Below are 57,671 nucleotides of genomic sequence, written 5' to 3' on the forward strand. Positions count from 1 at the left end.
ATAACTTCAGTAAGTGTAGGCGTTTTATTGTTAGTTTTGACGCTGATTCAAAGTCAAAATGCTTCACGCCAGTTGGAAAGTCTCGCCATGGATGACATGGTCAATCAGGTGCAGGGCATTACTGAAATGGCGTCCATGTTTAACGCGACGCTGACGCAGGAAGTGGGCAATTATACTCAACTGTTTGTCAGCTTTTTGCCTAAGCGTTTCAGCCGCGATGAAACTTCACGTATTCAGGTGGGCGAGTTTTCAACACCGACTCTGCGGGCCGGGCTCAAAACGCTGAACCTCGATCAAATTGCCGTAGATGATTTTACGGATCGTACGTCGGCCGTCGCCACCATCTTTGTGCGTGATGGTGATAATTTCATTCGTGTTTCCACCTCGCTGAAAAAAGAAGATGGCAGCCGGGCCATTGGCACCCAGCTTGATCGGACCAGTGGGGCCTGGAAAAAAGTGACGCAAGGCGAGATCTACCGTGGACTGGCCACCCTGTTTGGTCACCGTTATATCACGCAGTATCAGCCCGTTAAAGACGACAGCGGTACCGTGATTGCCATTATTTTTGTTGGCGTACAGATCGATAAACAGTACGGCCTGATGCGCGAAAAAGTGCTGGCACGTCGTCTGGGCGACAGTGGGCATTTCTACGTGTTAAACGGCACGCCAGGTGCTATGCAGGGGCAGTACCTGTTTGATAAACAGGCTGAAGGTAAACGTCCCGACTGGCAGGAGGGCGTGCTGAACGCGATGCTGACGCAGCCTGAGGGCGTACAGCAAGCCGATATTGATGGGGAAACCAAAATGCTGGCCTGGCAACAGTTGCCTGGCTGGAACTGGATTGTGGTCGGTGAGGTCAACCGCGACAGCCTGCTGGCACCGGTGATTCACAGCCGCAATATGTTCCTCATAACCGGCCTGATTCTGGTCTTGCTGTTTGCGCCGTGTTTTGTCTGGTACAGCCGTCGTGCCATTACGCGTCCGTTACAGCAGGTCATCCATTTGGCTGAGCAATACGCGGCCGGCAACTTACTGGTTCATCTGGCTACGACGCGCCACGATGAAGTGGGTCAGCTGATTAATGCCATTAACGGGATTGGCGAAGGGCTGGAGAAAATAGTCGCGCAGGTTCGCCGTGCCGCGCAGGAAATCAGCGATGGCACGGATACCATTGCCGCCAGCAGTCACAACATCAGTGAGCAAATTGGGCGCCAGGCAAGCAGCGTTGAAGAGACATCGGCCAGCATGGAGCAGTTTGGTGCGACCGTTGAGCATACCGCCGACAGCCTGCGTCAGGCCATGTCGCTGGTGGCCGAGGCCAGCAGTATCGTGGATAACGGCAACCAGACGGTCACCCGTTCGGTCAACACCATGTCCGCCATTAACGTTTCGTCGCAGAGCATCGCTGACATTACGCACGTTATTGAGTCCATTGCCTTCCAGACCAATATTCTGGCGCTGAACGCCGCGGTTGAAGCCGCCCGGGCGGGTGAGCACGGGCGCGGCTTCGCCGTCGTTGCCGCCGAAGTACGGGCGCTGGCACAGCGTTCCGCCCAGGCAGCAAAAGAAATTGATACGTTGATTGCGACCTCAATACGTCATGTTGCTGAAGGCCATGCATTGTCGGAACAAACCCGCGATGCGATGAGCGAAATTGTGATGCATATTGAGCAGGTTCAGGCGTTAATGGGTGAAATTAACGTCGCCGCACAACAGCAAACGGCCGGCATTGGCCAGGTTAACCTGGCGATGAATCAGATTAGCCAGGCCACGCATCAGAACAGTGAACTGGTTACGCAGGCAGAACAGACAGCCCAGAGCCTGAGTGATAAAGGCCACCACCTGACGCAGCTTGTCAGCGTTTTCTCGATTAAGTCGTGATGATCGTGGGGCGGTGGCTTACACTTATCCTGTTAAGGTGACTCTCAAGGATTAGCTATGCGTTATGTTGTGTTACTGACGTTGAGTCTGTTGTTGAGTAGCTGCACGGCGTTTCAGGAGACGCCGAAAGCCCCGCCCGCGCCAACGGCTCAGGCGCAGTCGATTACCCGCGCGCAAAGCTATGGTTTACCGAAGCTCGGTACGATTAGCGCCAGCGTGAGAGGCTCACCGGATGACGCGGAGCGGGCGATTGCTGCGCGCGCGAATCAGGCAGGCGCCGTTTATTATCAGATTCTGATGGTCGACGAAACGATAACGCCTGGCATCTGGTATACCACCGCGATCCTCTACGGTGCCTCACCGGCCGCTGGCGCGCGCCAGTAGGCGATCGGCCAGTGCCGCATCGATAGTGGGTTCGCCCCGCGTATCCAGCCACTGGCCGCACCAGGCATCCGCCAGTCGCGGTTCAGCGTGGCGTAACAGCTGAACCGCTGTGGCCAACTGCAGGATGTCCTGTGTTAACGTCCGCGCCTGGGCTTCATCGTGTTTGCCCAGGCGCAGCTTCAGTTGACGCCAGCGTCTGTCGAAGTGGCGGTTAACGCCCTTTACCTCATCACATTCCCGAATTAACGCCTCCACGATGCCGCTCTTTTTGCTTATCACACGCAGAACATCCAGACACATCACATTGCCTGAGCCTTCCCAGATGCTGTTAACGGGCATATCACGGTAAAGCCGGGGCAGTTCGCTTTCCTCGCAGTAGCCATTCCCTCCCAGCATTTCCATGGATTCCGCTACAAACGGCATGCCCGCTTTGCAAATCACAAACTTCACCGCGGGGGTTAACAGCCGGGCAAACGCCGCCTGATTCGCGTCATCCGCCTGCGACCAGGCACGCGCCAGCCGCATCAGTAAGGCCGTTTGCCCCTCCAGTTGTAGCGCCTGACGCGCTAACACCTGACGCATCAGGGGCTGATCCACCAGATTTTTCCCCATCACCTGGCGCTGGTGGGCATGGTAAAGGGCGACGGAGAAGGCCCGGCGCATTTGTCCGTGGCTGCCCAGCGCACAGTCAAAGCGCGTCATGCCGGCCATTTTCAGGATCAGGCGCACGCCTTCGCCCTCTTCACCCAGCAGCCAGCCGGTTGCGTCTTTGAACTCCACTTCACTACTGGCATTGGCGCGGTTACCGAGTTTGTCTTTTAAGCGCTCAATGAAAATGGCGTTATGTGACCCGTCCGGCAGCAGGCGAGGCAGAAAGAAACAGCTGAGTCCCTGCTGCGTTTGCGCCAGGATGACGTGGGCATCGCTTTGCGGTACAGAGAAAAACCATTTATGGCCGATGAGGCGATACGCTTCGCCACTTCCCCGTCCCTGCAGCGGCTCTGCGCGCGTGGTATTCGTCAGCACATCGCTGCCGCCCTGCTTTTCAGTCATCCCCATGCCGATCAACAGTCCACGCTTCTGATCGCCCGGCATCGCATGTGTGTCGTAACGATCGCTGAGTAATGGCTCAAGCCAGCCCCGAAACGCGGTGGGCAGATAGCGTTGCAGCAAGGGAATCGCGGCGTGCGTCATCGTCACCGGGCAAAGCGTGCCGGCCTCAACCTGGGCATGCAAAATAAACCGGGCCGCGCGCGCCACGCTGGCGTTTGGCTGTACATCAGGCTGCCAACTGAGGTTATGCAGACGGCTGCTGCACACGCCCTGCATCAGCAGATGCCAGGCAGGATGAAAGCGCACGTCATCCACTCTTACGCCGCGCGCATCATAGCGGTGAAGTTCAGGAGGACAGGTATTCGCAAGCCGCCCCAGCTCCAGCGACTCTGCACTGCCCAGTTGACTGCCTACCGATGCCAGCCAGTCTCTGTCCCCTCCGCCGCCTTCACGCAACAGCGCGTCACATAACGGCACGTCAGACAGAAACAGGTTGCTGTTACTGAGAGGAAAAGGTTGATTAAACACGGTGTGAGTTGTCCAGGTCATAACGGCTCCTCGCGGATATCACTCACTCAGTATGTAAGGTGAGTGGCCATTATGACCGGACATAAAACCTAATTTGCGGCGGCGATCACGCGTTGCGCTGACGCACCGCCTCAAACAAACAGACGCCCGTTGCGACTGAAACATTGAGCGAGGAAACGCTTCCTGCCATTGGAATGCTGATCAGTTCGTCACAGTGCTCACGTGTCAGGCGGCGCATGCCTTCGCCTTCCGCGCCCATGACCAGCGCCATCGGGCCTGTCATCTTACTTTGATAAACGGTGTGGTCGGCTTCACCCGCGGTACCCACAACCCAGATGTGATATTCCTGTAGCAGACGTAAGGTACGCGCCAGATTCGTGACCCTGATTAACGGGATGTTTTCCGCTGCACCGCTGGCCACTTTTTTAGCGGTTGCGTTCAGGGGCGCAGAGCGATCTTTCGGCACGATAACGGCATGTACGCCCGCCGCGTCGGCACTGCGCAGGCAGGCACCCAGGTTATGCGGATCGGTGACGCCGTCCAGCACCAGCAGGAAGGGTTTCTCCAGGCTCTGTAGCAGATCCGGCAGATCGCCCTCCTGATACTGCCGACCCGGCTTAACACGTGCCACGATGCCCTGATGTACGCCGCCTTCGACCTGGCTGTCCAGCCATTTGCGGTCGGCCAGCTGAATGACGATCCCTTGAGCTTCCAGCGCGGTCACCAGCGGTTGCAGGCGACGATCGTCGCGGCCTTTGAGAATAAAGACTTCCTGGAAACGTTGTGGGTCACGTTCCAGCAACGCCTGCACGGCATGGATACCAAAAATAATTTCGCTCATCAATCTGCTCAGTGGTTGGAAATAAATGGATAACAGCCCCTGCGCGAACGCAGAGGCCTGGGCGCATCAGGCAGGCTTCGCCTTCTTCGCGGCGCGCTTCGCCTTAGTGGCGGCGGCGATTTTACGGGTTTTCTCCGAAACTTTTTTACTTTTTTTCTCAGTCTTTGCCGCAGCAGGCTTGCTGCCACTCTTGCGGAAAGCGGAATCCGGTTCAAAGTTGGTTTTACGGCTGGCCTGGCGACGGCGTTTGATTGGTGCTTTACCGTCCCGCTTCGCCTTGTCACGTTCGGTTTTCCCTTCGCCGCGCACCTGACGCTTGCTGGAGATCAACGCAAAGTCAATCTTGCGCTCGTCCATATGGACCGCTTCAACACGCACTTCAACCGCATCACCTAAGCGATACGTGCGTCCACCGGATTCACCGATCAACCGCTGCCCCACCGGATCAAAGCGGTAGTAATCATTGTCCAGTGTCGATACATGCACCAGGCCGTCGATAAACAGATCGCTGAGACGGACAAAGAAGCCAAAGCCGGTAACGCTGGAGATGACACCATTGAAGACATTACCGACCTGATCCTGCATAAAGTCACATTTCAGCCAGTCGGCGACGTCGCGGGTGGCTTCGTCGGCACGACGCTCGGTCATGGAACAGTGCTGGCCCAGTTGCAGCATCTGCTGCATATCGTAGTGATAACCGCCCGTTGGTGTCGTCAGGCCTTTCACGTCGCCCTGCTCTTTAGCCAGCAAATACTTGATGGCGCGGTGCAGGAGTAAATCCGGATAACGGCGGATGGGTGAAGTGAAGTGAGCATATGACGCCAGCGCCAGGCCAAAGTGCCCACGGTTTTCCGGGTCGTACACCGCCTGTTTCATGGAGCGCAGCAGCATGGTTTGCAGCATTTCCGCATCCGGACGATCGGCAACCTGCTCCAGCAACGCGGCGTAGTCGACAGGCTGCGGTTTATTGCCTCCAGGCAGACTCAGGCCAAGTTCATTTAATACGGTGCGGAAACTTTTGATGCTGTCGTCGCTGGGGCGATCGTGATCGCGGAACAGCGCAGGCTCCTGATTCTTCTCCACGAAGCGGGCAGAAGCAATGTTTGCCAGAATCATGCACTCTTCAATCAGCTTGTGGGCGTCATTGCGCGAGGTGCGTTCAACGCGTTCGATGCGGCGTTCAGCGTTGAAAATAAACTTCGCTTCTTCTGTCTCAAAGGAGATACCACCCCGTTCTTCGCGGGCGGTTTCCAGCACCTGGTACATGTTGTGCAGTTCCTGCAGGTCTTTGACCAGCGGCGCGTACTGCTCACACAGTTCCGGGTTGCCTTGCAGAATATTCCACACTTTGGTGTAGGTCAGACGCGCATGGGAGTTCATCACCGCTTCATAGTGTTTGAAGCCGGTGAGTTTACCTTTTGCCGATACGGTCATTTCGCACACCATACACAGGCGATCGACCTGAGGATTCAGCGAGCACAAGCCGTTCGACAGCACTTCCGGCAGCATCGGCACTACCTGCGAAGGGAAATATACCGATGTCCCGCGCTGCTGTGCTTCGTTATCCAGCGGTGTGCCGGGGCGAACATAGTAACTGACGTCCGCAATGGCCACCCACAGACGCCAGCCACCTCCGCGCTTTTTCTCGCAGTAAACCGCGTCATCAAAATCGCGGGCATCCTCACCGTCGATAGTGACTAACGGCAACTGGCGCAGATCGACCCGGCCTTTTTTCGCCGACTCGGGCACCTCTTCACTCAGCTTGCTCACCTGAGTTTCAACCTCTGGCGGCCAGCTGTGCGGAATTTCATGGGTGCGCAGCGCCATATCCACGGCCAGGCTGGTGCCCATATCATCGCCAAGAATCTCGGCGATTTTACCGATTGCCTTCGAACGCCGGGTTGGACGTTGTAAAAGCTCAACGACCACGACGGACCCCATGCGGGCATTCATGGTTTCTTCAGGCCCGATCAGAATATCGAAGCTCAGACGACTGTCGTCGGGCACAACAAAGCCGACGCCGGCATCGGTGAAATAACGGCCGACGATTTGATTATTGCGCGGTTCCTGAACCCGAACGACACGCGCTTCGCGGCGACCTTTCCGATCGGCCCCCAGCGGTTGCGCCAGGATGACATCGCCATGCATACAAAATTTCATCTGTTCGGCAGAAAGATACAGATCGTCTTTTTGCCCTTCAACGCGTAAAAAGCCATAGCCATCACGATGACCAATGACCTTTCCACGCAGCAGATCAAGACGTTCAGGCAGGGCATAACACTGGCGGCGGGTGAAAACTAACTGGCCATCACGTTCCATTGCACGTAAACGACGGCGTAAGGCTTCAAGGTGCTCTTCTTCCTGCAAATTCATTTCTTGTGCCAGCTCTTCGCGGCTGGCGGGTTTTTCGCGTTTTTCTAATAAAGCCAGAATAAATTCACGGCTTGGAATAGGGTTTTCGTACTTTTCAGCTTCTCTGTCCAGAAAAGGATCTTTTGACATTACGGTTCCTCCGATGTCATTGAGTATTCATTGCCACCGGCGGTTCAGACAATACAATTTCATATAAAGGCGTATTACCTTCCACTAAATCTGCCAGCGTATAGCCGTCCAGTTCTTTTAAAAATAACTGCACGGCATCATGTAAGGCCTGCTTAAGGCGACAGGCAGGCGTGATAGAGCACCGGGCGCAGTCAACCAACTGCAAAGGTTCCATTTTGCGAACCACATCACCAATGATGATATTTCCCGGAGGCATTCCCAGACGAATGCCCCCATTTTTGCCACGTATGGCCGCAACAAACCCAGCACGACTAAGTTGATTGATAATTTTGACCATATGATTACGCGACACGCCATACGTATCGGTGACCTCTGTAATACTGGTTAGTCTGCCTTCCGGCAGTGTGGCCATATAAATCAACGCCCTCAGGCCGTAGTCGGTAAAACTTGTTAGCTGCACAGTGACCTCAGTCAATCATTCGGTGGCACCTGTATGCTCGCCCGTCCTGCTGTTTATTTCAATATTGAACTGGTTCTGACGTATTTCGCTACGATGATAAACCAGAGTGTTGGCGGCTGTGTATTTTTTTCAGCCAGTGTAGAGTTGGACAAGCGAAGGGAACTTTAGTGGCATTAAATCACATAAAAAACAAAGGCCGGACATTGTCCGGCCAGCTGATGATTACGCGCTGAATGGGTCACGCAGAATCATTGTCTCGCTACGATCAGGGCCGGTTGAAATAATATCAATCGGAACACCGGTCACTTCTTCTACACGTTTGATGTAGTTGCGCGCCGCCTGAGGCAGGCCTTCCAGCGTTTTAACGCCAAAAGTGGTTTCGCTCCAGCCCGGCAGGGTTTCATAGATCGGCTCAATGCCTTCCCAGTTCTCAGCAGCCAGCGGCGTAGTGGTGACTTCATTGCCGTCAGGCATGCGATAAGCCACGCAAATTTTTACTTCTTTCAGACCATCCAGTACATCCAGCTTGGTCATGCAGAAACCAGACAGTGAGTTGATCTGCACCGCACGGCGGACCGCAACGGCATCCAGCCAGCCCGTACGACGGCGGCGGCCTGTAGTGGCACCAAATTCGTTACCTTGCTTGCAAAGGAACTCACCGGTTTCATCGAACAGCTCGGTAGGGAACGGACCCGCACCCACACGCGTTGAGTAGGCTTTAACAATACCCAGTACGTAATCGACAAAACGCGGGCCGATACCTGAGCCTGTCGCCACGCCACCGGCGGTGGTGTTGGACGAGGTCACATAGGGATAGGTACCGTGATCGATATCCAGTAGTGTTCCCTGCGCGCCTTCAAACATAATCAGATCGCCACGCTTACGCGCCGTATCCAGCAGTTCAGACACATCGACCACCATGCCGGTCAGGATGTCGGCAACCGCCATGACATCGTTCAGCACTTTATCGTAGTCGACGGCTTCTTCTTTGTAATAATTCACCAGCTGGAAGTTATAGAGATCCATCACTTCTTTCAGCTTGGCAGCAAAGGTTTCTTTGTTGAACAGGTCGCTGACGCGCAGTGCACGACGGGCAACTTTGTCTTCGTAAGCCGGTCCGATGCCACGGCCCGTCGTCCCGATCGCTTTTGCACCGCGCGCTTTTTCGCGCGCCATGTCCATGGCGACATGGTATTGCAGGATCAGCGGACAGGCTTCAGAAATCAGCAGACGTTCGCGTACGGGAATCCCACGCTCTTCCAGGCCTTTCATCTCTTTCATCAATGCTTCAGGAGAGAGAACCACGCCATTACCAATGATGCTGGTAACGTTATCACGCAGGATGCCAGAAGGGATTAAGTGGAGAACGGTTTTTTCACCGTTGATGACAAGTGTATGGCCCGCATTGTGGCCGCCTTGATAACGCACCACGTAGTTAGCGCGCTCAGTCAGAAGGTCTACAATCTTACCTTTACCTTCGTCACCCCATTGGGTGCCCAGTACGACGACGTTCTTACCCATTTCTCAAAATCACCGATTGCTTAAAAAAGGATTCTACCATCTGATTTTATGGTTTTCAGCACTTTTAGCACACGATTGCGCGCTTTTTTGCCTGCGTTTTGATCACTACTACATCCAGGGGGTAAACACGACTTCAGATACCACACAGATGGCGAGCGCCACCTTATCAGGCTTCGCCATGCAGCCGCAGCATGCAGTAAATCACCACGCCGGCGACCACTAATCCCCCACCAAAACGGTGTAAAAGCCGATCGGGCAACTGGGTCATGCTCAACACTACGCGCCGCCACAGCCGTGGCATAAACATCGGCCCCAGTCCCTCAAGCACTAAAACCAATGCCAGTGCCATCCAGATATTTACGTTCATTCCGCATCCAAAAAAAAGGCCGACAACATTGTCGGCCTGTCAGTTATATCAGTTCTTAGCGCGTGGCGTTAGACGGCGCCTTCATATAGCGGAAGAAGTCACTGTCCGGGCTCAACACCATCACGTCCTGATTTTCGTTGAAGCTGTTTTCATAAGCACGCAGGCTGCGGATAAAGGCGTAGAAATCCGGATCCTGACTGAAAGCATTCGCAAACAGTTTTGCCGCTTCTGCATCGCCATCACCGCGGGTAATCAGGGCTTCACGCTGGGCTTCTGCCAGCGTACGGGTAACCTGATAGTCAGCCTGAGCACGCAATTTTTCCGCCTCTTCCTGACCTTGTGAACGCTGGCTACGCGCAACCGCTTCACGCTCGGCGCGCATACGGTTAAAGATCGCATCTGAGACTTCCGTCGGCAGATTGATCTGCTTGATCCGCACGTCAACAACCTGAATCCCTAACGCCGCCATACTGTTTGGATTTGGCGCAGGTTCACTGCTGTTGGTTTCCCGTTCAACCCGTGCCGCTGCGCTGGCGATAGCATCATCTGCGGCTGGTGTAGACACGTCATCGTCACCGCCTGCCGTACCGGTATTCAGCGCATCGCGGACATCCGTGGTCAAACGACCACGAGAATCGGTCACGATGTCTTTCACGTCGAGACGGCCCATTTCTGAACGTAAACGGTCACTGAATTTACGCTTCAGCAGCACTTCGGCCTGAGACACATCCCCACCACCGGTTGCCAGGTAGTAGCGACTGAAATCGCTGATGCGCCACTTAATGTAAGAGTCGACAATCAGATCTTTCTTCTCTTTGGTGACGAAGCGATCGGCCTGGTTATCCATGGTCTGGATACGCGCATCCAGCATTTTAACCGTTTCGATAAACGGAATCTTGAAATGCAGACCCGGTGCAAAAACCTGAGGCTTGTTTTCGCTGTCGCGCAGGACTTTACCAAAGCGCAGGACAATACCGCGCTCACCTTCCTGTACCACGAAGAGCGACGCATAAATGGCGACCAACGCGATAATAATGACAACTATGACTGGCTTACGCATTGATTACTCTCTCCCTTCGCGCTGGGTATCGTTGCGCAGAGCGTTGGCTCGACGCTGATCCATGATGCTGTCTGGACTGTATGACGACGTGTCCGTGCGGCTTGCACTCCGATCGGAAAGTGACGGCAATGCTGTGCTGCTCTTTTGCCCGTTCTTCGCAGAGGAAGACTGAACACCACGCATCAGTTGATCGAGAGGCAGAACCATCAGGTTGTTACCACGATCGTTCACCAGCACTTTACGTGTATGACTCAGAACACGCTCCATGGTCTCAATGTACAGACGCTCTTTGGTAATTTCCGGCGCGGCTTTGTATTCCGGTAAAAGCTTGGCAAAACGCGCCACTTCACCCTGTGCTTCCAGCACCGTGCGCTCTTTGTAAGCACGTGCTTCTTCCAGCACACGCTGCGCACGACCGTTAGCCCGCGGCTGAACTTCGTTCGCATAGGCTTCCGCTTCACGCACATACTGCTCACGGTTTTCACGCGCGGCAATCGCATCATCAAACGCTGACTTCACTTCTTCAGGAGGACGCGCCGCCTGGAAGTTAACGTCAAGCACCGTGATGCCCATATGGTACGGGCGAATGGTTTCGTCGATTTCGCGCTGCGTTTCGCTACGCACGACCGTACGACCTTCTGTCAGAATACGATCCATGGTAGAGCGACCTATTACGCCGCGCAGCGCACTGTCCGTTGCCTGACGCAGGCTGTCGTCCGGGCTGGTAACAGAGAACAAATAGCGTTCCGGATCGGTTACGCGGTACTGCACGTTCATCTCCACGCGCACGACGTTTTCATCAGAGGTCAGCATGACGCCCGATGCCGCCAGTTCACGCACGGCTTCGACATTCACGGCGCGGACCTGATCGATAAAGGTGGGCTTCCAGTTCAGGCCTGGCTCAACGATGTGGCTGAACTTACCAAAGCGCGTGACAACACCGCGTTCCGCTTCTTTGATCGTATAAAATCCGCTTGCTGCCCAGATCACCACTGCCGCAACAGCGACAATGCCAAAAAGTTTGCCGCTACCGCCGGAACTGCGCTGACCATTGTCACCTTTATTGCCGCCGCCGAATCCGCCAAGCTTTTTACTCAGCTTGCGGAAGATATCATCCAGATCAGGAGGCCCAGATTCCTTACCTCCCTTATTCCCCCCAGAGTTGCCGCCTTGATTATTGCTGCTTCCCCACGGGTCGCGGTCCTGTCCGTTATTTCCGGGCTGATTCCACGCCATGTCATTACTCCATTTATAGTTTTAGCGGCTTACCCTTGTGATTTTCCGTTGTGGCGGCACTGGCTGCGTCTGTGTTCCCGACTCGCCGACCAGGTGAAGAGAGTGGCCGTCGGGAAATATGTCAACTAACGCCGCGCAACAACATAAAATCGTCAGGGTAAGTTCGGTTTGGCAATCTCAAACAATATAACTGGTCAGCGACGGCTCCTGCTTGCATAAGCGGTGCCAGTCAACAATCGGCATTCGCACATGCAACCCCACACTGCCGTCCTCTTCGTTCCACTCTTTTTCAATCGCCTGCAACTGATAGAAACGGCTGCGTAAGCGCCCCGCATCCGGTGGCAAACGTAAATCGTACTGGGCAATCTCGCCCGACAGACGCTCGGACAGCGCCTGCCATAACAGCGGAATCCCCGCCCCCGTCTGCGCAGAGAGCCATACTCGCACCGGCAGGTTATTTTCGTCACGGTCAATGCGCGGTTCAAAACCGTCCAGCATATCGATCTTATTCATGATCAGTAACGCGGGAATTTCATCGGCTTCGATTTCTTCAAGCACCTCATTGACAGCATCTATGTTTTCATTGACCCGTACGTCGGCTGCATCGATCACATGCATCAGCAACGTGGCCTGGCGGGTTTCCTGCAAGGTAGCTTTAAATGCGGCCACTAAATCATGCGGCAGATGGCGGATGAAGCCGACGGTATCGGCCAGCACAACTTCACCGACATCGGCAACATTCAGGCGACGCAGCGTGGGATCCAGCGTGGCAAACAGCTGATCCGCGGCATAAACGTTGGCAGAGGTGATGGCGTTAAAAAGGGTAGACTTGCCGGCGTTGGTGTAACCCACCAGCGAGACAGTCGGCACATCGGCTTTAGCGCGCGCCTGTCGTCCCTGCTCGCGCTGTTTTTCAACGCGTTCCAGACGTGACAAAATCTGGCTGATACGGCCACGCAATAAACGGCGGTCGGTTTCTAACTGCGTTTCACCCGGGCCACGCAGGCCAATACCGCCTTTCTGGCGTTCAAGGTGCGTCCAGCCTCGTACCAGGCGTGTTGCCAGGTGACGCAACTGCGCCAGCTCAACCTGCAATTTCCCCTCATGGGTACGTGCACGTTGGGCAAAAATATCAAGAATCAGGCCAGTGCGGTCGATAACACGGCACTCGCACAGGCGCTCAAGATTACGTTCCTGAGCGGGCGTTAAGGCATGATCGAAAAGGACGACCGATGCTCCACTTGTTTTTACCGCATCGGCAATTTCAACGGCTTTTCCTTCACCGACAAAATACTTGGGATGTGGCGCTTTACGACTGCCGGTGACAACCTGCAGTGCTTCAACGCCAGCAGAAGAAACCAGGGTTTCGAATTCCTGTAAATCTTCGAGCTCTTTGTCTTGGGAGAACCAGATGTGTACCAGTACGGCCTGCTCACCGGCATCATAACGGTCAAACAAGCTATAACCTCGCTTATATAAAAAGACCAGGACGGAAAACCTGAGGCTTTCCAGTCCTGGTTAAACGGTGCCGCCTTACTCTGCGTTATCACCGTCTTGTTGTGGCTGCGACTGAGCAGACGTATTGCTGCCGCCGTGATGGTAATTGTTGTTGCTGCCACCGCCGGTATTGTTGCTATGGTGAGAAACCGGACGTGAAGGCACAACAGTAGAGATGGCATGCTTATACACCATCTGACTTACCGTGTTTTTCAACAAAATAACGAACTGATCAAAGGATTCAATCTGACCTTGCAGCTTGATACCGTTGACCAAATAGATCGAAACCGGAACACGTTCACGACGCAGTGCGTTCAGAAACGGGTCTTGTAATGATTGCCCCTTAGCCATTCTATCTTTTCCTTATATGCTTGTTGTTTGTTGCTTGTAGAACACAGTGGTTCTGAAAAAAACTGCGTAAAAATTTGCGCACGTAACTTGCCAATTGTACACAATCACCCATGCTTCGCACTAACAACCTGAAGTACTGTATCACGCGCTAAGTGAGGTTCATCACTGTCTAACCAGTGAATATTCTCCCAGCCACGTAACCAGGTCATCTGCCGTTTAGCGAGTTGCCGGGTTGCGCAACCCCCCCGATAAACCATTTCGTCGTAGTCGATCTCGCCCGCTAAATAAGACCACATCTGGCGATAGCCGACACAACGAATGGAAGGCATATCCGTATGCAAATCACCTCGTGCAAACAGGGCCCGAGACTCCGCTTCAAATCCTGACGCCAACATCTGGTCGAAACGCAACGCGATGCGTTGATGCAACAGCTCGCGGCTCGCGGGGGCGATAGCAAACTGGTGAACATCGTAAGGGAGCGCTTCGCCGGAAATTTTAGTCAGTTCCGTTAAAGTTTTACCCGAAATAAAAAAAACTTCCAGTGCTCGCGAAAGTCTCTGCGGATCATTCGGATGAATACGACTGCCTGCGACCGGATCAATTTCGCAAAGTTGACGATGTAAAGCTTCCCAGCCTTTTTCACTCGCCATTTGCTCTATTTTTTGGCGGACATCCGGATCGGCCGGGGGCAGCGGCGACAATCCTTCAAGTAACGCCTTGAAGTAGAGCATAGTTCCACCAACAAGCAACGGAATTCGTCCATGCTGAACGATATCCGCCATTTCTGCTAACGCGTCTCGCCGAAACTCCGCTGCCGAATAGGCCTCAGCAGGATCGCGAATGTCCAGCAAACGATGGGGTGCCAGCGCCAGCTCCTCCGCAGAAGGCTTTGCCGTACCGATGTTCATCTCTCGATAAATCAGGGCAGAATCTACGCTGATCAGTTCCACCGGCAACTGTTTACGCAGCTCAATCGCTAATGCGGTTTTGCCTGACGCTGTCGGCCCCATCAAAAAAATCGCCTTTGGCCGGCCAGCCTGGTTTAATTCACTCATGCTTCAACGCGTTTATCGCGCTCTCAATCTCGATGGCTTGCAACAAGCCTGAAGGTGGCGATTTCAGCAGCTGTGGACAAAGCCTTTCCAGCTCCGTCAACAGCGTAATCGCCTGGGAGTGATTCCAGTTCTGAGGCTCTGCATCCTCTCGTCGCGCCAGCCACTGGGCCAACTGCGTAGCAGAGTTCTCTTGCTGTCGGGCGAGATAGCCTAACAGTTCAGGAATCAAGATTTGTAAATTTTGTGTTCGTAACGGTAAAGGCACGGCGCGCAAGATAATGTGGTCGCCCTCCGGATGCAAATCAATGCCCATCTGGTTAAGCAGACTGAGATTGTCCTGTGCCGCCTTGCGCTCTGCCGAGGCGATTTTTAACCGCACAGGAATCAAAAGCGGTTGTGCTTTTAATCCACCTTCCTGCGGCTCTAACTGGGCCTGTTTTAACCACCGCGCCGCCACGGGCAGGGCTAATAACAGTAAAGTCTGGTCCTGCTCCAGCACGGCATACTGATCTGCCAGCACCGTCAGTACGCGACCAAAACTGTGCAGATGCGCTTTCACAGGCGCTGGCGTGATCGTCGCCTCACGTGGCGGCGAGACCGGCGCTTTTGCCGCAGTGGCAGGACGGGCTGCGGTATCCAGCAACTGCTGATAAACCTTGCCTTCACGCGGGCGATAACCCGGCTCTTTACTTTGCCAACCCGCCCCACCGGTTGTGCCACCACTGTTACGCGGCGTTGCCGCAGGCTGGCTGAAATGATTGCCGCCTGCGGCCTGGCGGTTTTCCTGTTGCCAGCGTGGTGCAGGCTCCTCCGCCTGTACGGCTGGCAGAACGGGCGCCGCACTTTCCTGCAAGACGCTCATGACGCCCTGGTAGATAAAATCATGCACCAGACGTGACTGATGAAAACGCACCTCATGTTTTGCCGGGTGGACGTTGACGTCGACCTGGTGAGGATCGATCGTCAGATAGAGCACATAGGCGGGCTGTTGATCGTCCTGCAACTGGCTCTGAAACGCCTGCCGGATGGCATGGTTGATGAGCTTGTCACGCATCATGCGGCCATTAACATAACAGTACTGGATGTCGCTGATCTGACGAGAGCCGGCGGGATCGGCAACCCAGCCGCGCAGAGCTAAATCGTCATGCTGCCAGTCAATCCGCAGTGCGTGCTGCATGAAGGTCGTGCCACAAATCGCGCCAAGGCGACGTTCACGCTGGCGCTCATCGTTAACCGCCCGGTACTGACGCATCAGCTTGCCGTTATGGTTCAGAGAAATCGCCACGTCAAACCGCGCCAGCGCAATGCGACGGATGACTTCATCAATATGACCAAACTCGGTTTTCTCAGTACGCATAAACTTGCGGCGCGCTGGCGTATTGTAAAAAAGGTCAAGGACTTCCAGCGTCGATCCACAGGGATGCGCGGCAGGCTTGAGGGTCACCTGCATATCACGACCTTCCGCGTACGCCTGCCAGGCTTCGCTTTGTTCGGCCGTGCGCGACGTCAGCGTCAGGCGGGAAACCGAGCTGATACTGGCCAGCGCTTCCCCACGGAACCCCAGGCTCATAATGGCTTCCAGATCGTCCAGTGATGCAATTTTGCTGGTTGCATGGCGAGCCAGCGCCATCGCGAGTTCATCTTTTGCGATACCACAGCCGTTATCGCGGATGCGGATGAGTTTTGCACCGCCCTTTTCGATATCCACATCTATTCGCGTTGCCCCCGCATCAAGGCTGTTTTCCACCAGTTCCTTCACAACCGATGCGGGGCGCTCAACCACTTCTCCGGCGGCAATCTGGTTAGCGAGTTGCGGCGGTAAAATTTGTATTGGCATGCGGGATATCCTTGTAGCTGGTTGCCCGGCCTGCTGGCCGGGCCCACAATCAGGATGCAGGGATTTTCAGGTTTTGACCCAACATCACGTTGGTTGATTTCAGGTTATTCGCCTGAAGGATCGATTTCGGGCTGACACCGTAATGGGCGGCGATGCTGCTCAGTGAATCACCACGAACCACCTTATGTCGGATCGGGCGACGGGGAGTCGTTGCAGCTGGCGTTGTCCTGCTGGCTACCGCGCTGGCAGGCACTTTCAGTCGCTGTCCCACCCAGACGACATCGCGCTTCAGGGTATTCATCTGCCGTAACGTTGCCATACTTACGCCATATTTTGCTGCAATACCGGACAGCGTCTCTCCACGTGTCACGGTATGCCGCTGCACAGCGCCCGTATACTGCGTCTCACCGGTAGCCGGATTACTGGCTACGCTGACCGCTGGCGACGAGCCCAGCGGCCGGTTTTCCTCCTTTGGGACCGATTGTAGCGGGTGCGCCAGGAAATAAGCGCGCAGTCCTTTATATATTGACTGTGCAATCTTATCCTGGTGTGCGCTACTGCCGAGCAGTCGCTCCTCCGAGGCATTACTGATAAATCCGGTTTCCACCAGAAGCGACGGAATATCCGGCGAACGCAACACGCCAAGGCTGGCATGCTCCGGTAAACGTTTGTGTAACGACGTCACACCGCGCAACTGTTGGATGACTTTCACCGCAATGTCATATCCGACGCGCTGCGAGTGACCAAACTGGAGATCAAGCACCGCCTGGCTCAGATAAGGATCGGCCTGGCTGTTGGCCAGTAAATCGCCAGCCCCGCCCAGGAGTTCAGACTGTTTCTCTTTTTGCTCCAGCCAGTTCGCCATCTCACTGTTTGCACGACGGTTAGACAAGACCCAGACCGAGGCACCTGTGGCCGCATGGCTGGGGGCAGCATCCGCATGGATAGAGACCAGCACGTTGGCATTCGCTTTACGCGCCACGTCTGACCGGCCCATCACTGAAATAAAGTAGTCGCCATCACGCGTCAATACACCTTTAAACATCGGATCATTGTTTAAAAGCACTTTCAATTTACGCGCAATCGCAATAGTGACGTTTTTCTCTTTCAGGCCGTGCTGCCCAATTGCGCCGGGATCCTGACCGCCATGTCCCGCATCAATGGCGACAATCACCGTATCGTTGCGGCTGGACGTGCCACCCGGTACGGCCGTGCTATTGGTATTGGTTACCGTAGTGACCGGATTCGCATTGAACGGATTGCTGGCATTGCGTTGTCGCGTTCGGGTGGGCTGGGATTCTGCCACGGCAGCAGGTGCGCTGCGCGTAACGGCGGGATGCTTACCCTGAATAGTAAAGACAACGCTGTAATTGCTGCCATTGCGCTGTGTCACTGCGCGGGTTTTTCCCGACTGCGTTAGCTCAAAAACCAGCCGAATACTTTGTTTATCTTTTGGCGTGCTGGTACGAATACGCTTTACGATGTTATCGCCGCTAAACGTTAAGGGTAGCCCTTTAATCACGCCACTTTGACGGATATCCAGAACAACGCGGTCGGGATTATGTAGGGGAAAATAGGCATAAACCGGCTGGCCAGAAAAGCTGAGCGTTACTGTCGCCTGGTTCCCGCCATTTGATACCTGAATGTCCGATAAATTAGCGGCAAACAGCGGACCCGCAACCAGTAGCAATCCTGCCACGATAACTGTTTTCATCCATGACATCATGCCGGTGCCCTGCCTTGTTCGATCTGCGTCACCCAGCGCTGTCCCTGTTCGGAATGTGCCACCAGTTCGGCCTCGCGTGCCTCATTGACATAACGCAGCGTTAAGGCGATATCCGGGGGAGGCAAAATACCGGCACCCTGTTGCGGCCACTCCACCAGACAAATCGCGTCATTGGTGAAGTAATCACGAATCCCCATGAACTCGAGTTCTTCCGGATCGGCAAGGCGATAAAGATCAAAATGATAGACAGCACGCCCGTCCAGAACATACGGCTCAACCAGCGTATAGGTCGGACTTTTCACATTGCCCACGTGGCCGGATGCCTGTAAGAAACCGCGGCTGAATGTGGTTTTTCCCGCACCGAGGTCGCCGTAAAGATAGATAACCGCCGCCTTGCCACAGGCATGCGCCAGTTGAGCACCCAGGTCGAGTGTTGCCGCCTCAGTGGGCAAAGGTATAACACAGCTCTTCATGCTTCTTGATTCATCTCTGGATTAACAAACTGCCACAGCAGATCAAATAAGTCTGATGCCAGCATACCGCGCGTGCCCCATAGTGCCGCTCGCTTATCAGCGGCAGCACCGTGAGCGACACAACCTGCGCAGGCAGCATCAAACAGCGCCAATTTTTGTCCCATCAACGAGGCAATAATACCGGTGAGCACATCACCCATACCACCCGATGCCATTCCTGCATTACCCACATCGGCAAAAGCCATCTGACCACTTTCACTGGCAATAATGGTGCCGGCGCCTTTTAAGACCACGACACCACCATAGCGTTTCACCAGTTCCTGTGCAGCATGTAAGCGGTCACTTTCAATTTCGCTGGTTTTAACACCCAGCAAGCGAGCCGCTTCGCCTGGATGCGGCGTTATAATGCGATTCTGACGTTTCTCTGCCTTTATTGCCAGCAAGTTAAGCGCATCAGCATCCCAAAGCATCGGCTTTTCAGCGCTTTTAACCTTCTCCAGTGCATTCTGGCCCCATTCACGCTGTCCCAGCCCCGGTCCAATCGCAACGACATCCGCCCAGGCGATGCCGTCATCCAGGCGCGTATCCGTCAGCTCGTCCACCATCACTTCCGGGCGCGCGGTAAGAATGGGCGCAATATTATCCTTGTGAGTAAGTACTCGCACCAAGCCGCTACCGGTGCGTAGCGCTGCTTCCGCAGACATCCGAATAGCGCCCGCGGTTCCACTGTCCCCACCAATAATCAGCAGGCGGCCCTGATCACCTTTATGGGAGGTCGCCTTACGCGGCTTAAGCCACTGGCGTAAACTGTGTGCATCGTATCGGGCCATGGGGGGCTGCTGTGCTGCCAGAAAGTCGTGTAAACCCAGACCGGCGAAATAAAGTTGTCCGACACAATCCCGTGCTTTACCGGTGAGCTGTCCGGGTTTTAACGCGATCACGCTCACCGTATGCGTGGCTTCTGTCGCCTCACCCGGCGTCGTGCCGTTTTCTGCCGACAGGCCGGATGGCATATCGATGGCCACGACCGGCGCGCTATGCTGATTTATCTGTGCAATCAGGGTGGATAAAGGCTCAACCGGCGCCCGTGAAACGCCAGTGCCTAACAACGCGTCTACGATCACGTCGACGTTTTCAGGCCAGGCGGCGTCGGGCGCGTGAATTTCGCCGCCCGATTCAAGCCATCCGTCTCGCGCAGTACGCGCTTCGTCGGGTAAAGGTTTACTGCCATCGCACGCCAGCAACGTCACCTGTTTACCTGCAGCCTGAGCCAACCGGGCAACAACATAGCCATCGCCTCCGTTGTTGCCGTGACCGCACAACACCAGCCAGTGCTGAGCTTCTGGCCAGTGCGCCATAATATGTTCATATACCGCCTGACCTGCACGTAACATCAGCTCGTAGAGCGTAATGCCCAGCGCATCTGCCCCCTCGCGCTCAAGTTGTTTCAGCGCCTGCGCAGGCCAGACAGAGTGTGGTAAACTGCCGCGGTTTCTCTTCGGATTCTGGTTAGTCATGTCATACCCTCTGGATCTTGATCAACTCGCTCAACACATTAAGCAGTGGGGACGCGATCTGGGCTTTCAGCAGGTCGGTATTACCGATACCGATCTCAGCGCAGAAGAACCGCGCCTGCAAGCCTGGCTGGATAAGCAGTACCATGGCGAAATGGAATGGATGGCCCGCCATGGAATGATGCGCGCACGTCCGCATGAACTGCTACCCGGCACGCTGAGGGTGATCAGCGTTCGCATGAACTACTTGCCCGCGAAAGCCGCGTTTGCCAGCACGCTGAAAAACCCACAGTTGGGTTATGTCAGCCGTTACGCGCTGGGCCGCGATTACCACAAAGTATTGCGCAATCGCCTGAAAAAGCTTGGAGAAATGATCCAGACGCACTGTGGCGAAAGCCAGTTTCGCCCGTTTGTGGATTCTGCGCCGCTGCTTGAACGCCCGCTGGCGGCGAAAGCCGGACTGGGCTGGACCGGTAAACATTCGCTGATCCTGAATCGTGAAGCCGGTTCGTGGTTTTTTCTGGGTGAACTGCTGATCGATCTGCCCCTTCCCATCGATACGCCGCAGGAAGAACAGTGTGGGCGCTGCGTTGCCTGCATGACCATTTGCCCGACGGGCGCGATTGTTGAGCCCTATACCGTCGATGCGCGACGTTGCATTTCCTACCTGACGATCGAACTCGAAGGAGCTATACCGGAGGAGTTTCGGCCGCTCATGGGAAACCGGATTTATGGCTGTGACGACTGTCAGTTGATTTGCCCCTGGAATCGCTATGGGCAGTTGACTGACGAAGCCGATTTTTCGCCCCGCGCCGCGCTGCATGCCCCAGAGTTAACCGCGCTGTTTCAGTGGGATGAAGCTAAATTCCTGCGCATTACTGAAGGGTCCCCTATTCGGCGCATTGGTTATCAGCGCTGGTCCCGTAATATTGCCGTCGCGCTGGGCAATGCACCCTGGCATACAGAGATCCTTAGCGTCCTTGAGCAACGACGTGGCGAAAGCGATCTGCTGGACGAACATATTGAGTGGGCTATCACGCAACAGTTACATAAGCGAAAAGCGCTGGCGATCGATGTTCAACCCGCGCAGCAAAAACGGCTGGTGAGAGTCATTGAAAAGGGATTACCACGTGATGCCTGATTGCGCAACTGTCCAGAAGGCGCGGATTTCCACATCCTGTGAATAAAAATAAAAACGCGTTGTCATTCAATCGTAATAACACAACTGACAGAAAAGAATAACATAATGAAATATTATTATTTCATTAAAAATCAGCAATTTAAATAAAATTTGTGTTATTTTGCAAATGCGTCTACCGTCTGGCTTAATTCACAAACCTGTGGATAACTCTGTTTAAAACAAAATTTCAGAAGGGCGAAAACGGCACAGACAACGCGATAACGGCTGTGGATAACTGGACTGAATTGTCGTTGATACTGCTGCCAGCCTGACAGGCTGTTAACAAAAACGTGACGATAAATCTGGAGCGGGAAACGAGACTCGAACTCGCGACCCCGACCTTGGCAAGGTCGTGCTCTACCAACTGAGCTATTCCCGCATAGAAGGGCACTGCAAAACACATTTTGGAGCGGGAAACGAGACTCGAACTCGCGACCCCGACCTTGGCAAGGTCGTGCTCTACCAACTGAGCTATTCCCGCATAGTAGGATACTGCTAAACATCATTTGGAGCGGGAAACGAGACTCGAACTCGCGACCCCGACCTTGGCAAGGTCGTGCTCTACCAACTGAGCTATTCCCGCGCCTTGTACCGTCATAAATTCTTCACCGGTACGGGGTGCGCATTATACGAGAAATCGCTGCTGCTGCAAGATGCTGACAACAAAATTTTGCGCTTTTAACGCGTTTGCTGATTATTGCAGCAACATGGCGATTTCCTGTGCACCCTTTGCTGGTTAAAGCTGCAAAAAGTGTTGACGGTAATAAGCAAGCTCGGCAACAGACTCACGAATATCGTCCAGTGCCTGGTGCGAACCCGTCTTTTTGAAGCCTGGCAGGATGTCTGGCTTCCAGCGGCGAGCCAGTTCTTTCAGTGTGCTGACATCCAGATAGCGATAATGGAAGTAGGCTTCCAGCTCCGGCATGTACTTAAACAAAAAACGGCGATCCTGGCCGATACTGTTGCCGCAGATCGGCGAGGTATTGGCTGGCACCCACTGTTTCAGAAATTCGATCGTTGCCTTTTCAGCAGCACGGTCATCTGTCTGGCTGGCCTTAACGCGCGCAACCAGTCCACTGTTAGTATGAGTACGGACGTTCCAGTCATCCATCAGGCTCAGTTGTTCATCAGACTGATGAACCGCCATCACCGGCCCCTCCGCCAGAATATTCAGATCGGCATCAGTCACCAGAGTGGCAATCTCAATGATACGATCGCGTTCCGGATCGAGCCCGGTCATTTCCAAATCAATCCAGATTAAATTATTTTCGTTTCCAGTGGCCATGCTATTACCTGTGGTTGCTGAGTCGTCATTCGTCATCAATAAGGTGTATCATAGACGTTTTGCCCCTGTGGCGAAATCCAGCTAAACCGGTGAGGGTGAGTGAGTAAAAATAAACTGTCGAAAGGTCAACAACGCCGCGTAAGCGCTAACCACGATCGTCGTTTAAATCAGCGCAAAACGCGCCCGGAAGCGGACGATAATTTATTTGGTGAAGATGCTGAGGGCATTGTGGTCAGCCGATTTGGCATGCATGCCGATGTCGAAGACAGTGCGGGCATTACGCATCGCTGCAATATTCGCAGGACGATTCGTTCACTGGTGACGGGCGATCGTGTGGTCTGGCGCCCTGCCCTCAACGGCGGCAAAGGCATTGTTGAAGCGGTGCATGAGCGCACCAGCGTACTGACACGTCCTGATTTTTACGACGGCGTTAAACCTATTGCCGCGAACATCGATCAGATTATTATCGTGTCGGCCATTTTGCCCGAGCTCTCCCTGAACATAATTGACCGCTATCTGGTCGCCAGTGAAACGCTGGATATCGAGCCGCTGCTGGTGCTCAATAAAATCGACCTGCTGGATGATAAAGCCCGCGCGTTTGTCGATGAGCAAATGGCGATCTATCGCAAGATTGGTTATCGGGTCTTAATGGTCTCCAGCCATGAGAAAGCAGGTCTGAGTGAATTGCAGGCGGCATTGATTGACCGGATAAGTATCTTTGCGGGACAGTCCGGCGTCGGCAAGTCGAGCCTGTTGAATGCCCTGCTCGGTTTTGATCAACAGGAAGATACGGCCATTCTGACCAATGACGTGTCCGACGTGTCGGGTCTGGGTCAGCATACGACGACAGCATCCCGGCTTTATCATTTCCCCGACGGCGGCGATGTGATCGATTCGCCCGGCGTTCGTGAGTTCGGTTTATGGCATCTGGAGCCGGAACAAATCACCCGGGGATTTGTCGAATTCCGTGAGTTTTTAGGCGAATGCAAGTTCCGTGACTGCAAACATGGCTCGGACCCTGGCTGTGCCATCCGTGAAGCCGTTGAGCAAGGAAAAATCGACGCATCCCGCTTTGACAACTATCACCGCATTCTGGACAGTATGGCGCAGGTGAAAGTCCGGAAAAACTTTGCTGAGAGTGAAGATTAAGGCCAGTAACAGCGTAGTCGCCATCTGACCGGGGCGCTGCTACAATCCGCCCCCATTTTGTCAATGTTATAAAAGATAGCCAGGAGGCTAGGGTGTTTGATCGTTTTAAACTTGGCTTGAACCACATTCTCCCCAAAAAATGGCTGACTGAACTTGCTGGCTGGGGCGCAAGCCGTCGCGGCGGCTGGCTGACAAAGCTGGTGATTGACGGCTTCGTCTGGTTTTATAAAGTCGATATGACTGAAGCACGTAAACCGGATACCGCCAGTTACCGCACCTTCAACGATTTCTTCGTCCGCCCGTTAAAGGACGAGGCGCGCCCTGTGGATCCGGATGCGAGCCTGATCGCGCTGCCTGCGGACGGTGCCATCAGTCAACTTGGTCATATCGAAGGCGACCAGATTTTCCAGGCAAAAGGCCACTACTATACGATCGACGCGCTGCTGGCAGGGAACGAGCAACTGGCCGCGTTGTTTCGTGAGGGTGAATTTATCACGACGTATCTGGCACCGCGTGATTATCACCGCGTCCATATGCCGTGCAACGGCATCCTGCGTGAAATGATTTACGTGCCAGGCGATCTTTACTCAGTGAATCCTCTGACCGCACGCAACATCCCTAACCTGTTTGCCCGTAACGAACGGGTCATTTGTTACTTCGAGACCGATATGGGACCGATGGTACAGATCCTGGTGGGCGCGACTATCGTCGGGAGCATTGAAACCGTTTGGGCTGGCACGGTCACGCCACCACGCGAAGGCATTATCAAACGCTGGCACTATCCGGCCGCCGACCACGACGGTGCCGTTGTTCTGCTTAAAGGCCAGGAAATGGGCCGCTTCAAGCTGGGCTCGACCGTGATTAACCTGTTTGCGCCTGGCCGTGTCAGGCTGGCAGAAAGCCTTGAGGCCGAAAGCAAAGTCCGGATGGGACAACCTATGGCGGTCGCCCTGCCTCTGGCCACCGCACCGTCTGACGCTGTCGAATAAGAGTAAGCCCTGTGTTCGTACGCGCGTTCCTCTGTTTGCTGCTGAGCCTGGGGCTCAGCAGTACTACGTTTGCCGCCAGCCTGCCAGATGCCAGCCAGCTCAGACAACAGCTGGAAGAAGTCAAGTCCGCTAAAAACGCCACTTCGCAAACCGATCAGATTCAGTCGCTTGAAGCTGCACTGGCGGCCCTTTCTGAACGTGATGATGCCGTTGAGCGCGCGCAGCAGTATCAACAGGTCATTGATGATTTTCCGCGTCTGGCACGCGAGCTGAGACAGCAAATCGCCTCACTCAACGACAGTGTGAAGACGGTACGCAGCACAATGAGCAGTGCCGAGCTGGAACAAGAGATTCTGCAAATCAGCAGTCAGCTGATTGAGGAAGGACGCCAGGCTCAACAGGAGCAGGATCGGGCCCGCGAGATCAGCGATTCCCTGTCACAACTGCCGCAGCAGCAAACGGAAGCACGTCGGGCGCTGACGGAGAGCGAGAGACGTCTGCAGAGCGCGGGCAGCCCTGCCACGCCAGCCGGCCAGGCACAGCTGATGGCCCGTCAGGCAGAAAATGCCGCGAATAAGGCCCGGGTGGATGAGTTTGAGCTGGCGCAGCTGTCGGCAAATAACCGTCAGGAACTGGCGCGCATGCGCGCCGAAGTCCACCAGCGTAAGGTCACCCAGCTCGATAATTATCTCCAGGCGCTGCGTAATCAACTTAATGAGCAACGTCAGCGCGAGGCAGAAACTGCACTGGCCCGGACAGAACAGCTGGCGGAAAACAGCGGTGATCTGCCGCCAGCGATCAGTAAACAATTTCACGTTAACCGCGAGTTATCTGGCGCACTGAATCAGCAGGCGCAGCGAATGGACCTGGTGGCCTCACAACAACGCCTCGCTACCAATCAAATCATTCAGGTCCGCCAGGCATTGTCCACGTTACGGGAACAATCTCAATGGCTGGGTGCATCCAGTCTTCTCGGTGATGCCCTTCGCGCGCAGGTCGCACGATTACCTGACATGCCGAAGTCTCAGCAGATCGACAATGAGATGGCTCAGCTCCGTGTTCAGCGACTGCATTATGAAGATTTGCTCGAACAGCAAAACGTATTGCGTAAGGCCCATCAGCCCGACGGACAGCCTTTTACCAGCGAACAAAAGCGGATTCTGGATGCGCAGCTTAAAACGCAACGCGAACTGCTTAACTCGTTGATTTCGGGCTGCGATACGCTGATTCTGGAAATCACCAAGTTGAAAGTGGCGAACACGCAGCTACAGGATGCGCTAACCGAAGTTAAAGATGCGACGCACCGCTACCTGTTCTGGACGGCCGATGTCAGCCCGATTTCGTTGAGTTATCCCCTTGATGTGGCTAACGGCCTGTCTCACCTGCTGACGCTGGACACACTGGGGCAGCTCGGTAAAGCGCTGGCCATGATGTTTACCAGCCGCAGCACGGTATTACCCATTCTCGGTGCGGTGCTGCTGGTCGGCTTCAGTCTCAGTACCCGCCGTCACTTCAATGCTTTTCTTGAACGCTCAGCCAGCAAAGTCGGTAAGGTGACGCAGGATCGTTTTCGCCTGACAATCCGTACCGTGTTCTGGTCGATTCTGGTGGCGCTGCCGCTGCCGGTACTCTGGGCTACGCTGGGATACGGCCTGCAAAATGCCTGGCCCTATCCTGTCGCCGTGGCGATAGGCGACGGCATCACCGCCACCTTACCTTTGCTGTGGATCTTTATGGTCAGCGCACAGTTTGCGCGCCCGAACGGCCTTTTCATCGTGCATTTTCGCTGGCCTCAGGTGCGTGTTGCACGCGCGATGCGCTATTACTCGTTGAGTATTGGCCTGATCGTGCCGCTGATCATGTTGCTGATTACCTTCGATAACCTTGACGATCGCCTGTTCTCCGCCACCCTGGGGCGGCTGTGCTTTATTTTGATCTGTGGCGCGCTCAGTATTGTGACGGTAAGCCTGAAGCGTGCAGGCATACCGCTTTATCTCGATAAAGAGGGCAGCGGCGAGAATATGATTAACCGCCTGCTGTGGAATCTAATGATCGCTATTCCACTGGTAGCCGCCCTTGCGTCAATGACGGGCTATCTTGAAACCGCGCAGGCGCTGCTCGCCCGTCTGGAAACCTCTGTGGCGATCTGGTTTTTCCTGCTGGTGATTTACCACATCATTCGCCGCTGGATGCTGATTCAGCGACGCAGGCTGGGCTTTGATCGCGCACGCCAACGCCGTGCCGATATGCTCGCCAACCGTGCGCGCAACGAAGAGGAGAAAGATCAGGCCGCACAAAATACTGACGTAATTGAAATTGAAGAGCCTGTTATCGACCTGGACGCCATCAGTGCCCAGTCGCTGCGTCTGGTACGCTCCATTTTGACACTTATCGCGCTGGTATCGGTCATCGTCCTGTGGTCAGAAATCCACTCTGCATTTGGTTTCCTTGAAAATATTCGTCTGTGGGACGTGAATACCTCCGTTCAGGGCGTCGAAAGCATTCAACCTATTACGCTGGGTGCCGTCCTGATTGCCATTCTGGTATTCGTGATTACCACACAACTGGTGCGCAATATGCCGGCTCTGCTTGAGCTTGCGTTACTGCAGCATCTTGATTTGTCACCGGGCACCGGTTATGCCATCACCACGCTGACAAAATATGTGCTGTTGCTGATCGGTGGCTTGCTGGGCTTCTCACTCATTGGCATTGAGTGGTCAAAACTACAATGGCTGGTTACCGGTCTGGGCGTCGGGCTGGGATTTGGTCTGCAGGAGATTTTCGCGAACTTTATTTCCGGCCTGATTATCCTGTTTGAAAAACCGATTCGTATCGGTGATACCGTGACCATCCGCGACCTTACCGGCAGCATTACGCGCATCAATACCCGCGCAACCACGATCACTGACTGGGATCGCAAAGAGATTATCGTGCCCAATAAGGCGTTCATTACTGAGCAGTTTGTTAACTGGTCGCTTTCCGATTCCGTCACGCGTGTGGTGCTGACAATCCCTGCCCCCGCAACCGTTAGCAGTGAAGAAGTCACTACCCTGCTTAAACAGGCGGCAGAGCGCTGCAGCTATGTGCTGGATACACCGCCACCTGAAGTGTTCCTGGTGGATTTACAGCAGGGAATTCAGTTGTTTGAACTGCGCGTGCATGCGGCGGAAATGGGCCATCGAATGCCGCTTCGCCATGAACTGCATCAGCTTATTTTACATGGCTTTGCAGAGCATGGCATTGAAATGCCGTTCCCGCCGTTCCAGATGCGTGTAGAAGCGCTGAGCCGAAAAACGCCGACAGGTAATAGCGCATCGACCACCCGAACGTTCCGCTCAGGTGGGCTCTGAGAATAAAAATTGCCGTAACGGGCCGGTTAAGAGCGGATTGGTGCGCAGCGAGACAGCGCGTAATCTTGTTCAGGTTAGGTATCAGAACGCAATAAAAAACGCCCGGTCGAACCGGGCGTTATGTTGTCTGAAACGCTTTATTGCTTCACAAAGGCTTCGCCCTGCGCGATATCTTTTTTCAGCGTTTCAAGCATGCCTTCCAGTGCCTGCTGTTCAAACGGACTTAATGCGCCGATGGGCTTGCGCTCAGCAACCCCATTCTTGCCCAGCAGCAGCGGTTGAGAGAAGAAGCGGGCATACTTTCCTTCACCTTCAACATAAGCACATTCCACTACGTTCGCTTCGCCATTCAATGCACGCACCAGCGATAATCCAAAACGGGCAGCTGCCTGGCCCATAGACAATGTAGCAGAGCCGCCACCGGCCTTGGCCTCAACGACCTCAGTACCCGCATTCTGGATACGTTTGGTCAGGTCAGCCACTTCCTGCTCACTGAAGCTGACGCCCGGCACCTGAGACAACAGTGGCAGGATGGTCACACCGGAATGCCCACCGACGACAGGCACTTCAACTTCGCCAGGTTGTTTACCTTTAAGCTCCGCAACGAAGGTGTTTGCACGGATGATGTCCAGCGTAGTGACACCGAACAGACGATTCTTATCGTAGACGCCGTGTTTTTTGAGCACTTCCGCCGCAATCGCCACGGTCGTATTAACAGGGTTGGTAATGACACCAATCAGCGCCTTAGGGGCGGTAGTCGCCACCTGCTCGATCAGGTTGCTGACGATGCCGGCGTTAACATTAAAGAGATCCGCACGATCCATGCCCGGTTTGCGTGCCACACCCGCGGAAATAAGCACAACGTCGGCCCCTTTCAGGGCTGGTTTCGCATCCTCACCGCTGAACCCCTGCACCTTTACTGCGGTGGGAATATGGCTGAGATCTACTGCCACGCCCGGCGTGACAGGCGCGATATCGTAAAGAGACAGTTCTGAACCTGCTGGAAGCTGGGTTTTGAGTAGAAGTGCGAGCGCCTGGCCTATGCCACCCGCGGCACCGAGAACGGCAACTTTCATTCATAACTCCTTATTAAGGTGGGGCAGAGAAGATCCGATATTCCATCTGTATCAGAGCGTAACCAACGGCTCAGTGGATGACGTTTGTCCGGTGCCTGCTCTACCTGCTTCAATACAGAAGCGCCGGATAAAAAATGACACATCATCTTCCTGTCCCTTACTCGCCAGGTTACTCACGCGAGTCAGGCAATTCCCGGTTCAGGCTTACTTTAGTAACAAATGATGAAGGCATCATTCTCACTAACAGGCTGTAAACATTATACCCGTGAACTGGCAACCGTATTATCCGCAGAAAGAGATCGGCAATGTACATTTTTATTTTCTTACCTCATCAATAATATAACACCTTTGCAACCTTTGCCTTTTCAGGCTGTGAGCTGGGTTTTGGTCTGAGGAGATTCTTTGCTATTATCGCCGCCCGCGATGATGACCTCGCAGTACAATTAACAACCGATTGCATAAAAATTCATTTATATGCATAATAATGTCTTTGCTGCGGCCTGGTTCGCGGTTTGTCTTACGTATACTGGTAAATTATGCGAAACCCATCGAAACAAGACGATCTGATTAAAGCCTTCAAGGCATTATTAAAAGAAGAAAAATTCAGCTCTCAGGGCGAGATTGTTCAGGCGCTTCAGGAAGACGGCTTCGAGAACATTAATCAGTCAAAAGTTTCTCGTATGCTGACGAAATTTGGCGCGGTGCGCACCCGCAATGCCAAAATGGAAATGGTTTACTGTTTACCTGCGGAACTGGGGGTGCCGACTACCACCAGTCCTCTGAAGAATCTGGTGCTTGATATTGACTATAACGATGCTCTGGTCGTGATTCATACCAGCCCGGGTGCCGCACAGTTAATTGCGCGTTTACTTGACTCATTAGGTAAGTCCGAAGGCATCCTGGGCACGATTGCAGGAGACGACACCATTTTTATCACGCCAGCACGCGCCTTTACTGTCAGGCAACTGCACGATGCTATTCTGGTATTGTTTGAACAAGAACTTTAGCCTTTATCTCTGACCGGCAGCGCATCTGCCGGTTGATCTGCAGCGCGTCCCTCCTTGTGTTCTCTTCTGTTTAAACGCTCTATTATCAACGAGTTGAGCCTATCTCATTGCCGCTATTTACCTTGTACTATTGGTCATACCCTTTATCCTGGCTACTTTTCCACGCTATTTTACACTGCTCTGCACCGCATCGATGGTGCTATCCTTTGAGGTTGTGTTCAAAAGCAGCCTGATCGACCATAAATTTCCGCACCAAAAGTTAAAGTTGCGCATCTTACTGTTTTTATAAGTAATTACCTGCCAAAGGCCGTTTTTTAACCGCTTTTAATAACGTTTAGTTATAAAAAAATCCCATAAGGTTAAAGTATGACTACAAAACATTATTAGGCAGATATTAATTTCTGCCGTTATTAGTCCTATACTTACTTTCGTGATGTGAATCACACTAATAAAAAAGAAGAACAGCCACGACGAGGACATCTTTCATGAAAATTAAAACTACCATCGCTGCTTTAAGCATTCTCTCTGCCCTGTCATTTGGTGCATCTGCAGCTGAATATGTTTCTGCTGCGGATGCTCAGAATCTGCACTCTGTCGGCACTGTGAGCGTTAGTGGTGTCGCCGGTGCGCCATCAGATATCAGACAGCAACTGAGTGAGAAAGCGGATCAACACGGCGCTAAAGCTTTTCGTGTTATCGAGGCTTACAACGATGGCAACTATCACGCCACCGCTGAGTTGTACAAATAAAAGCGTTTGAACTGACAGGTAACCAGATGAGACCACATGCTCACTGGTTAATTAACATTGCTGGAGAAGAGTAATGAAAACCACATTAACCTTTGCCGCCCTGAGTTTGGCTTCGCTCCTGTCCTTTGGTGCCCATGCCGCCAGCCCGGTAACAAATCAACAGGCGCAGGAGATGAACCTGCAGCCCCTGAATCAAACCATCACCGTCAGCGGCATCGACGGCGATCAGACGAATGTTCGCCAGGTTCTGTCTCAAAAGGCAGATGCCCAGGGTGCGGGTCACTATCGCGTCATTGAAAATAATCGCGACGATACGTTCCACGTTACCGCTGAACTTTATAAGTAATACATCGACGGCAATCGTGCCGCATCTGAAATTAATCGACAACCCGCTCTGTGTTTTGACTCCGTAGGTTGTTGACAGTTATGAGGAAATAAACATGAACATCAAAGCAACCATCGCAACAGTAAGTCTTCTTTCTGCTATGACATTCGGCGCTTCCGCTGCACAGCTGGTGACCGCCGAACAAGCACAGAACTTACAACCTGCCGGAACCGTAAGCATCAGCGGTGTAGCAGGCTCTCCGATTGATTATCGTGCTCAGCTGTCTCAAAAAGCTGATGAGCAAGGCGCAAGCGCGTACAAAATTATTGAAGCAAATACCGGTGACAGCTATCACCTCACCGCACAGCTTTATAAATAGTTCCTCGTCTGTTTATGACGAACCCTTTAGCCCCGGTCGCCGGGGCTTTTTTCTGTCTGAAACGGCGAGGCAGAACCTGACAGCCGTAAGGCGCAGGAAAACGGACATCGGCTAATGATCGCGCCAGCGGCACAACACTCAGGCACGTTAAAAGACAGGAACTGGCTTTCGCATGAGGTGCTCTGACGCGAAATGGGGTGGCGTATTTAATGACAGAGTTGCACTAAGTCGTCATCAGAGAGTGCTGTCATCTCGGCGACAACACGGGGATGCAAACCATTTTGCAGCATCGTGCGTGCGATCTTCAGCGCGGCCGCACGCTCTCCCTCGCTGCGTCCTTTCTCCAGACCACGTTGCTCACCGAGCTGAATTCCTTCTTTTAAACCTTGCTGAATGCCCTTTTCAATGCCTTTCTGCTCAAGCTGCTGTGCAATAGTCATCAATGCATCCTCATGTTGCGGTACTCGCTGTGCCAGCGTCCTGACGAAAATGTCGGCGTCGGCTGTTTCGCCTGCCTGCAAGAGATAGTGTACCAACGATATCACTTGCGATGAAGAGAGATATCCAGCCAGTAAGACGGGGGCCAGCTTATCGATGAGTTCTGTCAACTCTCTTTGATGTATATGCTTTTGCAGCAATGTTAAAGCCGCCATGCTGCGGTGACCGATAATGTCCTCATCCGGAATAACCGTCACGTCCACCAGCGGAAAAGCGTTGCCATACAGTTCACTGGCGAGCACGGGCATTGCAAACTCATCAAGCCAGCGGGTACTGTAAGGATACGGGCTACGTTTGCCGCTATAGAACAGAACCGGGATGACTAACGGTAGCCGTTTGTTCCCTGCGTCAAGATGCCGCTGCATTGCCGCAATGGCATAGCGCATCAGTCTGAACGCCATATGCTTATCCGGTGATGACTGGTGTTCGATTAAGACATGGATGTAGCCATCCTCTCTGCTTGTAGTTTTCATGCTATACAGCACATCGCTGAAATATTGCCGCAGATCCTCCTCCACAAAAGCACCCGATTCCAGTTTTAATGTATTCAGATCGCACAGGGCGAGCAGCGCTGCGGGAAGGTGCAGTTCCATAAAATCACGGGCAATCGTAGGCTGGGACAAAAATTGCCGGAAAGTCGCATCATGTGGCGTGGGCGTGCCTCTTTTACTTTTCATGTGACCTGTCCTGATGATTGGCGGGCAGAGTATCACGACCAGAAAAAGCGAGGCGTCAGCAAGCGTTAACGTTGCGAGGATGCTCGAGAAATAATGTTTACTTACGCGGACAAGGCATTAAGCCTGATGATCACAGCCGACCTTAGCGTGTTGAAGATGAGAGCACGTTAAACTGCAGTTGCCCTTCCAGTTCCTCCTCCGCCTCGTCGAACAGCAGAATCAAGGCACCGTAGCGCCGCTTCTGTCCCTGCCCCAGGTTCACAAACTCTATTTTGATGGGCAAAGGTAGCCCTCTGCAGACAATCACGTCCCACAATCCATCCAAATCGCAGATATAGCGCGCTTTCAGGGAAAAGCGTTCACAGAATTGCCGGAAGAAATGGGCCTGATCGACAATCTCATTAAAATCAAAACGCTCGACTCTCATACAGGTGACTCCTGTTATTCGTCGCTGGGCGGCCCGGTGCCGCCCAGATAGCCGTTTAACTTAAACCGCCAAGGTGCAGCGCTTTGACCTCAAGGTACTCTTCCATTCCCAGCACCGATCCTTCCCGGCCCAGTCCCGACGCTTTCACACCGCCGAAGGGAGCCAGCTCTGTCGAGACAGCACACTCATTGATGCCTATCATCCCACTTTCCAGCGCCGAGGAAACGCGGAAGACGCGTTGCAAATTCTGCGTATAGAAATACGCCGCCAGCCCGTATTCGGTTTGGTTCGCCCGCCGAATGACCTCGTCTTCATCATCAAACCGGAAGCACGCCGCAACCGGTCCAAATGTTTCTTCCTGAGCCAGCTTCATGCCTTCATGCGCATCGACGATGACCGTAGGCTGCCAGAAATTGCCGCCCAGCGCATGTCGCTTACCGCCCGCGAGCACCTTGCCACCCTGGGCAACCGCATCGTTAACATGTTCTTCCACTTTTTCTAACGCCGAACGCTCAATTAACGGTCCGACAATGACGCCGCTTTCCATACCGTTACCCACTTTGAGTTTATTGACCTCATCTGCCAGTTGCGTTGTGAAACGCTCATAGATCGCATTATGAACAAAAAAACGGTTTACGCTGACGCACACCTGGCCCGCGTTACGGAATTTATTGGCAATAGCGCCCTGAACGGCAGCATCGATATCCGCATCCTCAAACACGATATAGGGCGCGTTGCCCCCCAACTCCATCGACACTTTTTTCATGGTCTCGGCCGCATTGCGCATCAACGTTTTGCCCACCGCCGTCGAACCGGTGAACGAGATTTTACGTACGGCGTTGCTCGCCATAATCGCATCACTGATAGCATGCGTATCCCCTGCCACGCCGTTAAGGACGCCGTCCGGGATACCGGCTTTCTTTGCCAAAGCCAGCAAGGCAAACGCAGAAAGCGGCGTATTGTTGGCAGGCTTGATGATCCCTGTACATCCAGCTGCCAACGCCGGACCTAACTTACGGGTCAACATGGCCATCGGGAAGTTCCACGGGGTGATCGCCGCTACAACACCAACGGGTTCCCGCGTGGCCAGGATACGTGATCCCGCTTTAGCAGGCGGAATGATTTCACCATTGGCTCGTTTGGCCTGCTCGGCAAACCACTGGATGAAACTGGCGGCGTACTCAACCTCGCCTTCCGCTTCTTTAAGCGGTTTGCCCTGCTCCGTTGTCATGAGCTCAGCAAGCCAGCGTTTGTTTTCAATGATTAACGTATACCAGCGGTAAAGCAGCGCTGAACGCGCTTTAGCCGTCTGCGCCCGCCAGGCGGGAAAGGCGTCTTGTGCAGCCTTAATCGCGTCTTCGGTTTCCTTTTTACCGGCTTTCGCCACCTGAGCAACAACGTCCCCCGTTGCAGGATTGGTTACGTCAAAAGTCGACGTCGTCCTCAGCCACTGCCCGTTGACTAAATAGCCGGTCTGGAACAGTTCGCTGTCTTGCAGTGAAGAAGGCATCTGCGTTACTCCTGTCAGTTTGTTTTTACTTCAGGAAAGTATAGATGGCAAAAATGACAGGTCGGGGAAGGAAGGAAAGTGAAAGGGCCGCCAGCATGGCTGACGGCCCAAATTCAGATTTGGACGAGCGTATTTTGATACTTTGAAAGCATCTCAGACAGCCGTTTCACCGGCTCGGTAACACTGTCCGGTGCATCATAAAGGGCCAGCTTTTCCTGATAGACATCCAGCTCGCGCAGCAAGCGTTGGAAATAATAACGGCGCTTCTCATCACTACGGACGGCAATGATACGATCGGCCGTGTGCCGTAACTGGCGGTGGAAGGCGGAAAGCTCCGCATTAATCGGCACGTCTGCCGCACGCAATCGTTGATGTCCAATGATTAACGTCAGGGCGATGCGGTATTTGTCGATGTCGCCGGGAAACAGGTTAAGCAATAAGAAGAGCTGCTGGTACAATGCTGGCAAATGGTTTTCACGCCGGCGCGCCTTATTGGTGGTCATTGCCGACACCGCAGCATACATAAAGCGGTTAAGCAATTTACGTCCTGTTCGCGCTTTCGATTTATCACGGATCAGCAGAATCACCATTAAGGCAAGAAAACTCCCGATCCACTGCCCCAGTGCGTTATCGATAAAAACCGTAAAGTTGAACTGCATCGGATTATCCAGCACCAGGACGTTAATCGTACCGGCCATCGCGCCCAGCGTACCAATCTGGCGGCGTTGAATGAGAATGCCTGAAATAAAGCCCAGTAAACCGATGGCAATGCACAGCAGCAGAGCGCTTTGCTGCGTATTGGGCAAGATGTACATAAAATAAAGCGCCCCCAGCGGTATTGCGACCGTCATGCCATAAACGAAGTCTTTCGCCATCATGAGCGGATTAGGCATGCGCATCGCCAGGGCGGTAATCACGCCAAGCATGACCATACAGCCACTACCTGAAGTCCAGCCGGTATAGAGCCAGAATAATGAGCCCAGTGCCGTCGCCACAAACGTACGAATACCATTTATCATCGCATGGTGGGTTTCTGCCGAACGCGCCTGAATCACGACTTCTCGCTGGAGAATGCGCGCTTCCAGATCGGTAATACGACTATTACTCTTCACACCATGAATCAACAGCTGGTATTCCGTTGCGGCACTCATCCAACTCCCCAACGTTTCCGGCACGGTTTTACTGCTGGCTGCCATGAGTCGCCGCATCGTTTTCAGACGTTTATGCACATCTTCTGGCGTCGTGGCCTCTTTTTCCGTCAGCACGCGATACTGCGTGGGAATGTACTCAGGACGTGAGTTCTGAATCAAAAACGTTTCCGCCGCCTGTGTAATCAGCGTCAGCGATAGCGTGTTTAGCATCTGCAGACGGCGGCTGGTATTTTGCCAGCGTGACGACTCCATCATTAACTGGCTACGCATACTGCTCAGCGCCGTTGTGCGTCGTACCAGCGCACTCCAGGCTTTATCGACTTCCTCTTTGTCCTGATGCGCCACACACAGTTGCAGCAACCGGTAATGGGCCACCAGCAGCGACGTCACCTCGGCATCAATCACTTTTTTAATGGAGCGCGGGGAAAAAATCATATCAGCCAGAATGGCGCAAAGGATGCCCAGGATAATTTCGCTACAGCGTTCCACCGCATATTGCGGAACCAGCGTAAGGCCGCCGCTGGCGTTTGCCGTGACCACGATAATTAATGCGGTATAGCCCGCGAGACCGAGCGCATAGGAATTTTCGACTTTAATCAGCGACGAAAGCCATACGCAAAAACCGGCCCAGATACAGCACAGCAACAGCATGACCACTGGCGCTCGCACAGTGGCAATCATGATAACCAGAGCGGCAACACAGCCAATTAAAGTACCGATAATACGCAGAAGACCGCGATAGCGTAATGCGCCAGAGTAGGGATCGCCTCCTGCCGCAAACGCCGTTCCCCCTGCAACAATCCCGGCGGTCATCACGGCCCAGCGCGGTGTTTCAAGGTTGAGATGAAAGCCGATCATCAACGCTGCCACCAGCGCAAAGGTCAGCTTTATCGGGAAACGCAGAAATTCGATCATATCGCCCTCTTAACCAAACTCACGCAGGCGGTTAAAGAAGGACATCATGGGTGAAACCGTCTGGTGCGGACGATCCTCCGCGCCAGTAATCACCACGGTCGCCGTCGTGCCGGCAGGGAACTGATTACCAGGCTGCTGATCAAGTCGGATGCGGACCGGTACGCGCTGAGCCAGGCGAACCCATTCCAGATTAGACTGAACGGTTGCCATCCCCTTGCTGTCAACACTGCTGCTGCTGTTGGTTACGCCTGCCGCAATGCTGTCCACGGTGCCACGTAAGGTGATGTTGCTGCCCAGTGGCGTGATCTCCGCCCGAAAGCCCGGTCTGACGCCGTGCAGTTTGGTCTCTTCCAGATAGGCCAGCACATAAAAGGAGTGCTGCTGCACCAGGGCGACCGCAACCGAGCCGCGCGTAATGAATTCACCCTGGTAAACATTCAGGTTCGTCACCCAGCCGTCTGACGGTGCCTTAATCGTGGTCCGTTCCAGATCAATTTTCGCCAGATCGCGGGTCGCAACAGATTTCGCCAGTTGGTGTTCTGTGGTTTGCAAATCGTTATTGGATTGCTCGATGGCTTCACGCGACATCGCAGAGGTGCCGAGTTGGTTACGACGTCCGGCCTCGCGGCGTTTTTCATTCACCAGCGCCTGGTAATATTCTACGTCCGCCTGGGCTTCATCCAGCGCCTTTTGATAGCGGGGACGATCGACAACAAACAGCGTATCGCCTTTTTTAACGAGCTGGTTGTCATGAACCGGCACATCCGTAATTAACCCAGTGACATCAGGAGAAATGGCCACCACGTCGGCTGCAAATCTGGCGTCACGCGTCCAGGGCGATTCGGTGTAGAACACCCAGGCACGGAATATGATGATAACGGCGATGATAACCAGCAGGATGGTGATCGCGTAACGCGCGATTTTTCTTATAAGCGTGTTCACGTAAACCTCAAACGAATAAACGGGATACTAAATAAAATACACAGCAGTAGAGAGCTGTATTGAAGAGTGCCGGGTGCCAGACAAGATCGTAAATACCACTGGGCGTCAGCACGCGTTTCACCAGCCAAAACAGCATAAGTGAAACGATGAGTTCGATAAAAATGGGCGGAAAAGAGAGCCCAAACATGACAAAGACCGGAAGTACACTCATTAAAAATCCTTAGTTCGACACGGCCGGGATAGTCCACCGCCTTGATCGACGCAAAAGCCTGCGCCCTAAGCCACATCTGAACTACGGCTGGCTTAATAATAGCGTATCATCGGGTGTTTTCAGGTAATGAAGCGTCGCCAGGTGATACCCCGGTACGCTTATAGTAACGCGCTTAACTATACGTTTTCTACTGAATGTGATCTAAATCACTTTTTAGCCAGAGTAAACAATGGAACGACTTAAAGGTATGTCGATATTTGCCAAAGTGGTTGAATTAGGTTCTTTCACGGCGGCCGCACGACAGCTTCATCTCAGCGTGTCATCCATCAGCCAGATAATCGCCAGGCTGGAAGATGCCCTTCAGGTTAAGTTACTCAATCGCAGCACACGCAGCATCGGCCTGACCGAAGCGGGGAAAATTTACTATCAGGGTTGCCGCCGCATGCTGGCTGAAGCCAGCCAGGTACATGAGCAGTTATATGCGTTTAATAATACGCCTGTCGGGGTGTTACGGATTGGCAGTTCCTCCACGATGGCGCAGAACGTCCTGGCCGGCATGACCAGTGATATGTTGCGTGACTATCCCGGCCTGAGTGTCAATCTTGTCACCGGCATTCCTGCCCCCGATTTAATCGCCGATGGCCTGGACGTGGTTATTCGGGTGGGCGCATTGAAAGATTCCAGTCTGTTTTCACGCAGGCTGGGCGCAATGCCCATGGTGGTGTGTGCCGCTAAATCCTACCTGGCGCAGCATGGAACACCCGAAAAACCGGCGGACATTACAAAATTCGCCTGGCTGGAATACAGCGTTCGCCCCGACAACAATTTTGAATTGATTGCACCCGAAGGCCTTGTGACTCGTTTGTCACCTCAGGGGCGTTTCGTCACCAATGACTCCCAGACGTTAATTCGCTGGCTTAAGGCAGGCAACGGCATCGCCTATGTCCCGATGATGTGGGTGGCAGATGAGATCAAGAGCGGAGAGATCGATATTTTATTCCCACACTATCAATCCGACCCGCGTCCGGTTTATGCGTTATACACCGAAAAAGACAAGCTGCCGCTGAAAGTTCAGGTCTGTATCGACTACCTGACGCACTACTTTGAACAGGTTGCCGAGCAGTACAAGCAGCACCGAAAGACATAGCCCTTCGCCTTTAGCAAGGTACTCAACAGGGCATCACAAAGGTGCGAGGTGCGGGACAGGACTTTAAACAGGCCTCATTTACGGCAGAGACAGGAAAATCGCGCCAGCGTTTACTGAATGGGGCGCCTTCAGGATGTAATAGTAGCGCACTAAAAACCCGCCAGCAGGCGGGTTTGTCAGGCTAATCAGGCAGTGCCGCCGATAGTCAGCTTGTCCAGCTTGAGCGTAGGCTGGCCCACGCCAACCGGCAGACTCTGGCCTTCTTTACCGCACACGCCAACGCCTTTATCGAGCGCCAGATCGTTGCCAACCATAGAGATTTGCTGCATTGCCTCAATACCGGAGCCGATCAATGTCGCCCCTTTTACCGGTTTGGTGACTTTGCCTTTCTCAATCAGATAGGCTTCGGACGTGGAGAACACAAATTTACCCGACGTAATATCGACCTGGCCGCCACCAAAATTAGGCGCATACAACCCGTATTCCACACTTTCAATAATGTCCTGCGGCGTCGATTTACCCGCCAGCATGTAGGTGTTGGTCATACGAGGCATTGGCAGGTGCGCATAAGATTCGCGACGACCGTTTCCGGTAGGATTCACGCCCATCAGCCGGGCATTCAGCTTGTCCTGCATGTAGCCTTTCAATACGCCATTTTCAATCAGTACGTTGTACTGTCCGGGTACGCCTTCATCGTCAATAGCCAGTGAACCCCGTAATCCCTCGATCGTGCCATCATCAACCACCGTACAGAGGTCAGACGCCACCAGTTGGCCCATCTTACCGCTAAAAACGGAGGTTCCACGGCGATTGAAGTCGCCTTCCAGACCATGACCTACCGCTTCATGCAGCAGCACGCCTGGCCAGCCCGCCCCCAGCACCACCGGTAAAGCGCCTGCAGGCGCAGCCACTGCGGAAAGATTGACCAGTGCCATGCGTACCGCTTCGCGTGCCCAGGCATCAGCGCGCACATCGCCATTTTCATCAGCGAGGAAAAACGCGTAACCAGTACGCGCACCGCCACCGCTGGTACCCCGTTCGCGTTTGCCCTGATCTTCCACCTGAACGCTGATGGACAGACGCACCAGCGGACGCACATCGGCGGCCAGGGTACCATCGGTTGCCGCCACCAGGACCTGCTCATATACGCCGGTCAGGCTGGCATTCACTTCCTGAACCCGTGGGTCAGCAGCCCGCGCAACCTGGTCAACACGATGTAACAGGGCGATTTTGTCTTCACGGCTGAGGCTGCCAAGCGGATCGACAGGCGTATAGAGCGCGCGGTTGACGACGGCTGACAGCGTGTGCGCCTTGCCATTCCCCTGCTCGCGTACGATGCTGCGGGCCGCTTCTGATGACAGACGCAGGGCATTCATTGTGATCTGATCGGCATAGGCGAAGCCGGTTTTTTCGCCGCTGACGGCGCGGACACCCACGCCCTGATCGATATGGTAGGAACCATCTTTAATGATTTTATCTTCCAGAACCCAGGATTCGTGGAAGCTGGACTGAAAATAAAGATCGGCATAGTCCAGACGACGTTCTGAAAGCTGCCCTAACAGGGAAAAAAGGTCCTGCTGATTAATGTTGTTAGCAGTTAGCAACTGCTCACTTACCAGATTCAGAGTCATCGTTTCTCACTCAATATGTGCTCGGATATTCATAGCCTGAGGCAATTATGTTACGCCGTCAAATATCACTTGTTATAGGTTTCGCGTGGCTTACGCATAACCTCGTCAATTTTGGGCTTATCGAGCGGGCCGCTGATGTGATAGCGCAGCACAGAAATTTTACTCCAGAGCGGCCCCAGAACCTTACTGGCCGCGAATACCGCGGCCCCGACGACCGGGTTAATCGCGAACGCGGTGGCGACACCAACGGAGGCGGAAATTTCCGGGGTAACTATGGCTTCCATATCAATCCGTCGCTTCACAAGATCCATATTGCCCTGCATGGCGATATCCGCCTCCAGCCCATCGACTGACAGGTTATCAGTACGGATGACGCCATCTTCAATCCAGGCGGTACCATTGATTGAATCGAAATAGAAACCCTGTTTAAAAGTATCACTGAAGTCGAAACGCAGTTTACGTAGCAGTGCATCAAAACTGAGCAGGCGCAAAATCTGCCCCGCCGCACCGGTATCCACATCCGTTATCTGGCCTTTACCAAAGTGTGTTTTCAGTGTGCCGCTCAGCGTTTCCGCTGATGGCTGCCAGGGTGCAGCGCGCCAGTGCAGGTCATAGTTAATTTTGAAAGGTGCATCGCGTAATGGCGTATTTACGCCGAACCAGTTGGTTGCGTTATTGATGTTGCTGCCCTGCAAGGTGCCTTTCAGCGAGGTACGCTGGTCGTTGGGCCGGTTAACCCATTCGCCCTGAATATTCAGACGCGAACTGCCTGTATCCACCAAGCCATTAGTAAGTGCTAACGTACTTCCTTTAGGTTGCAGCCCGGCGGAAACGCGCCCGTATTTTTGTCCCATCAGCCAGCATTCTGCACACTGAAACTGCACCGCAGGCCACTTGCTAAAGTCAATCTGATCGCTTTTTTGCCCCAGTGGCGAAGCCGCGGTATTTTTTCCGTCAGCGCCCTGCCAGTCGGGATTGTAATAAAGATAATCCAGAGCAACCCGCCACGCTGCTGACGGCGAGGTCGCAAGCTGACCACGTAACTCTTTGGCATTAACCTTCACCTGGGTTTTACCGCCCATTTCCTGGGTGACGGTGGTATCCACGTCATGCCACTCTTGCCCTGCCAGACTGACAGCGGGGCTACGTAAGATAATATTGCCTGGCAACGTTGCCCCGCCCACCTTATGCTCACCCGACGGGCTGGCCGCTCCGCCTTCGCCCGCCATCAGGAGTGCCGCCCAGGCTTCGCCATCGAGCGCAGGCAAATTCAGCACCATGCCTGAACGATCCGGCAGCGCCGGTGTGGTTTTGGTGTCGTTAAGCCAGATGCCTCGCTCAACGCGCAGCGTGGGCTCCAGCAGCCAGCGGCTGTTAAACCGGTGCCGCTCGTCAACGCTGCCGCTCAGATCGAAATGCGTTAAGTCGCCGTTTGCATTAACGGTAACCGGCAGGCTCTCGCCAGCCTTTTTGTCGAGTGGTGGAGGTAAGCGACTACTTACTTCCTTACCGTCTCCTTTGAGTTGCACGGCATAATGCGCACCGCCCTTGTGAGGCAAGGTGACGTTTACCTCACCTTGCCACGGAAGATGACCGGCCAGTTGGCTGCTAATCTGTCGGGGTATGTCAGTGATTTTTGCCAGTTGCCAGTCCGCCTGTAATTTGACGTTCACGCCAAAATCGTCAGGATTCTCCTGCGTCGTGAAGCTGACATCGATCGGCTGTCCAAACCAGTTGGCCTGCAGCGTATCGCTTTCGAGATTGCCGTTGTTATAGCGGAACTGCCCCGTCAAATGGGTCATTGTGGTATTCAGGGGTTTGATATGCAGGCTGTTGTTATTCATCTGCACATCCCCGCGGGCGTGAACATCTTTGCCATTCAATGGAATATCCAGCTTGAGATGACCTTTGGTCAGGCCTTTGACCTGGAGCTGTTCCAGTGCCGCTCCCAGCGACGATTTGAGCGGCGTGTGCTGGAAGTACTCACCGATTTGCTGCCCGTCACCGCTGATATCGCCATTAATAATCAGCTTTTCCTTCAGGTAATCCGGGATGACAGCGCTGACATTGCGGGCATCGACTTCACCCAGTTTCGCCAGTGGCGCATTCATCCACAGGCCGTCATTCAGGAAGTTAAGATCGATATCAAGATTGCTGAGATCGGGCCAGCCCGGCTGGAACGCATAGGTTGCCTGGCGTAACGGCACCCAAACCTGGAACATCCCGTCGTTGTGCTGGAAGGGAAAAAGCGCTGGATTACCGTTAAACAGCAGCGTGGCATTACTGACCTTACCGCCTTTAATCGCACCGCTTAAATAGTGTGTCAGCGAGTGGCCCATTATCGGTGTCGGGAAATAGCGCCACGCATCACCAGCGTTCGTGACGTTAATGCCGGCCAGAATATTCAGTTGAGGTTGCGCATCGCTGTTTTGCTGATAGCGGAAATCGCCGTGCGCCCAAAGGGAACGGGCCTGAATGTCAAGGTCGTGACCCGCCAGCGTCAGCCCCTGCTTATCCTGCGTCCAGTTAAGGTTGCCGGTGATCTGTTTGATCTCCAGCGGTGCCTGGAACATATCACCATAAGGCACCGTAGCCTGCCCCATCGCAATTGCGGCTTGCCCATCGTTCAGGCTGCCTGTCGCCTCACCATTAAGATGGCTGATGCCGGGAACCAGCTTCCAGTACTGCCAGCTAAAATCACGCCACTTTACCTGAAAGCGGGTCTGCTCGGGTTGTGCTAAGGGAATATCTAACGCAAGCCCATCAATCGTGCCCCGCGGCCGCAATGCACGCCAGTTATCAAACAGCGCAGGTGAGAGAGGCGCAAAAAGCGGCACCAGCGGCGCGATGCGATCTAATGCTAACTGCGTCGCACGAACGCGGACTTTGGCCTCGCTGTTGCTGCCCAGCATCTGCTCGTCCTGCGGTTGCCAGAACAGCGAAAAATGACCAGCAGGCCACGCATTGCCGTCTGTGCTGAGTTTGGTTTGCGGCACCGTTACCACCCAGCCATTTTTGTAACGCGAAAGGTGCGCCGTCAGACCATCAACGTTGAGAGTATGGGGACCGCTCTCGCCCTGCCAGCTTGCGCCGCCTTGACTTAACAACAGGTCGCCAGCGTAGATATCACCATCACGCAGAGTGACCCAGGCTGCCAGGCTAAACCGGGCGCTGTCCAGACGGGTGTTATCCCGTACCCAGCGGCCCAGCCAGGGGCGCATATCCACGTCATCAGCCTGCATCCAGATGCGACCGTCGTTGAGTAAGCCTTCGTTATCGTTCAGGTCGAGACGGACCTGCACAACACCGTGCTGTCCGGTAAAACTCGACAGGCTGACCTCACCTTCTGCGCGATGTCGCGTATGTTCGTTCAGCCAGGTGAGTTTAGGGATAGCCAGTTCAGCATGCTGACCGGATGGCGTGATAAAACCAATCGTGCTGTCGCGCAGATCGAAGTGATCGAACTGGCGTAAAAACAGATCGTTGATCTGGGTGAGCCTGAAGCTGTGCTTCTCGTTGTCACTGGTCAGGAGAGGCTGAGTGCTGTTAAAGTGCAACTGCCAGAACGTCAGATCGCGGAACTGCCAGCGCCAGTGGAGCAATGACTGCCAGACGTCCAGCGCAACGGTAATACGCGCGATCGAGAGCGTCCCCGTTTGTTTCATGTCCACGTTCAGGTCACGGATTTGCAGCGTGGGCCCAAAATTTTCCCACTTGCCCTTCAGCTGGCTGGCGTTAACATTGGCACCGCTGACGTCAGAAACAAACTCTAAGACCTGACTACGATAGTTATCGAGGTGCGGCATCGCCAGACGCAGCGCACTGACCAGCAGCGCCACAATCACAATGACTGTCGCGAGCAGCAGTAACATCACTCTTGGCAACTGCCTCACTCACACCTCTCCTTGTCTACCGTTAACGACGGATGGTTGCTGCTCATACCCGGCGTCTTATGACATAAGCGGTATGGGGCCACATTTTACCCTAAAATGTGCGGCCAGACATCGTGAGCCTGACCGGCCAGCACTACATCATGACCACATCGAACTGTTCCTGAGTATAGAGCGCTTCAACATGCACCTTTACCTGCTTGCCGACAAACAGCTCCACTTCCGCCAGCGCATGGGACTCATCCGTTTTCAACGCTTCGCCCACCGTCGGCGACACGTAGACCAGGAAACGGTCAGAATCATAAGCATGATGAACACGAACAATTTCACGCATAATTTCGTAGCACACCGTTTCGACGGTCTTCAGTGTGCCGCGCCCTTTACACACCGGGCAATCCTCACACAGCACGTGTTCGATACTTTCGCGCGTACGCTTGCGCGTCATTTCCACCAGCCCTAAGGCGGAAAACCCGCTGATGCCCGTCTTCACTCTGTCTTTACTGAGTGCGGTTTCCAGCGAATGCAGCACGCGACGGCGATGATCTTCATTACTCATATCAATGAAGTCGATAATGATGATGCCGCCAAGGTTACGTAGCCTCAGTTGGCGGGCGATCGCCTGTGTCGCTTCCACATTGGTGTTAAAAATAGTTTCATCAAGGTTTCGGTGTCCGACAAAGGCACCGGTGTTGATGTCGATTGTCGTCATCGCTTCAGTTTGGTCGATGATGAGGTATCCGCCAGATTTCAGTTCAACTTTACGTTCCAGTGAGCGCTGAATCTCGTTCTCAACATCAAACAGATCAAAGATGGGCTGTTTGCCATTGTAAAGCTCGAGCTTGCTGGACATCTCCGGGATGTATTCGCTGGTGAATTCCTTGAGGAGATCGCAGGTCAGGCGCGAATCGACACGAATGCGATCCAGCGCTGCGCCCGCAAAATCGCGCAGAATACGCTGCGCCAGCGCCAGCTCACCATAGAGTAAGCAACGGGTTTGATTGCGCTTTTTCCGCTCGCTGACTTTGGTCCAGAGCCGTTTCAGAAACGCAGCATCCTGCGCCAGCTCTTCTTCGCCAATGCCTTCCGCGGCGGTGCGGATGATGAAACCGCCCAGGTCGTCACAGTAGTCGGCCACGACGGCTTTAAGCCGTTCACGCTCTTTTTCACTGGCAATGCGTTGTGAAACGCCAACGTGTGAAGCGCCGGGCATAAACACCAGGTAGCGCGAGGGCAACGTGATATCTGTGGTCAGCCGCGCGCCTTTAGTGCCAAGGGGATCTTTCACCACCTGCACCACGAGATCCTGTCCCTGACGCACCAGCTCCGCGATATCACGTACCACGAAATTTTTCTTTTCGTCGCCCGCAACGCATTCTGTATGCGGCATGATGTCGGACGCATGCAGGAAGGCCGCTTTATCAAGCCCGATATCCACAAATGCCGCCTGCATGCCAGGCAAAACCCGGCTGACGCGCCCTTTGTAAATATTACCGACGATGCCCCGCCGGGCTTCGCGCTCAATGTGAATTTCCTGCAGGATACCGCCATCAATGTAGGCGACGCGCGTTTCAGCAGGCGTAACGTTAACCAGTAGTTCTGCCGTCATGTTAACCCCTTACGGCACGCAGTGACTGGAACTGGTCGATCAGTTCCGCGGTCTCAACCAACGGTAATCCGACGACTGCGTGATAACTTCCATTGATTTTACGAACAAAGTTTCCGCCCTTTCCCTGAATACCGTAAGCGCCTGCTTTATCCATAGGTTCACCTGTGGCGATGTACTCATTGATGTCGTGTGCGGTTAAGTTACGAAACGTCACCTCGGTGACCACCAGACAGTCCAGCACCTGCTGACGATCGGCGAGCGCGATAGCCGTCATGACCTGATGCGTTTTTCCCGAGAGTTTACTGAGCATTGCGCTGGCATGGTCGGCATCGTGGGGCTTTTCCAGCACCTCGCCATTGAGCACCACGATGGTGTCGGCACCCAGCACCGGTAAGTCTTGCCGGGCAAGCGTGACGCCCGCTTTAGCTTTGTCATGCGCCAGGCGTCGAACATAGCCCTCTGCCGTTTCACCGGGTTGACGTTGCTCTTCAACATCAGTGACAAGACGCTCGAAGGTGATGCCAAGCTGGCTCAGCAGTTCACGTCGGCGGGGAGACGCGGAGGCCAGATACAGGGTTACCATAAATTTCCTTATTGAACAGCGAACTGACGGCGGATCTTTCTCATCAATAAGAATAGCCACGGCCAGAGAATCCCGTCGACAACACTGCTCCAGAAAATTTCAGGGCGGAATGAGACGTTGATCACCAGAAACTCTGCCCAGAAGACGATCACATCCATTGCTAATGACAGCACCATAACCATTAACGCCTGCTGCCACAATGCTAAGTTACGGAATAACTGGAATTTAAACGCAACCAGATAGGCGATAATGCTGAGCGCCAGTGCGCGAACGCCCAACGTCGAACCGGCGATTAAATCCATAATCGCCCCCAGCAGAAAACCGCTGCCCACATTCACGCGATGCGGCAGCGCCAGCACCCAATACACCAGAATCAACAATAGCCACGATGGCCGGAACATATAGATCTGTTCCGGCCATGGCATGATTTGCAGAATAAACGCCATCAGAAAGGACAGCCAGATCACCCATCGTCCCTGGCTGCGATATCGACTCAATTCTGGCCTCCGCGTGAGCGGGAAGCGGCATCCTGCGAACGACTTTCGCTGCTGCCCGAAGCGGGTGTGGTAGTCTGTGTGGTGGGCGCAGGCGGCCCCATTTCGCCGGCAGGCGGCAGCACCTGCGGCATCATTTGCATCAGGCGCTCGTTCGCGACCCGATGCACTTCATCAGGCGCCATAGGCATATCACCATTATGATCGGCTCCCCAAAGCAGCAGCAAATAGCGCAGACGTTGCAGACCCGCAGTAGGATGTGCCTGAATCACGGTATAAGCGCGTTGCGTATCCACTTTTACCGAGGACACGACACCGACAGGATAGCCTTCAGGGAAGCGGCCACCTAAGCCTGAGGTGACTAACACATCGCCCACGCGAATATCGGTATTGCCTGGCAGATGTTCCAGTTGTAAATCTTCCGTACAGCCATTGCCCGCGGCAATGACACGAATATCATTACGCAGCACCTGAATGGGCAGCGCATGTGATGCATCACAAATGAGCAGAACGCGACTGGTAAACTGGCCGACAGCGATGACCTGGCCCACAACTCCTTTATCACTGATGACCGGCTGACCTTCATACACGCCGTTGGCGCTGCCTTTATCAATCACGACCTGATCGGTATAGGGATCGGTACCGGTGGAGATCACCTGGGTCACCATCTTATGCTCGTCCTGACGCAGAGGTGAACCCAGCAATTCGCGCAGGCGTGCATTCTCCTGCTTGTATTGCCCCAGCATGAGCAGGTCGCTGTTTTTCAGAAACAGCTCCCGACGTAACGCTTTATTTTCCAGCTCAAGCTGCTGGCGCGAAGCCAGCGTATCTGACACGCCATCCAGAAGTTGACGCGGGCCGTTGGCCAGGAAGTAAAACGGACTGACCGATGTGTCCAGATAGTTGCGTATTTGCGTAAATGAACTCACGCGACTATCTGCGATGATGATGGCAATTGCCACAATCACCGCCAGAAAGAGACGCAATTGCAGAGAAGGGCCTCTGCTAAAAATCGGCTTCATATAATCTGCGTGTTCCTCGACTACAAGGTAAGAAAGTACGGACGTACCGCACTTTCCTGGGCTGGACACATCATACCGATGCACGCAGCGCCGGTTTACACGCTACTCCCTGCGCACTGTTACGACGGTCTCAGCCGGTTGAGGCCATTATTCTTCGCTGAATAAATCGCCGCCATGCATGTCGATCATTTCCAGGGCTTTACCGCCGCCGCGCGCAACGCAGGTCAGCGGATCTTCCGCGACGACAACAGGAATGCCTGTTTCTTCCATCAGCAGACGATCCAGATTTCTCAGCAGCGCACCACCGCCCGTCAGGACCATGCCACGCTCGGAAATGTCAGAGGCGAGTTCTGGCGGACACTGTTCCAGCGCGACCATTACTGCACTCACAATTCCGGTGAGCGGCTCTTGCAGGGCTTCAAGGATTTCATTTGAGTTAAGGGTAAAGCCGCGTGGCACACCTTCTGCCAGGTTACGACCACGCACTTCGATCTCACGCACTTCGTCACCCGGGTAAGCAGAACCGATCTCATGCTTGATACGTTCCGCTGTGGCTTCACCAATCAGTGAACCGTAATTACGGCGCACATAATTAATGATGGCTTCATCGAAGCGGTCACCACCGATACGCACGGAAGAAGAGTAAACTACGCCGTTCAAAGAAATGACGGCAACTTCAGTGGTACCGCCACCAATATCGACTACCATTGACCCGGTCGCTTCAGAAACCGGTAAGCCAGCGCCAATGGCGGCCGCCATAGGTTCTTCAATCAGGAACACTTCACGTGCACCCGCCCCCTGGGCAGATTCGCGGATTGCGCGGCGCTCAACCTGCGTGGCACCGACAGGCACACATACCAGCACGCGCGGACTTGGGCGCATAAAGCTGTTGCTGTGAACCTGCTTAATGAAGTGCTGCAGCATTTTCTCGGTCACGAAGAAGTCGGCGATAACGCCATCTTTCATAGGACGAATGGCTGCAATATTGCCCGGTGTACGGCCTAGCATCTGTTTGGCGTCATGACCAACGGCCGCTACACTTTTAGGTGAGCCGGCACGATCCTGGCGAATAGCCACTACGGAAGGCTCGTTCAGCACGATGCCTTGTCCTTTTACATAAATCAGGGTGTTCGCGGTACCCAGGTCAATGGACAAGTCATTGGAAAACATGCCACGAAATTTTTTAAACATACTAAGGGATAATCCTGCAAGCTGGAGGCGGAAAATAAAATCCGCTTACTTTACCAACCACACGAAGCTGCCACAAGGCGCAAAAACGTTCTGCTTCGGTGAAAAATTAGGCGACATTCGCATTAAATCATTTACAGCTGTTTCGCACACGAGCGGAACAGCGATATCACGCTATCAGAGCAGCTTGTTAAAGAATTTTCTTAACTTTACTCCGACATAAAATCTAACATTTCAGGCGCTCTATTCTGCCTGTTTGTTGTCCTGTATTCACTAAAAGCTGGCGTAAAACCGGCGAATTCAGGCAAACGATTAAATCTGGTAACGTTGCGAGTACTTTTTCACATTACTGTTGACCGGCTGAGAAGGTGAAAACAGGTCGCCCTGCCCGCCTTCAACCCCTAATTCGACCAGAGTTTGCCACTCCGCTTTTGTGCGAACGCCTGCCGCATAAAGCCGGGTACCGGTCGGCTTGCAGACGTCCAGCAGGCTCCGCACAAACAGCTGATTTTCAGTACGGCGCTCAATGTTGCGCACCAGGCCGGCATCCAGCTTGATTAACGCGACCGGCAGTTGCCTGATATAGGCGCTACTGACTACCGTCAGTCCTGCCTGACTGATAGCAATCCGGCAGCCAAATGCCTGGAGCGAATGCAACACCGGAATCAAACGGCTGATGTGTTGACAAACATCCCCTTCCGCAAGTTCAAATAAAAATCGTTTTCGCTGACTTTTTGGGCAGGCCAGCAACATTCGCTGCAACCAGACGACAAAGGGACGCTTTAACAGAGAGTCGATACTGACCGGGATAACCAGTGTTTCTTCAGGCCACAGCTCTGACAAAGCGGCAATGCGCAACACCATCTGCCTGTCCCAGCTCTCTACCATGCCAAGCTGCTGCACCAGTGGCATGTATTCAGCCGACAGCACTTCTTTATCACCATCAAAGATGCGGCTGAGTATGACACGATGACGAACCTTGCCCTCACGGTCCACGGCAGGTTTTTGATAGAGCCGCGGCCCACCGCGACTGAGTGTGTTTTCCAGCAAAGTGCGCCAGCGAACACTGCCGCGCCCGGCATCCTGCGGATTGCCCGCGCCGTTTGACCAGTTATTGCCACCGGACAGCGTTGCCCGTCGCGTCGCCATCTCCACATTTTCCATTACCTGCGGCACCGTCTGGCCACTGTGCCAGGCGCTGATACCAATGTGAATAAAGTCGTCACGGTTCACCATGCGCATAGGAGGTAACGCATCAACGGCATTAATTAACTGGTCAGCGATGCTGTTGGCCTCTTTCAGGCTGCGGTGCGGCAGCAATACCGCAAAATCACTGCGAAAATAACGCGCAAGAAGCGCGCCGGGATAACGCATGACAAAAGTGGACAGCATATTGACAACGTTAAACAGGTACTCTTCAACCAGCACCGGTCCAAGCGAGTGATCGTGCGTGTCGAGCTCAGGAAAGCGGATCATCATGACCACGCCGTGTGTCCCGACATCTTCCTGGTCCTCCAGCAAGGTGGCCAACTGATTATCGAAGAAAAGCCGGTTATTCAGCCCGGTTCGGCCATCCTGCGCAGCAAAGGTACGAATTAACGTATCAATGCGAACGCGCTGCTCGCCGGCTTCCTGTAAATCTGACAGAAGCTGATCGATCGCCCGACTGGCTTTGGGCGGCCACTCATCACGCTGCTTTTGGCGGAAGAAGGTACGCTCGCCAGCAAGAATCGATGCCGAACGACTTTCCAGGTGTTCCATCCCGCGCCATTGACGCACCAGCCAGCGATGGATGATGGACAGCATCACCGCCATAATCAGTACAACCAGCACGAGGGCGACAAGGGTATAAGTCGCAGGAATCGAGCGTAGCCAGGTTTGTGCAGGATCGAGAATCGTCAACTGGAGCCGCATTCCCGGTTGGTGCATTAGCGCAATGTCAAAATGGATATAGCGGTTTTTTTCGTGCTCGAGCATCTGATTTTCATGGCGGGACAGCGTAAAAACAGGTTGGCGACCGTTATAGAGAGAAAGTTGCTCCGCGTTGATAACAGGCAACATCGGGGCCAGCCAGGCCTTGAGCGCATCGGGAGGCTGGCTCAGCAAGACGTTATCAACTTCTGTCGCCAGCACCTGTACGCGACTTTCGACACGCTGATGCGTGAGCCAGAAAACACTAAGAGCACAACCCACCAGCATTAAAACCATTGCCAGTACGCTAATCAGTGTAATAAATGCAGAAAGTTTGGTCGTTAATCGCATCCCTGTGCCTGTTTCACTTCGGTTGTCGCCGGATCACGCTGGCGCTGCACGGCAGCCGGAAGAAATTTGAGCAAAATAACACAAATGTCGTCTGGCAACAGTGGCGTTGTGCGTGAAGGCGAAGTATACCGCTGAGAAGATCTCACAGCGCCTGATTCTACATTTTTCAGTGGATTCCCATTTGAGAGCGAAGCCAGGAAATTTCACATTTTTGCAGCGAAATTCGCCAGCATAAGTAATAGTCATCATGCTGGTTGAGACTATCGCGCCTGGAGAAAAACGATGAAGCCGACTAAAAGCCTGACCGAAGCAGATGTAACGCCAGAAAGCATCTTTAATATGAACCGTCGTCGGGTGCTTCAGACGCTGGGGCTGGGTGCCGCGGCCATGGGCCTTCCCGGCATGGCGAATGCTGATATCCTGAGCTGGTTCAAAGGCAACGACCGCCCTGCAGCCCCCGCAGGCCGTCCGCTTGACTTTACCAAACCCGCCCAGTACCAGGCTAACCTGCCCTTAACGCCCGCCGATAAAGTTTCCGGATACAACAATTTCTACGAATTCGGTCTGGATAAAGCCGATCCTGCGGCGAACGCCGGTACCCTAAAAACCGATCCCTGGAAACTGACGATTGAGGGCGAAGTGGCTAAGCCCGTGACGCTGGACATGGATGATATTTTTAAGCGCTTCGCGATGGAGCAACGAATCTATCGCATGCGCTGTGTTGAAGCCTGGTCGATGGTCGTTCCCTGGATCGGATTTGAACTGAATAAACTGCTGAAGCTGGCAGAACCCACCAGCAAAGCCCGCTTCGTCGCCTTCCAGACGCTGTACGCGCCCGATCAGATGCCAGGGCAAAAAGACCGGTTTATTGGCGGCGGGCTCAATTACCCTTATGTAGAAGGTTTGCGTCTGGATGAAGCGATGCATCCGCTTACGATTCTGACAACGGGCGTATACGGTAAAGCGCTGCCGCCGCAGAATGGTGCGCCGATTCGCCTGACGGTTCCGTGGAAATATGGCTTTAAGGGCATCAAGTCCATTGTGAAAATTACGCTCACTCACGATCAACCGCCAACGACATGGAATCAGATTGCCGACAATGAGTATGGTTTCTATGCCAACGTGAATCCCCATGTGAACCATCCACGCTGGTCACAGGCGACCGAACGTTTTATTGGTCCGGGCAGTAGCTTTAATGTGGATCGTCAGCCCACGTTACTCTTCAACGGTTATGCCGATCAGGTTGCCTCACTCTATCGCGGCATGGATTTGCGGGAGAATTATTGAGTGCGCCTGACAATAAAGCAGATCGGCTGGCTTAAAGTCCTGTTGCATCTGGCTGCGTTCCTGCCGTTGGTTTATTTGATCATGGCCGCGATGCACGGTGGACTGAGCGCCGACCCGGCAAAGGATATCCAGCATTTTACCGGCCGAATGGCATTGAAACTGCTGCTGGCTACGTTGCTGGTGTCGCCCTTAACGCGCCTGATAAAACAACCCCTGCTCATTCGGACCCGACGCCTGCTGGGGATCTGGACATTTTTCTGGGCCAGTTTGCATTTGACCAGCTACTACCTGTTGGAGCTGGGAATAAATAACATCGGCCTGCTGGGCAGTGAGCTGATTTCCCGGCCCTATCTGACGCTGGGGATCCTCTCCTGGTTTATCTTGTTGGCGCTGGCCGTCACGTCTTTCCAGCGCATGCAGCGTAAACTCGGCAAACGGTGGCAAACATTGCATAACCTGATCTATCTGGTCGCGATCCTGGCACCTGTCCATTATCTCTGGTCAGTCAAAATCCTTTCGCCGCAACCCATTATTTATGCGCTTTTAGCCCTGGTCCTGTTAGCGTGGCGCTACAAAAAGTTCATTAAGTGGTGGCCGCGTTAACCGCTCTTTTCCCCGCTATCGTCTGCAAAAATGCGGTCTCCGGACCGCATCCGATCAACTTCGCAGATAAGACCAGTATTTTGCTGCGAAATGCCACGAAACGGATATAATGGCCGGCTTTATTGCGATTTGACGCTTCTTTTTCACCGTGACGGGTGACAAATGGAAAGCGGCAAGGTATTTTACGCGATGCCTCAATGATTGCGGGAGATGGCAGCAAGATGGCCGATAAATTACATATTCTGCTTTTGAACGGTCCCAACCTTAATCTGTTGGGAACGCGCGAGCCTGAAAAATACGGGGACGTCACGCTGGATCAGATCGTTTCTCGTCTGGTGCAGCAGGCAGACCAGTTGAATGTAGCGTTAAGCCATTTGCAGTCCAATGCTGAATATCAGCTCATTGATCGCATTCATGAGGCAAAAGGCAACGTGGATTATATCATCATCAATCCTGCCGCGTTTACGCACACCAGCGTCGCACTTCGTGATGCGCTGTTAGCAGTGGACATTCCCTTTATCGAAGTCCATCTGTCAAATGTGCACAGCCGCGAGCCCTTCCGCCAACATTCCTATTTTTCTGATGTCTCTGCGGGCGTTATTTGTGGGCTTGGCGCCGATGGCTACTCGTGGGCATTACAAACGGCAGTAAAGCGCCTGTCTCATACTAATTAATCAAACTGAGTACGGAACCCCATTCATGGATATTCGTAAAATTAAAAAACTGATCGAACTGGTTGAAGAATCTGGCATTTCTGAGCTGGAGATTTCCGAAGGTGAAGAGTCTGTTCGTATCAGTCGTGCACCTGCAAACACTGGTTATCCGATGATGCAGCAGGCTTATGCTGCGCCTGTTGCTCAGCAACCGGCGCTGGCGAGCGCCGTGGCACCTGTTGCCGCTGTCGCAGAAGCTGCACCAGCAGAAATCAGTGGTCACATCGTACGTTCACCGATGGTCGGTACCTTCTACCGCACACCAAGCCCGGATGCGAAAGCGTTTGTGGAAGTGGGCCAGAAAGTCAATGCCGGTGACACGCTGTGCATCGTTGAAGCCATGAAAATGATGAACCAGATCGAAGCCGACAAATCTGGCGTTGTTAAAGCCATTCTGGTCGAAAGTGGTCAACCGGTAGAATTTGACGAGCCACTTGTTGTCATCGAATAACGGGGCGAACCATGCTGGATAAAATTGTTATTGCTAACCGCGGTGAGATTGCACTGCGCATTCTGCGTGCCTGTAAAGAACTGGGCATTAAGACTGTCGCTGTTCACTCAAGCGCGGACCGTGACCTGAAACACGTGCTGCTGGCAGACGAAACGGTTTGCATCGGCCCGGCACAGTCGGTCAAAAGTTATCTCAACATCCCGGCGTTGATCTCTGCTGCAGAAATCACCGGCGCGGTGGCGATTCACCCTGGCTACGGCTTCCTGTCTGAGAACGCGGATTTTGCTGAGCAGGTTGAGCGCTCTGGCTTTATCTTTGTGGGCCCAAAAGCTGACACCATCCGCCTGATGGGCGATAAAGTGTCGGCCATCACGGCGATGAAGAAAGCTGGCGTGCCGACCGTACCTGGCTCCGATGGCTCACTGACCGATGACATGGAAAAAAACCGTGCCTTCGCCAAGCGCATCGGCTATCCGGTCATTATTAAAGCCTCCGGCGGCGGCGGCGGTCGTGGTATGCGCGTTGTGCGCAGTGACAAAGATCTGGAACAATCCATCAACATGACGAAAGCGGAAGCCAAAGCGGCTTTCAACAACGACATGGTGTACATGGAGAAGTATCTGGAAAATCCACGTCACATCGAAATCCAGGTTCTGGCTGATGGCCAGGGCAACGCCATCTATCTGGGCGAGCGTGACTGTTCTATGCAGCGCCGCCACCAGAAAGTCGTGGAAGAAGCGCCAGCACCGGGCATTACGCCAGAGCTGCGTTCATTCATCGGTGAGCGTTGTACTAAAGCCTGTATCGATATCGGCTATCGCGGCGCAGGGACGTTTGAGTTCCTGTACGAGAATGGCGAGTTCTATTTCATTGAAATGAACACCCGTATTCAGGTTGAACATCCGGTCACCGAAATGATCACCGGCGTCGACCTGATTAAAGAGCAGCTGCGTATTGCTGCTGGCCAGCCGCTGTCAATCAAGCAAGAAGATGTGATTATTCGCGGTCATGCGGTTGAATGCCGTATCAACGCCGAGGATCCGGTCACCTTCCTGCCAAGCCCTGGTAAGATTACCCGTTTCCATGCACCGGGTGGTTTTGGTGTGCGTTGGGAATCCCATATTTATGCGGGTTACAGCGTGCCGCCGTATTATGATTCCATGATCGGAAAGCTCATCACCTACGGTGAAACCCGTGATATCGCCATTGCCCGTATGAAAAACGCGCTGGCGGAGCTGATTATCGACGGCATCAAAACCAACATCGAACTGCAGATGAAAATCATGTCCGATGAAAACTTCCAGCACGGTGGTACCAATATCCACTATCTGGAGAAAAAACTCGGCCTGCACGAGAAGTAATCGCAATGCTGAGTTAGTCTGAGGCCGGATATTCCGGCCTTTTTCTTTTCCCGCTGGCGTTAAGGTCACATCATGGACGCGCGTTTTTTACAGGCTCACAAAGAGGCTCGCTGGTCGCTCTGTCTCACGCTGGCCTGGCTGGCTGTCTGGGGCATTTCCGCCTGGTCGGGCGGCGATGCGGTTGGCATAACCGGTTTGCCACGCTGGTTTGAGCTCTCCTGCATTTTTGCGCCTCTGCTGTTCATTTTTCTGTGCTGGCTAATGGTCCGTACACGCTTCCGTGAGATGTCTCTTGAGGAGGAAGATGAACACTGAAATCATCCTGCCACTGTTGGCTTATCTGGTCGTTATTGCCGGTCTGTCCGTCTTTGCGATGCGTAAACAGCGCAAAGGAAATTTCCTGACCGAGTATTTTCTGGGTAGCCGTTCGATGGGCGGATTTGTGCTGGCTATGACCATCACCACCACCTATATCAGCGCCAGCTCCTTTATCGGTGGCCCAGGCGCAGCGTATAAATATGGTCTGGGCTGGGTGCTGCTGGCCATGGTTCAGGTTCCTGCTGTCTGGCTTTCACTGGGTGTACTGGGGAAGAAATTTGCCATTCTGGCGCGTAAGCATAATGCGGTCACGCTTAACGATATGCTCTATGCGCGCTATGGCAGCACACTATTGGTGGTCCTGGCCAGCCTGAGTTTACTCGTTGCCTTTGTGGGCGCGATGGCCGTGCAGTTTATCGGTGGCGCACGCCTGCTGGAAACCGCAGCCGGTATCCCCTACGACACGGGATTACTGATCTTCGGTGGGACTATCGCGCTTTATACGGCATTTGGTGGCTTCCGGGCCAGCGTGCTTAACGATGCCATGCAGGGCATTGTGATGCTGATTGGCACCTTTTTGCTGCTGTTTGCAATTATTCACCATGCCGGAGGGATCCACACTGCTGTAGAAAAACTGCATGCGATTGATCCCAAACTGCTGTCTCCTGAGGGGCCGGGCGATATCATTACGCCGACGTTCCTGAGCTCATTTATCGTTCTGGTCTGTTTTGGCGTTATCGGTCTGCCCCATACCGCTGTCCGCTGTATTTCCTACAAGGACAGTAAAGCCGTTCACCGGGCGATTGTTCTCGGCACTATCGTGGTGGTGGTACTGATGCTGGGAATGCATCTGGCAGGCGCGCTGGGCCGCGCCATATTGCCCGATCTGACCGTGCCCGATCGGGTTATCCCGACGCTGATGATTACCGTCCTGCCGCCGCTGGCCGCTGGGCTGTTTTTAGCGGCGCCGATGGCGGCGATCATGTCGACCATCAACGCGCAGCTGTTG

The 57,671-nt window shown here is 53.8% G+C and carries 49 protein-coding genes and 3 tRNA genes (2 of these 52 only partly in view); 18 read left to right on the forward strand and 34 right to left on the reverse strand.

The genetic code is table 11. From position 1 onward, the window contains the following. Together RAC60_RS16925 and bsmA are read left to right on the forward strand one after the other, a co-directional pair. Positions 1 to 1,881 carry the 3' portion of a methyl-accepting chemotaxis protein gene (locus RAC60_RS16925; protein ID WP_205955722.1) on the forward strand. It extends 51 nt beyond the left edge of the window, so 1,881 of the gene's 1,932 nt are visible here — the last part of the coding sequence; its start codon lies beyond the left edge, outside the window; the stop codon is at positions 1,879 to 1,881. A gap of 57 nt (positions 1,882 to 1,938) precedes the next feature. Then, positions 1,939 to 2,265 carry a biofilm peroxide resistance protein BsmA gene (bsmA, locus tag RAC60_RS16930; RefSeq protein WP_324029563.1) on the forward strand — a complete coding sequence of 109 codons (327 nt, stop codon included), beginning with the start codon at positions 1,939 to 1,941 and terminating at the stop codon, positions 2,263 to 2,265. Here the strand turns inward: bsmA and RAC60_RS16935 are convergent. From RAC60_RS16935 to nnr, 15 genes are all read right to left on the reverse strand, one after another. Continuing rightward, on the reverse strand, positions 2,239 to 3,867 hold the full coding sequence (locus tag RAC60_RS16935) for an isovaleryl-CoA dehydrogenase (protein ID WP_375094066.1): 1,629 nt from the start codon (positions 3,865 to 3,867) through the stop codon (positions 2,239 to 2,241). The genes bsmA and RAC60_RS16935 overlap by 27 nt on opposite strands. A gap of 85 nt (positions 3,868 to 3,952) precedes the next feature. Continuing rightward, the gene (gene rlmB / locus RAC60_RS16940; protein WP_033740035.1) at positions 3,953 to 4,687 is read right to left on the reverse strand and encodes a 23S rRNA (guanosine(2251)-2'-O)-methyltransferase RlmB; all 735 of its coding nucleotides are present in this window, start codon (positions 4,685 to 4,687) and stop codon (positions 3,953 to 3,955) included. 66 nt (positions 4,688 to 4,753) lie between these two features. Then, on the reverse strand, positions 4,754 to 7,189 hold the full coding sequence (gene rnr, locus RAC60_RS16945; protein WP_375094067.1) for a ribonuclease R: 2,436 nt from the start codon (positions 7,187 to 7,189) through the stop codon (positions 4,754 to 4,756). A 16-nt stretch (positions 7,190 to 7,205) separates the two neighbouring features. Beyond that, on the reverse strand, positions 7,206 to 7,649 hold the full coding sequence (gene nsrR / locus RAC60_RS16950) for a nitric oxide-sensing transcriptional repressor NsrR (protein ID WP_006120936.1): 444 nt from the start codon (positions 7,647 to 7,649) through the stop codon (positions 7,206 to 7,208). A gap of 222 nt (positions 7,650 to 7,871) precedes the next feature. Beyond that, on the reverse strand, positions 7,872 to 9,170 hold the full coding sequence (locus RAC60_RS16955; protein ID WP_375094068.1) for an adenylosuccinate synthase: 1,299 nt from the start codon (positions 9,168 to 9,170) through the stop codon (positions 7,872 to 7,874). A gap of 166 nt (positions 9,171 to 9,336) precedes the next feature. Further along, complete coding sequence (locus RAC60_RS16960) at positions 9,337 to 9,537, reverse strand: DUF2065 family protein (protein ID WP_006120939.1); 201 nt, start codon at positions 9,535 to 9,537, stop codon at positions 9,337 to 9,339. Between the two features lie 55 nt (positions 9,538 to 9,592). Continuing rightward, positions 9,593 to 10,597 (reverse strand): protease modulator HflC, encoded by a 1,005-nt coding sequence (gene hflC, locus RAC60_RS16965; RefSeq protein ID WP_006120940.1) that lies wholly within the window; start codon positions 10,595 to 10,597, stop codon positions 9,593 to 9,595. Between the two features lie 3 nt (positions 10,598 to 10,600). Next, entirely contained in the window at positions 10,601 to 11,833 is a 1,233-nt protein-coding gene (gene hflK / locus RAC60_RS16970) for an FtsH protease activity modulator HflK (RefSeq protein WP_205955723.1), read from the reverse strand. 177 nt (positions 11,834 to 12,010) lie between these two features. Beyond that, a complete protein-coding gene (gene hflX, locus RAC60_RS16975; RefSeq protein WP_006120942.1) occupies positions 12,011 to 13,291 on the reverse strand; it encodes a ribosome rescue GTPase HflX in 1,281 nt (426 codons plus the stop codon). A gap of 75 nt (positions 13,292 to 13,366) precedes the next feature. Further along, the gene (gene hfq, locus RAC60_RS16980; RefSeq protein WP_033740039.1) at positions 13,367 to 13,681 is read right to left on the reverse strand and encodes an RNA chaperone Hfq; all 315 of its coding nucleotides are present in this window, start codon (positions 13,679 to 13,681) and stop codon (positions 13,367 to 13,369) included. Between the two features lie 104 nt (positions 13,682 to 13,785). Next, positions 13,786 to 14,736 carry a tRNA (adenosine(37)-N6)-dimethylallyltransferase MiaA gene (gene miaA / locus RAC60_RS16985; protein ID WP_375094069.1) on the reverse strand — a complete coding sequence of 317 codons (951 nt, stop codon included), beginning with the start codon at positions 14,734 to 14,736 and terminating at the stop codon, positions 13,786 to 13,788. Beyond that, a complete protein-coding gene (gene mutL / locus RAC60_RS16990; protein ID WP_205952344.1) occupies positions 14,729 to 16,573 on the reverse strand; it encodes a DNA mismatch repair endonuclease MutL in 1,845 nt (614 codons plus the stop codon). Before mutL ends, miaA begins: the two co-directional genes overlap by 8 nt. Positions 16,574 to 16,622: 49 nt before the next feature. Beyond that, entirely contained in the window at positions 16,623 to 18,299 is a 1,677-nt protein-coding gene (gene amiB / locus RAC60_RS16995) for an N-acetylmuramoyl-L-alanine amidase AmiB (protein ID WP_006120946.1), read from the reverse strand. Then, on the reverse strand, positions 18,296 to 18,772 hold the full coding sequence (gene tsaE / locus RAC60_RS17000) for a tRNA (adenosine(37)-N6)-threonylcarbamoyltransferase complex ATPase subunit type 1 TsaE (RefSeq protein ID WP_054633013.1): 477 nt from the start codon (positions 18,770 to 18,772) through the stop codon (positions 18,296 to 18,298). Before tsaE ends, amiB begins: the two co-directional genes overlap by 4 nt. Continuing rightward, positions 18,769 to 20,289 carry a bifunctional ADP-dependent NAD(P)H-hydrate dehydratase/NAD(P)H-hydrate epimerase gene (gene nnr / locus RAC60_RS17005; protein ID WP_375094070.1) on the reverse strand — a complete coding sequence of 507 codons (1,521 nt, stop codon included), beginning with the start codon at positions 20,287 to 20,289 and terminating at the stop codon, positions 18,769 to 18,771. Before nnr ends, tsaE begins: the two co-directional genes overlap by 4 nt. Here nnr and queG point away from each other — a divergent pair. Further along, the gene (queG, locus tag RAC60_RS17010) at positions 20,288 to 21,427 is read left to right on the forward strand and encodes a tRNA epoxyqueuosine(34) reductase QueG (RefSeq protein WP_033740044.1); all 1,140 of its coding nucleotides are present in this window, start codon (positions 20,288 to 20,290) and stop codon (positions 21,425 to 21,427) included. The genes nnr and queG overlap by 2 nt on opposite strands. Positions 21,428 to 21,769: 342 nt before the next feature. On the opposite strand, the gene RAC60_RS17015 is transcribed toward queG, so the two are convergent. The 4 genes from RAC60_RS17015 to orn all read right to left on the reverse strand — a co-directional run bounded on the left by RAC60_RS17015 (position 21,770) and on the right by orn (position 22,751). Continuing rightward, positions 21,770 to 21,845 (reverse strand) — tRNA-Gly (locus RAC60_RS17015). 26 nt (positions 21,846 to 21,871) lie between these two features. Beyond that, positions 21,872 to 21,947: transfer RNA gene (locus RAC60_RS17020), tRNA-Gly, on the reverse strand. 26 nt (positions 21,948 to 21,973) lie between these two features. Continuing rightward, positions 21,974 to 22,049: transfer RNA gene (locus tag RAC60_RS17025), tRNA-Gly, on the reverse strand. 153 nt (positions 22,050 to 22,202) lie between these two features. Beyond that, positions 22,203 to 22,751 (reverse strand): oligoribonuclease, encoded by a 549-nt coding sequence (gene orn, locus RAC60_RS17030; RefSeq protein ID WP_006120954.1) that lies wholly within the window; start codon positions 22,749 to 22,751, stop codon positions 22,203 to 22,205. 99 nt (positions 22,752 to 22,850) lie between these two features. Between orn and rsgA the strand changes: the two genes are divergently transcribed. The 3 genes from rsgA to mscM all read left to right on the forward strand — a co-directional run bounded on the left by rsgA (position 22,851) and on the right by mscM (position 28,239). Then, positions 22,851 to 23,900 carry a small ribosomal subunit biogenesis GTPase RsgA gene (rsgA, locus tag RAC60_RS17035; RefSeq protein ID WP_033740048.1) on the forward strand — a complete coding sequence of 350 codons (1,050 nt, stop codon included), beginning with the start codon at positions 22,851 to 22,853 and terminating at the stop codon, positions 23,898 to 23,900. A 92-nt stretch (positions 23,901 to 23,992) separates the two neighbouring features. Further along, complete coding sequence (asd, locus tag RAC60_RS17040) at positions 23,993 to 24,889, forward strand: archaetidylserine decarboxylase (protein ID WP_033740050.1); 897 nt, start codon at positions 23,993 to 23,995, stop codon at positions 24,887 to 24,889. Positions 24,890 to 24,900: 11 nt separating this feature from the next. Continuing rightward, the gene (mscM, locus tag RAC60_RS17045) at positions 24,901 to 28,239 is read left to right on the forward strand and encodes a miniconductance mechanosensitive channel MscM (protein WP_006120960.1); all 3,339 of its coding nucleotides are present in this window, start codon (positions 24,901 to 24,903) and stop codon (positions 28,237 to 28,239) included. Positions 28,240 to 28,376: 137 nt separating this feature from the next. Here the strand turns inward: mscM and mdh are convergent, their stop codons facing one another. Then, complete coding sequence (mdh, locus tag RAC60_RS17050; protein WP_006120961.1) at positions 28,377 to 29,315, reverse strand: malate dehydrogenase; 939 nt, start codon at positions 29,313 to 29,315, stop codon at positions 28,377 to 28,379. 536 nt (positions 29,316 to 29,851) lie between these two features. Here mdh and argR point away from each other — a divergent pair. From argR to yhcN (RAC60_RS17070), 4 genes are all read left to right on the forward strand, one after another. After that, positions 29,852 to 30,322, forward strand: a complete 471-nt coding sequence (gene argR, locus RAC60_RS17055) for a transcriptional regulator ArgR (protein ID WP_006120962.1) — start codon at positions 29,852 to 29,854, stop codon at positions 30,320 to 30,322. A gap of 485 nt (positions 30,323 to 30,807) precedes the next feature. Beyond that, on the forward strand, positions 30,808 to 31,071 hold the full coding sequence (gene yhcN / locus RAC60_RS17060) for a peroxide/acid stress response protein YhcN (RefSeq protein WP_039341751.1): 264 nt from the start codon (positions 30,808 to 30,810) through the stop codon (positions 31,069 to 31,071). A gap of 73 nt (positions 31,072 to 31,144) precedes the next feature. Beyond that, on the forward strand, positions 31,145 to 31,417 hold the full coding sequence (locus RAC60_RS17065) for a YdgH/BhsA/McbA-like domain containing protein (RefSeq protein WP_006120964.1): 273 nt from the start codon (positions 31,145 to 31,147) through the stop codon (positions 31,415 to 31,417). A 94-nt stretch (positions 31,418 to 31,511) separates the two neighbouring features. Then, positions 31,512 to 31,775, forward strand: coding sequence for a peroxide/acid stress response protein YhcN (gene yhcN, locus RAC60_RS17070; RefSeq protein WP_006120965.1), 264 nt, complete (start codon positions 31,512 to 31,514; stop codon positions 31,773 to 31,775). A gap of 206 nt (positions 31,776 to 31,981) precedes the next feature. Here the strand turns inward: yhcN (RAC60_RS17070) and RAC60_RS17075 are convergent, their stop codons facing one another. From RAC60_RS17075 to aaeX, 6 genes are all read right to left on the reverse strand, one after another. After that, positions 31,982 to 32,950, reverse strand: coding sequence for an Rpn family recombination-promoting nuclease/putative transposase (locus tag RAC60_RS17075; protein ID WP_375094071.1), 969 nt, complete (start codon positions 32,948 to 32,950; stop codon positions 31,982 to 31,984). Between the two features lie 142 nt (positions 32,951 to 33,092). Beyond that, entirely contained in the window at positions 33,093 to 33,377 is a 285-nt protein-coding gene (locus RAC60_RS17080; protein ID WP_033740055.1) for a hypothetical protein, read from the reverse strand. A 55-nt stretch (positions 33,378 to 33,432) separates the two neighbouring features. Beyond that, positions 33,433 to 34,887 (reverse strand): NAD-dependent succinate-semialdehyde dehydrogenase, encoded by a 1,455-nt coding sequence (locus tag RAC60_RS17085; protein WP_033740056.1) that lies wholly within the window; start codon positions 34,885 to 34,887, stop codon positions 33,433 to 33,435. 113 nt (positions 34,888 to 35,000) lie between these two features. Next, positions 35,001 to 36,953, reverse strand: a complete 1,953-nt coding sequence (gene aaeB, locus RAC60_RS17090) for a p-hydroxybenzoic acid efflux pump subunit AaeB (protein ID WP_039341742.1) — start codon at positions 36,951 to 36,953, stop codon at positions 35,001 to 35,003. Between the two features lie 9 nt (positions 36,954 to 36,962). Continuing rightward, the gene (gene aaeA / locus RAC60_RS17095) at positions 36,963 to 37,895 is read right to left on the reverse strand and encodes a p-hydroxybenzoic acid efflux pump subunit AaeA (protein WP_006120969.1); all 933 of its coding nucleotides are present in this window, start codon (positions 37,893 to 37,895) and stop codon (positions 36,963 to 36,965) included. Between the two features lie 7 nt (positions 37,896 to 37,902). After that, positions 37,903 to 38,106 (reverse strand): p-hydroxybenzoic acid efflux pump operon protein AaeX, encoded by a 204-nt coding sequence (aaeX, locus tag RAC60_RS17100; protein WP_006120970.1) that lies wholly within the window; start codon positions 38,104 to 38,106, stop codon positions 37,903 to 37,905. A 229-nt stretch (positions 38,107 to 38,335) separates the two neighbouring features. Here aaeX and aaeR point away from each other — a divergent pair, with 229 nt between their 5' ends. Continuing rightward, positions 38,336 to 39,253: an HTH-type transcriptional activator AaeR gene (gene aaeR / locus RAC60_RS17105; protein WP_006120971.1), complete on the forward strand. Its 918-nt coding sequence runs from the start codon at positions 38,336 to 38,338 to the stop codon at positions 39,251 to 39,253. Positions 39,254 to 39,438: 185 nt separating this feature from the next. Here the strand turns inward: aaeR and tldD are convergent, their stop codons facing one another. The 8 genes from tldD to csrD form a co-directional block, all read right to left on the reverse strand. Then, positions 39,439 to 40,884 carry a metalloprotease TldD gene (tldD, locus tag RAC60_RS17110; RefSeq protein ID WP_375094072.1) on the reverse strand — a complete coding sequence of 482 codons (1,446 nt, stop codon included), beginning with the start codon at positions 40,882 to 40,884 and terminating at the stop codon, positions 39,439 to 39,441. 65 nt (positions 40,885 to 40,949) lie between these two features. Further along, a complete protein-coding gene (gene yhdP / locus RAC60_RS17115) occupies positions 40,950 to 44,777 on the reverse strand; it encodes an AsmA2 domain-containing protein YhdP (RefSeq protein WP_375094073.1) in 3,828 nt (1,275 codons plus the stop codon). A gap of 133 nt (positions 44,778 to 44,910) precedes the next feature. Beyond that, positions 44,911 to 46,380, reverse strand: coding sequence for a ribonuclease G (gene rng, locus RAC60_RS17120; RefSeq protein ID WP_033740062.1), 1,470 nt, complete (start codon positions 46,378 to 46,380; stop codon positions 44,911 to 44,913). A gap of 1 nt (position 46,381) precedes the next feature. Next, positions 46,382 to 46,963, reverse strand: a complete 582-nt coding sequence (locus tag RAC60_RS17125; RefSeq protein ID WP_058702694.1) for a nucleoside triphosphate pyrophosphatase — start codon at positions 46,961 to 46,963, stop codon at positions 46,382 to 46,384. Between the two features lie 8 nt (positions 46,964 to 46,971). Then, a complete protein-coding gene (mreD, locus tag RAC60_RS17130; protein WP_006120976.1) occupies positions 46,972 to 47,460 on the reverse strand; it encodes a rod shape-determining protein MreD in 489 nt (162 codons plus the stop codon). Beyond that, entirely contained in the window at positions 47,457 to 48,479 is a 1,023-nt protein-coding gene (gene mreC, locus RAC60_RS17135) for a rod shape-determining protein MreC (RefSeq protein ID WP_006120977.1), read from the reverse strand. The genes mreD and mreC overlap by 4 nt, the downstream gene beginning before the upstream one ends. A gap of 147 nt (positions 48,480 to 48,626) precedes the next feature. Then, complete coding sequence (gene mreB, locus RAC60_RS17140) at positions 48,627 to 49,670, reverse strand: rod shape-determining protein MreB (protein WP_003855260.1); 1,044 nt, start codon at positions 49,668 to 49,670, stop codon at positions 48,627 to 48,629. A gap of 309 nt (positions 49,671 to 49,979) precedes the next feature. Further along, on the reverse strand, positions 49,980 to 51,929 hold the full coding sequence (gene csrD / locus RAC60_RS17145; RefSeq protein WP_325992339.1) for an RNase E specificity factor CsrD: 1,950 nt from the start codon (positions 51,927 to 51,929) through the stop codon (positions 49,980 to 49,982). Between the two features lie 282 nt (positions 51,930 to 52,211). Between csrD and msrP the strand changes: the two genes are divergently transcribed. From msrP to panF, 7 genes are all read left to right on the forward strand, one after another. Next, a complete protein-coding gene (msrP, locus tag RAC60_RS17150) occupies positions 52,212 to 53,216 on the forward strand; it encodes a protein-methionine-sulfoxide reductase catalytic subunit MsrP (RefSeq protein WP_006120979.1) in 1,005 nt (334 codons plus the stop codon). Then, positions 53,217 to 53,819 carry a protein-methionine-sulfoxide reductase heme-binding subunit MsrQ gene (gene msrQ, locus RAC60_RS17155; protein WP_006120980.1) on the forward strand — a complete coding sequence of 201 codons (603 nt, stop codon included), beginning with the start codon at positions 53,217 to 53,219 and terminating at the stop codon, positions 53,817 to 53,819. It begins immediately after the preceding gene. Between the two features lie 221 nt (positions 53,820 to 54,040). After that, the gene (gene aroQ, locus RAC60_RS17160; RefSeq protein ID WP_033740114.1) at positions 54,041 to 54,493 is read left to right on the forward strand and encodes a type II 3-dehydroquinate dehydratase; all 453 of its coding nucleotides are present in this window, start codon (positions 54,041 to 54,043) and stop codon (positions 54,491 to 54,493) included. A gap of 25 nt (positions 54,494 to 54,518) precedes the next feature. Further along, entirely contained in the window at positions 54,519 to 54,983 is a 465-nt protein-coding gene (accB, locus tag RAC60_RS17165; protein WP_033740068.1) for an acetyl-CoA carboxylase biotin carboxyl carrier protein, read from the forward strand. 11 nt (positions 54,984 to 54,994) lie between these two features. Beyond that, the gene (gene accC / locus RAC60_RS17170) at positions 54,995 to 56,344 is read left to right on the forward strand and encodes an acetyl-CoA carboxylase biotin carboxylase subunit (RefSeq protein ID WP_039341728.1); all 1,350 of its coding nucleotides are present in this window, start codon (positions 54,995 to 54,997) and stop codon (positions 56,342 to 56,344) included. Between the two features lie 72 nt (positions 56,345 to 56,416). Then, a complete protein-coding gene (locus tag RAC60_RS17175) occupies positions 56,417 to 56,659 on the forward strand; it encodes a YhdT family protein (protein WP_033740072.1) in 243 nt (80 codons plus the stop codon). Next, a protein-coding gene (gene panF, locus RAC60_RS17180) for a sodium/pantothenate symporter (protein ID WP_033740073.1) crosses the window boundary here: on the forward strand, positions 56,649 to 57,671 show its 5' portion. Its footprint extends 423 nt past the window's final position; 1,023 of the gene's 1,446 nt are visible here — the first part of the coding sequence; it begins with the start codon at positions 56,649 to 56,651; its stop codon lies beyond the right edge, outside the window. Before RAC60_RS17175 ends, panF begins: the two co-directional genes overlap by 11 nt.

Source organism: Pantoea sp. BR_17, assembly GCF_041955125.1.
Classification (GTDB): Bacteria; Pseudomonadota; Gammaproteobacteria; order Enterobacterales; family Enterobacteriaceae; genus Pantoea; species Pantoea stewartii.

Coding starts and splice junctions, on each gene's coding strand:
- RAC60_RS16935 (WP_375094066.1), bottom strand. CDS start 3,867: ATGACCTGGACAACTCACACCGTGTTTAATCAACCTTTTCCTCTCAGT.
- mreB (WP_003855260.1), bottom strand. CDS start 49,670: ATGTTTAAAAAATTTCGTGGCATGTTTTCCAATGACTTGTCCATTGAC.
- hfq (WP_033740039.1), bottom strand. CDS start 13,681: ATGGCTAAGGGGCAATCATTACAAGACCCGTTTCTGAACGCACTGCGT.
- accB (WP_033740068.1), top strand. CDS start 54,519: ATGGATATTCGTAAAATTAAAAAACTGATCGAACTGGTTGAAGAATCT.
- tldD (WP_375094072.1), bottom strand. CDS start 40,884: ATGACTCTGAATCTGGTAAGTGAGCAGTTGCTAACTGCTAACAACATT.
- RAC60_RS17085 (WP_033740056.1), bottom strand. CDS start 34,887: ATGCCTTCTTCACTGCAAGACAGCGAACTGTTCCAGACCGGCTATTTA.
- aroQ (WP_033740114.1), top strand. CDS start 54,041: ATGGCCGATAAATTACATATTCTGCTTTTGAACGGTCCCAACCTTAAT.
- queG (WP_033740044.1), top strand. CDS start 20,288: ATGTCATACCCTCTGGATCTTGATCAACTCGCTCAACACATTAAGCAG.
- mdh (WP_006120961.1), bottom strand. CDS start 29,315: ATGAAAGTTGCCGTTCTCGGTGCCGCGGGTGGCATAGGCCAGGCGCTC.
- tsaE (WP_054633013.1), bottom strand. CDS start 18,772: ATGAAGAGCTGTGTTATACCTTTGCCCACTGAGGCGGCAACACTCGAC.
- aaeB (WP_039341742.1), bottom strand. CDS start 36,953: ATGATCGAATTTCTGCGTTTCCCGATAAAGCTGACCTTTGCGCTGGTG.
- mutL (WP_205952344.1), bottom strand. CDS start 16,573: ATGCCAATACAAATTTTACCGCCGCAACTCGCTAACCAGATTGCCGCC.
- msrP (WP_006120979.1), top strand. CDS start 52,212: ATGAAGCCGACTAAAAGCCTGACCGAAGCAGATGTAACGCCAGAAAGC.
- amiB (WP_006120946.1), bottom strand. CDS start 18,299: ATGATGTCATGGATGAAAACAGTTATCGTGGCAGGATTGCTACTGGTT.
- csrD (WP_325992339.1), bottom strand. CDS start 51,929: ATGCGATTAACGACCAAACTTTCTGCATTTATTACACTGATTAGCGTA.
- hflK (WP_205955723.1), bottom strand. CDS start 11,833: ATGGCGTGGAATCAGCCCGGAAATAACGGACAGGACCGCGACCCGTGG.
- bsmA (WP_324029563.1), top strand. CDS start 1,939: ATGCGTTATGTTGTGTTACTGACGTTGAGTCTGTTGTTGAGTAGCTGC.
- rnr (WP_375094067.1), bottom strand. CDS start 7,189: ATGTCAAAAGATCCTTTTCTGGACAGAGAAGCTGAAAAGTACGAAAAC.
- aaeR (WP_006120971.1), top strand. CDS start 38,336: ATGGAACGACTTAAAGGTATGTCGATATTTGCCAAAGTGGTTGAATTA.
- yhcN (WP_039341751.1), top strand. CDS start 30,808: ATGAAAATTAAAACTACCATCGCTGCTTTAAGCATTCTCTCTGCCCTG.
- rng (WP_033740062.1), bottom strand. CDS start 46,380: ATGACGGCAGAACTACTGGTTAACGTTACGCCTGCTGAAACGCGCGTC.
- RAC60_RS16960 (WP_006120939.1), bottom strand. CDS start 9,537: ATGAACGTAAATATCTGGATGGCACTGGCATTGGTTTTAGTGCTTGAG.
- RAC60_RS17065 (WP_006120964.1), top strand. CDS start 31,145: ATGAAAACCACATTAACCTTTGCCGCCCTGAGTTTGGCTTCGCTCCTG.
- argR (WP_006120962.1), top strand. CDS start 29,852: ATGCGAAACCCATCGAAACAAGACGATCTGATTAAAGCCTTCAAGGCA.
- aaeX (WP_006120970.1), bottom strand. CDS start 38,106: ATGAGTGTACTTCCGGTCTTTGTCATGTTTGGGCTCTCTTTTCCGCCC.
- mreC (WP_006120977.1), bottom strand. CDS start 48,479: ATGAAGCCGATTTTTAGCAGAGGCCCTTCTCTGCAATTGCGTCTCTTT.
- miaA (WP_375094069.1), bottom strand. CDS start 14,736: ATGAGTGAATTAAACCAGGCTGGCCGGCCAAAGGCGATTTTTTTGATG.
- orn (WP_006120954.1), bottom strand. CDS start 22,751: ATGGCCACTGGAAACGAAAATAATTTAATCTGGATTGATTTGGAAATG.
- RAC60_RS17175 (WP_033740072.1), top strand. CDS start 56,417: ATGGACGCGCGTTTTTTACAGGCTCACAAAGAGGCTCGCTGGTCGCTC.
- accC (WP_039341728.1), top strand. CDS start 54,995: ATGCTGGATAAAATTGTTATTGCTAACCGCGGTGAGATTGCACTGCGC.
- hflC (WP_006120940.1), bottom strand. CDS start 10,597: ATGCGTAAGCCAGTCATAGTTGTCATTATTATCGCGTTGGTCGCCATT.
- RAC60_RS17080 (WP_033740055.1), bottom strand. CDS start 33,377: ATGAGAGTCGAGCGTTTTGATTTTAATGAGATTGTCGATCAGGCCCAT.
- nnr (WP_375094070.1), bottom strand. CDS start 20,289: ATGACTAACCAGAATCCGAAGAGAAACCGCGGCAGTTTACCACACTCT.
- yhcN (WP_006120965.1), top strand. CDS start 31,512: ATGAACATCAAAGCAACCATCGCAACAGTAAGTCTTCTTTCTGCTATG.
- RAC60_RS17075 (WP_375094071.1), bottom strand. CDS start 32,950: ATGAAAAGTAAAAGAGGCACGCCCACGCCACATGATGCGACTTTCCGG.
- RAC60_RS16955 (WP_375094068.1), bottom strand. CDS start 9,170: ATGGGTAAGAACGTCGTCGTACTGGGCACCCAATGGGGTGACGAAGGT.
- RAC60_RS17125 (WP_058702694.1), bottom strand. CDS start 46,963: ATGGTAACCCTGTATCTGGCCTCCGCGTCTCCCCGCCGACGTGAACTG.
- rlmB (WP_033740035.1), bottom strand. CDS start 4,687: ATGAGCGAAATTATTTTTGGTATCCATGCCGTGCAGGCGTTGCTGGAA.